Below are 50274 nucleotides of genomic sequence, written 5' to 3' on the forward strand. Positions count from 1 at the left end.
CCCCACCCGTCCGAAAGCCGCCCACCTGCGGCAACGGCCACCCGGCCCACCGCGGCCGGGGTCCGCTACGCGGTCCACCCACAGCGCCCCCTTGGGGGCACAGGCCACCAGCCGAAAGCCGCGCGCCTGTGGCCAGCGCCCCGGCGGCGCGCAGCGCCTTCCGCCGGAGCGGCCACCCGGCCCACGCCGACCGACCGTCCGCTACGCGGTCCACCCACAGCGCCCCCTTGCAGGACACAGGCCACCGGCCGGAAGCCCGAAAGCCGCGCGCCTGTGGCCAGCGCCCCGGCGGCGCGCAGCGCCTTCCGCCGGAGCGGCCACCACGGCAACAGGGGCTGCCGGCCTGAACGGCCGCTGACGCGCGCGCCCTGGCGGGCTCCGCGCTCCTCGGGTCAGTGGGGCTCCTGCTGAGCCTCCAGCCGCCGCTCCAGCCGTGTCGTGTCCGCCGCCGTCCAGCCGGGCGGTTGGGAGACCGCGGCCCAGGCGGCCACCGGGAGGGTGCCGAAGCGGTGGCCGTAGCCGACCGGGACGCCGTCCGCGCCGGCCAGGTCGCAGGTGACCTGCCAGAAGGTGACCAGCGGATACCACTGCATGTCCGGGGACACGTCCGGGGCCCGGGGCCGGTCCAGCCACGCGGGCGAGGAGCCGAGCAGGTCCGGCGACCACCAGGTCACCGGGTCGGACCCGTTCTGCAGGTAGACGATCCGCGGCGAGGGCCAGGGCGCGGGCGGCGACTGGAGGTCGGGGGCGCGCCGGGCGAACCGGACCGAGCGGCCGTCCTGGTAGACGGGGAGCCACAGTTGACTTCCGGGGTCGCGGTCCCGGCCGATCTGCTCCCACATGGGGTTCTGCAGCGTCGGTCCGACCAGCAGCGCGCCGTCGCTGCGCGCGACCATCTCGGAGAGCTTGCCGTCGAAGGCCTTCTCGGAAGCGAAGGACCCCAGGCTCTCGCCGGAGACGTACAGCTTCGGCCGCTGGGCGGCCGGCAGCGTGGACCAGTGCGCGTACACGGCGTCGAACAGGGACCGCCCGGCGTCGGCGGCCTCGCTCTCGGTGAGGAAGGAGATCCAACTGGGCAGGTACGAGTACTGGACGGTGACCAGCGCGCTGTCGCCGCCGTACATGTACTCCAGCGGCTTGGCCAGGTTCTCGTTGACCCAGCCGCTGCCGGTGGTCCCGAAGACGACCAGCACCTTGCGCCGGAAGGCGCCGGTGCGTTCCAGCTCCCGCACGGCGAGCTCGGCGCGCTCGTGCAGCGTGGGCGCGGACTTCAGGCCGACGTAGACCCGGATCGGGTCCATCGCCGGCCGACCGGTGAACGCGGCGATGTCCGCCTTCGTAGAGGCCCGTCCGACGAAGTCCCGGCCCTTGGAGCCGAGGCTCGGCCAGGTCTCCAGCGAGGAGGGGCTGCCGGACAGCGTGGGCAGCACCGGACGGACGATCCCCGCCGTCGTCGAGGAGTTGGCCAGCGAGGCGCTGCTCTCCGCGACGGCGAGCAGCCCGCGCAGCAGGAAGCCCTGGACGATGCCGACGACCACCACGGTCACCAGCGCCGCCGCCCCGGCCAGTGCGACCTGACGGGGGATCACCCGCTCCAACAGCCGTGCCAGCGCGCGCGTCCCGAGCCGCAACGCCCGGGCGAGCAGGACGATCAGCGCGCTCAGCACCAGTGCCACGAAGGGCACGAGCAGCCACTGCCACCAGGGGATCCGCGGATCCATCCCGACCGCCCGCCGCATGTCCCCCTGCCAGGTGACGCTGCGCGCGGTGACGGCGACGACGCCGGCCGTCCCGAGGACCGCCAGGGCCAGCCGGCCGATCCGCACCAGGCGCTCCCCGGGGCGCAGGCCGCAGCGGCGGGCCGCGCAGCCCAGGAAGGCGCCAACGCCGTATCCCGCGGCCGCGGTCACCCCGGCGGCCACGGCCTGCAGGGCCCAGGTCCGGGGCACCAGCGACGGGGTGAACGAGAGGCAGTAGAACGCCACGGCGAAGAGCACGCCGGTCCAGCCGGGCCATCGCCGCACCACCCGCGGTCGCGGCGCTCGCTGTGGCGACGCGGCTGGTGGCGCGGGTGGGGGTGCGGGTGGGGGTGCTGACGGTCCCGCCGTCGGATCCCCACCGGAGTCCGCCATCGCGCCTCCCAGTCCGCGCCCACGGGTTCTCGGGCCCGCCCCTGTCAGAACGCTAGACCGGATCCTGCTCGGCGGCGCGCGCGGCACACCGTGCCCGGGGTGGCCGTCACACGGGTGCGGGGAGGCGGACGCGGGCCGACCATGGCCCGTGGGAGCCGCAGCCGACGCCCGGAAGGAGCCGCATGGTCCGCAGGCCCGGGCGTCCGCCGCGCATCGGCGCCGCCACCGCCACCGTGCTCACGGTGGCGGTGCTGGTCCTGACGAACCTGCTGAACAACCGCTGGCTGCACGGCTGGGGGCTGGTCGTCTCCCCCGTCGTCACCCTCCTGCTGCTGGGGCTGTGGCGCTGGTCCGGCGGCAGTTGGGCCGGGGTGGGCCTGGGGCCGGGCACGTGGGCGCGAGGCCTGCGCTGGGCGGGTGCCCTGATCGGGCTGGTCGCGCTCGTCTACCTGGTCGGCGCGCTCGTCCCGGTCACCCGTGACCTCTTCGCCGACCAGCGCACCAGCGTGCTGAGCGGCGGTCAGATCGCCTACCGCGTGCTGGTCGAGGTCCCGTTCGGCACCGTGCTGCTCGAGGAGACCGCGTTCCGCGGCGTCCTGTACGGGCTGATCCGCCGCCTGCGGGGGACGGTCGCGGCGACGGTCGGCTCCTCGCTGCTGTTCGGGCTCTGGCACATCCTGCCGTCCCTGCATCTGGCCAGCGACAAACCGGCGTTGACCTCGCTGCTGGGCAACTCCGTGGCCGCCGCCGCCGTCGCGGACGCCGGTGCCGTGCTGTTCACCGCGGCGTCCGGCGTGCTCTTCTGCGAACTGCGCCGCCGCAGCGGGAGCCTGCTCGCGCCGATGGGCCTGCACTGGGCCACCAACGCCCTGGGCTACCTCGCCGCGTTCCTGCTGCGCTGAGGCCCGCGGGCAGCGACTGCGGGCCGCGCCCGGATCGGCCCGGGCTTATGGTGAAGGCGGCGGACAGGTTCCCGCCGCGACGCGGACCGCGTGCGCGGCACGGAGGAGCAGCCATGAAGATGCCTTCGCCCCGTCTCCGCTCGACCTCCCTCGCGCTCGGCGCGGCGCTCGGCCTCGCCACGGCGGCAGGGTGCACCTCGGGCTCCGGTAGCTCCTCCTCGGCCTCGGGCTCGCCCGCGGCGGGTGGGAACGGGGACCTGCAGGCGGCCTACGTGCGGACGGTGGACGCGGTGCTCCCCTCGGTCGTCTCCATCGCCGCCGGGTCGAGCACCGGTTCCGGCGTGGTCTACGACAGCCGGGGCGACATCGTCACCAACGCGCATGTCATCGGCACCGCACGGGAGTTCACGGTCACCCTGGCCACCAGCGGGCAGCCGCTCAAGGCCGGCCTGGTGGCCAGCTACCCGCTGGGCGACCTGGCCGTCATCCGGCTGACCGCGCCGCCCGCAGACCTCAAGGCCGCCACGTTCGCCGACAGCGCGAAGGTGACGGTCGGTCAGGTCGTCCTGGCGATGGGCAATCCACTGGGCCTGCACAGCAGCGTCACCCAGGGCATCGTCTCGGCCGTCGGCCGCACGGTCTCCGAGCCCCGGAGCGCACAGGCCCCTGAGGGCCTGCTGATCCCGGACATGGTCCAGACGAGCGCCGCGATCAACCCGGGCAACAGCGGCGGGGCGCTGGTCAACCTGGCGCACGAGATCGTCGGCATCAACACCCTTGCCGCCACGGACCCGAGCCAGGGCGGCTCGCTGGCGCAGGGCATCGGCTTCGCCATCCCCGCCTCGTCGGTGACCCGCCTCGCCGACCAGATGATCAAGAACGGCCGCGTGGTGGACTCGGGCCGCGCCTCCCTCGGCGTCTCCACCCGCACTGTGGTCGCCGCCGACGGCACGCCGCACGGCGCCGTGATAGCGGCCGTGACGCCGGGCGGCCCGGGGGCCAAGGCCGGCCTCAAGGTCTCCGACGTGATCACCGGCATCGACGGAACCGCCGTGAACAGCTCCGAGACGCTGGCCCGGGCACTGACGACCCATCAGCCAGGCGACCAGGCCACGGTCACCTACGTGCGCGACGGCGCCACGTCATCCGTTCGGCTCACGCTGGCCTCGCTCTGAGCCCGGCGCTTCCACGGGCGGAAGACGAAACCGATCGGTTTCGATTCTCGGTGGTTCGCGTTACCCTCGCCGCATGAGCACGGACGCGAAGGCAAGCCCCCGGGAGCGGCTGCTGGAAGCAGCGGCGACGCTCACCTACCGCAACGGTGTCGGCATCGGCATCGAGGCGCTGTGCAAGGCGGCGGGGGTGTCGAAGCGCTCCATGTACCAGCTGTTCGAGAGCAAGGACGACCTGCTGGCGGCGAGCCTGGAGCAGCGCGCCGCCGCCTACGCGGCGGACCTGCTGCCTGCGCCGGACGACGGCCGCACACCGCGCGAGCGGATCCTCCACGTCTTCGAGCAGGTGGAACGGCAGGCAGGCGCGCCGGAGTTCCGCGGCTGCCCCTATCTGGCCGTCCAGATCGAGCTCAAGGATCAGCAACACCCGGCGAGCCGGGTGGCCCATCAGGTCAAGGGCGCCCTGACGGACTTCTTCCGCGCCGAGGCCGAACGGGGCGAAGCCGACGACCCCGACCTGCTGGCCCGGCAGCTCAGTCTGGTGTTCGACGGCGCCAGCGCGCGGGCGGGCATCGGCGCGGACTCCCTCACCGGGCTCGCCGCCCCGACGGTGAACCTGCTCCTCGACGCCGCCGGGGTGCGCTGACCGCCGCGCAGGGGCGCTGCCTCCCGCCAGGGCCTTGTCCGGCGGCGCCGCGGGTCACCCGACGTGCGCGGCGATGATCCGCGCGCACGTCATCGCCTCCGCGTGCGTGCTGTCCACCTCCAGGTCGTAGGTCACGCCCTGGTGGACCAGGTCCGCCTGGGCGGCGGCCATGCCGACGGTCCGGTCGCCGCGAGCGATCTCGCGGCCTGCGGCCACCTCGGCGTCGCAGCGGACGCCGACCCACAGCACCCGCAGTCCGTCCAATGCCTTCTGCCACCGCTGCTGCGAGTACGCCCCGCCGAGGAAGACCTCGTCGACGACGACCCGGGCGCCCGCACGGGCCATCTCGGCGACCCCCGCGATCCAGGCCGCCTCCAGCGCCCGGAACTCGGGACCGACGGTCACCTCCCCGTCCGGCGCGAACCCGATCCCGCCGTCCGACGCCTGCATCGACGCGGGCATCGCGTCGACCAGGGTGTCCGCCCCGAGGGCCAGCCACGGATCCGGCAGCACGGCCTGCAGACAGCGGATGATCCCGGACTTCCCCGAACTGGAACCGCCGTTGACCACGATCACCTGAGTCGCCATCAGCTCACCGTAGCGGCCACCGAGTCACGGCCCGCCAGCATTTTCCGCAGCCCGGCCAAGAGGCGCGCCACTGCGCTTGCCCTCAGGAAACCGATCGGTTTAGGGTGGCGGTAAACCGATCGGTTTCCCAACTGCGGAGGCAGTCATGACAGCAATCAAGGGCGCCACCGTCCTCGTCACCGGCGGCGGCCGCGGCATCGGCAAGCAGCTCGTGGAGGAGCTGCACCGGCGCGGTGCGGCCAAGGTCTACGCGACGGCCCGCGACCCGCGGACGGTGACGCACCCCGACGCCGTGCCGCTCGCCCTGGAGGTCACCGACCCCGCCTCGGTGGCCGCCGCCGCCGAGCGGGCCCAGGACGTCACCGTCCTGATCAACAACGCCGGCGCCTCCGTGGGCGCCTCCTACCTCGACAGCCCCATGGACGAGGTCCGCCGGGACCTGGAGACCAACTTCTACGGGCCGCTGCTGGTCACCCGCGCCTTCGTGCCGATCATCGAACGCAACGGCGGCGGCCACATCCTCAACGTCCACTCCGCCCTGTCCTGGCTGGCCGACGGCACCTCCTACAGCGCGTCCAAGGCCGCCCTGTGGTCCCAGACCAACTCCCTGCGCCTGCAGTTGCGGCCCCGCGGCATCGCGGTGACCGGGCTGCACGTGGCCTACGTGGACACCGACATGACGTCAGGCATCGACGCCCCCAAGGCCGACCCGCGCGAGGTGGCCGTCGCCGCCCTCGACGGCATCGAGACGGGGGCGGCCGAGGTGCTCGCCGACGACACCAGCCGCTGGATCAAGTCGCGGCTGGCCGCCGAACTGGAGGCGCTGTACCCGCAGTTGAACCAGTGACGCCCGGTCCGACCCCCGCGCGCCGCAGGGGGTGGCCAAAGTTACCTGTCCGACGTATTTTTTACTCATGCAGGTAAGCGAAGGCCGCTCCCGCTCGGTGGCGGGAACCGCGCGGCGCGCGCAGATCATCGCGGCGACCATCGAGACCATCGCCGAACTCGGTTACGCCCAGGCCTCGTTCGCCCGGATCGCGGAGCGGGCCGGGCTCAGCAGCACCCGGCTCATCTCGTACCACTTCGCCGGCAAGGACGAGCTGATCCAAGCCGTGATCGCGCAGGTGTACGGGGAACTCGGAGCCGCCATGGCGACCCGCATGCGCGAGGCCACGGACCCGCCGGGCGCGCTGGCCGCCTACATCCGCGGTGTGGTCGCCTTCATCGCGACCCACCGCGCCCAGATGGACGCCCTGATGTCCGTCTTCCTCGGCTACGGGGCCGACGACGGGGGCAAGGGCACGGAGAACAGGCAGGAAGAGAGCTTCCACGCCCACGACGCGCTCGCCCCGCTCCAGGAGATCCTGGAAGCCGGGCAGCGCGGCGGCGACTTCCGCGCCTTCGACAGCTTCGTCATGGCGGCGACGATCCAACGGTCCCTCGACGGCCTGCCGTTCCTGCTCCGCTCCGCCCCGGACCTGGACCTCGACGCCTACGCCGAGGAACTGGTCACGATCTTCTCCCTGGCGACCGCCGCAGCCGGGGGGCGATGAGGTGAGAGCACGCCAGATCGTGCGCGTCGCCTGCGACTTCGTCGTCCCGACCGCCCTCTTCTACGTCCTGCGGGCGCTCGGCGTCGGGCTCTACCTGACGCTGGTGGTCACCGCCGTGCTGCCGGCCGGCTTCGCGGTGGTGCGCTGGCTGCGCTCGCGCGAGAAGGACGGGCTGGCGCTCTACATGCTCACCATGCTGGTGCTCAGCGCGCTCGTCTCCCTGGTCAGCGGCAGCCCTCGGTTCCTGCTCGCCCGGGAGGCCCTGCTGACCGGGGTCACCGGCGTGTGGTTCATCGCCTCCGTCCGGGCGGCACGGCCGCTCGCCTTCCACTACACCCGGCCCATGCTGGAAGGCCGCCGCCGCCTCGCCGACATCCCGGGCGACTGGGACCAGCTGTGGGAACGGCTGCCCCGGTTCCGGCGCATCTGGCGGACCGGCAGCGTGTTGTGGGGCGTGGCCCTCCTCGCGGACTCCGTGGCGCGGGTCGTCATGGCCTACACCCTCCCCGTCGACACCGTCCCCGCCCTCGGGACGGCCCTGTACGCGGGCACGTCGGTGGTCCTGATCGTCGTCACCAACGTCTACTACATCGCCACCGGGCTGTACGACAGCCGCTCCCGCCTCTACCATCCGCTGCGCGCAGGGCAGTTGGCCCCGCCGCAGGGGATGCCTGCGGAGGAGAGCGGCACCGCCTGAGCCGCTGCCACCGGCCGACGGCGGTCGGCTCCACCGCCCGGAGTGGGCATCCGCCCCCGCCCGCCGGCCGACCAGGCGGCTGTCCGGTGCGGCGGTGACGGTGCGTCAGTAGTCCGAGGATGCTCCGCCTGCCCGCAACTGCCCCGGCCGCTGCCGCGCGCCGCAGCGACGATCGGGCGTCGAGGCCGAACAATGGCGGTGCCGCCTCGTCAGCTCGACGGAGACTCGCTCGCAACCTGGTCTCGCTCACAACCTGGTAGGTGATCGTGGGCCGGTTCGGGGCAGGCGGACTTTCGCGACGATCGCCTGACAGAGGGGAGCGGGGATGTTTCTGGTGCATCCGAGGGTGCTGGCCGAGCTGGTCGAACGGTACGAGTGCCTGACCGCGGCCGGTACCGCGCCCGACGAGGAGCGTGCACGGCGGGTGGAGGACACCGTCTACACGCTGTGCGTCGCCACCGGGACGCGCGACATCGCGGACGCCCTCAGCGTGGCCCGGGCCCGCCTGCAGGAGACGCCGGCCACGGACTCCCCGCTGTCCCCCATGGACGTGGTCAACTCCCCCGGCCGTCCCACCCGGCGCGAGACGCTCGCGCTCGGCTGAGCACCCCCGGGAGGGCGGGCCGGTGCCCGCCCTCCCCTCTCGCACGCTCGCGCTACAGCACCGGCTTTCCGCCCGTGACCGCGACGCGCGCTCCGGAGACGTAGCTCGCCTCGTCGCCCGCGAGCAGCACGTAGACCGGCGCGACCTCGGCGGGCTGGCCGGGGCGGCCCAGCGGGGTGTTGGCGCCGAACTCCTCGACGTGCTCGGGGGGCATCGTCGAGGGGATGAGCGGGGTCCAGATCGGGCCGGGGGCAACGCTGTTGGCACGGATGCCGCGCTCGGCCAGCATCTGGGCCAGGCTCGCGGTCATGTTCGCGATCGCGGCCTTCGTCGCCGCGTACGGCAGCAGCGTGGGGCGCGGCATGTCGGAGTTCACCGAGGAGCTGGCGATGATCGAGCTCCCGGACGGCATGTGCGGAACGGCCGCCTTGCACAGGTGGAACAGGGCGCTGAGGTTGACCGCGAGCGTGCGGTCCCACTCCTCGTCGGGGATCTCCTCCAGCGAGGTGCGGGTCATCTGCACCGCGGCGTTGCTGACCAGCACGTCGATCCTGCCGAACTCGCCGACGGCCCGCTCCACCACGGCGCGGCAGTGGGCGGGGTCGGCCAGGTCGCCGGGGACCAGGACGGCGCGGCGGCCGGCCTGCTTCACCCAGTGGGCGGTGTCCTGGGCGTCGTCGTGCTCGTCCAGGTAGGAGATGAGAACGTCGGCACCCTCGCGGGCGAAGGCGATGGCCACGGCCTTGCCGATGCCGCTGTCGGCTCCGGTGATCACCACGGCCTTGCCGGACAGCCGTCCGGAGCCGCGGTAGCTCTCCTCGCCGTGGTCGGGCCTGGGCTCCATCCGGGACTCGACGCCGGGCGGCTCCTGCTGCTGAGCTGGCTGCGACACGATCATCACTCCAGAAGACGGGGATTCGGGCGGGACCCGCCACTCCCTCCCCCGGCGGGAACGGGCCCCGTGCCTGGGCTCCTTACCGCATCCGCACGAACGAACCGGCCGGCCTCGGGTGCGGACGCCCCGTCACGAGGAATGCCGCGCTCGCGACGGGATAGACGCCCACCCGACCGGCGAGGAGCGTCCGCGCCGGCGCACGACCCCTGCAGAGACGGATGGAGGACCGGCGTGGGACACGGCGGCAACGTCATCGAGGAACTGATGGTGGACCACCGCGAGGTGGAGGAGATGTTCGAGCGGTTCAAGGCCCTGCCGCCCGGCACGCTCCAACGCGGCGAGATCGCACACGAGTTCACGGTCGAGCTCGTGCGGCACTCGGTGGCCGAGGAGATGTACCTGTACCCGGCGGTGCGGAAGCACGTGGACGGCGGCGACACCATCGCGGACCGGGAGATCGCCGACCACGCCGAGGTGGAGAAGCTGCTCAAGCGGCTCGAAGGGCTCGACGCCGCCGACAGCGAGTTCGACGCGGTCGCCGCGCGGCTGATGACCGAGGTGACCTCGCACGTCGCGGACGAGGAGCAGAACCTCTTCCCGGCGCTCGCGGCCGCGTGCACCCCTGCGGACCTGGACGAGTTGGGGGACAAGATCCGCTCCGCCAAGGCCAAGGCGCCGACCCGCCCCCACCCGTCCGCCCCGGACACCCCGCCGCTCAACAAGCTCCTCGCCCCCGGCGCGGGCCTGGTCGACCGCGCCCGCGACCTGCTCGCGGGCCACGGTCACTGACCTGCCCGCCGTGCAGCCGCCCCCGCTGGTGCGGGGGCGGTGACGCATCGTCAGGCCGTGGCCCGGGGTCCCGCGGCGCGGCGCAGCCGGTTGGCGATCGCCAGGCCCAGCCCCTCCTCCGCCGGGACGGACGCGACGATCAGGTCGCACCCCTGCTGGTCCAGCTCGCGCAGGTACCCGTACAGCCCTCGGGCGAAGGCGGCCGCCGACCCGGGAACCGGCACCACCGCATGCGCCTTCACCTCGGCGCCGCCGAACCCGGGCGGCAGGAAGACGCCGACCCGGTGCCCCAGCTCCTGGGCGAGTTCCGCCTCGACGACGACCTTCTCCGGCTCGACGAGGACGACCCGCGCCCGCGGCGCGTAGTGCGATGGATGCTGGCCGGGCACCCGGACCTCGCTGGTCGACGGGACCTCGACCGGCCGGCCCAGCACCGCCTCCAGGTCCTCCCGCGTCACCCCGCCCGGCCGCAGGATGGCGGGGACCTCGCCCGTGGCGTCCACGATGGTCGACTCCACACCGACCTCGCAGGAGCCGCCATCGAGCACGAAGTCGACGGCGTCGCCGAGTTCGGCCCGCACATGGTCGGCCGTGGTCGGGCTCACCGAGCCGAAGCGATTGGCCGACGGAGCCGTGACGCCGCCGCCGAACGCCGACAGCAGCGCGAGCGCCACCGGGTGGTCGGGCACGCGCACGGCCACCGTCTCCAGGCCCCCGGTCGCTTCGAGAGGCACGCGGGGACCGCGACGCAGCACCAGCGTCAGCGGACCCGGCCAGAAGTGCTCGGCCAGCAGCCGGGCCGTTGCGGGCACGTGCCCGACCCAGTCGTCCAGATGCTCCGCACCGCCGATGTGGACGATCAACGGGTGGGACGGCGGACGGCCCTTGACCTGGAAGATGCGCGACACCGCGGCCGGATCCTCTGCGTTCGCGCCCAGCCCGTAGACGGTCTCGGTCGGGAGAGCCACCAGGCCCCCGGCGCGCAGCACGCCGGCGGCCTCCTCGATGTCACTGGTTGTTGCCGTCACGTCGGTCATTTTAGGCGTTGGCCGGGAGCGGGAAGGACCATGATCATCTCCGTTCCCGCGTCGGGCCCCGGAGCCGGCGCGGACGCGCCTGGCCCGCCCGGAACGCGTCGTGCCGCGCGCACGAGCACGTCAGGGCGCGCGGTGCTCCTCACGGTCGCTTCCGGGGAACCGTCGGGCGATCTCCGTCGTGACCGTCTCCCGCAGCCCGTCCGGCGTGAAGCCGAGGCCGCGGAGGATCCCGGCCGCCACGCTCTCCTCGACCCGCATCAGGCCGAGCAGCATGTGCTCCGTGCCGACCCAGTCGTGGCCGAGGTCGAGCCCGGCACGCGACGCCTGCTCGATGGCCTCCTTGCTCTCCGCCCGGAACGGGATGTGACCGCGCAGCGCCTTCCGCCCGCCCGGCGGCATCGCCTGCTCGACCGCGTGGCGGACGCGCTCGGCCGATCCGGCCTTCGCGACCAGAACCTCGTACGCCAGGCCGCGCGGCTCTCCGAGCAGCCCCAGCAGGAGGTGCTCGGTACCGATGGAGTCGTGTTTGTGCGTGCGTGCGGCCTCCTGCGCCAGCACGATGCCGTGCCGGTTCAGGTCCGTGAACCGCTCGAACACGTTGGGCGCGTGGCGCTGCTGCGCGGCCTGCTTGGACACGCCGATGGCCTCGCCGATCTCGCTCCACGACGCGCCGGCCTGCTTCGCCTTGCCGACGTAGTGGCCGACGAGCTGGTCGCCGAGGTCGGACAGGGTCTGGGCACGCAGCTGCGCCTCGCTGATCCGCTCCAGGTGATCGGCGTCAGGGAGTTCCTCGTCGAGACGAGCGATCAGCTCGCTGAGGCTGATGTTGAGTGGGCTCATGCGTCAAGCGTAGATTGACGATTCCCCATCGTCAAGATGAAGTTGACGCCAGCGGCACAGGGGGCCGCACGCCTGACCCGCCGTCAGCTCCCGCGCCGCGCTGGCGAATTGCCCTAGGAGTAGGTCACGTCGTAGCGGTTCGGCCCCGTCTGCGTGAAGTCGAGCTGTCCCTTGAGGCCCTTGAAGCGGCCCGTGCCCCCGGTGACCGCCCCCTCGAAGTGGATCGGGTAGTGCGCTGCGAGACCGGGGCGCGGGGCGGCGGACTCGAAGGCGATGCTTCCGCGGGACCCGCGGACGAAGCGGATGACACCGGAGCAGAACAGCAGGTCCGTGCGGAGCCCCGCGGACTCCTTGTTGCAGAGGTCGTAGACCATCCCCACCTGCGAGGCCGGCCGCCCCGAGGTCACGACGCCGATCCCGCCGAAGCCCTCCGGGTCCCCGGAGAAGTCGAGACGCAGGCTGTGGAACGGCGGCCTTGCCTTGGGCGAGGGAGCGGCCGAGGTCACCCCGGCCAGCGCGGTGGCCGCGAGCGCGGTCAGCGCCCAGGTCTTCTTCGACATCAGAACATGCAGCACTGCATCCTCCCGGAGCCCGCACCGGGCCCGGCGCCCGCGCGTGTCACCAGGAAAGACGACGAATCCCCCAGCGCCCGGGCTTGACCGCGGGTGTCCCGCGCGGATCCCCCTATTGCAGTCAGCCTGCCCCGTCGGCCCGCACCGCGCGCCGGATCACGCAGGAGTACGACCCGAAAGTCGCCCTGCGGCATGTGCCCGCTCCGGCCGGGCGCTGGGACGATGACGGCGTCATGCTCCGTGGCCGTGGATGCGAGGCCGTCCGATGGAACCCGATGACGCAGTGCCCGTCCCCGTCCCGATGCCTGGCGCGGTGCTGCCGTGACCACCGTGGTCCGGGAGACGGACACCGACCGCTGGCGGGAGTTGCTGCCCGCCGGAGGGCGGTTCGTGGCCCTGCCGTCCCGTCAGCAGCCAGTGCTGGTGGCCGGGTTGGACACGCAGGTGCTGGGCTACGTCCGCACCGCGTTGCTCGCGGCCCCGCCCCGCAGCACCGTGCCCGACTGGGCGTTCGGGGCGGCCCGGCAGGCTCTGCGGGTGTCGGCGCTGTGGCGGCTGGCGCCACGGCTGGTCGCGACGGGCGCTCACGCCCCGGACGCGACGCTCGCCCGGCTGGTGGCCGCGCACGGCTCCCGGCTGCTCGTCCTCCGGCACAGCCACGATCCGGACGCCCGTACGCTCCTGCTCCTCTTCGACCCGGGCCGGCGATGGCCGAGCCGGGCGGTGAAGCTCCCCGCAGGGCCCGAAGCGGCGGACCGGGTGCGCGCGGAGGCGAGCCGCCTGCGCACCCTCGGCGCACTGCCCCTCGGCGCCCTGCGCACCACGGTCCCCGAGCTCGTGGCCCAACCCGACCACGGGGGCCTGCCCGCGCTGGTGACGACCGCGCTGCCGGGCACGCCGATGCTGGTCGCCTACCACCGGCTCGGCCACACGTCCCGGCCCACGGCCGTGCGCGCCGACTTCGCCGCCGTGGAAGCGTGGCTCGCCTCGTTCCAGTCCGCCACGTCCTCCGCGACGGGCCCCCTCGATGTCGCGCCCGGGCTGGTCGACACCTTCGAACGACGCTTCAGCGACGACTCCGCCGACGGCCCCTGGCGGATCGAGCAACTCCTCGCGCTGCGACGCCGGTTGCGCCGCCACCGCGCCGCCCGCACCGCCTCCCACGGCGATCTGTGGCCGGGCAACCTGCTCATCGCCCACGGACGCGTCAGCGGGGTCGTGGACTGGGAGCGCCTCGAACCCGTCGGCAGCCCGACGCGGGACCTGGCCCGCTTCCCGGTCAGCTACTCGCACTACCTGGACCGCCACACCCCACCCGGCGCCCCGGTGAAGGGCCATCACGGGCTCATCGCCGGGGACCCGGCAGCCGCCGTCGCCTATGCCCTCGACGGCTCCGGCTGGTACCCGGACCTGGTGCGGGCCCACCTCGCCCGCGGGCTCGCGCGGCTCGGCCTGCCGGCCGCCTGCGGGCGGGACGCGGCCCTGGCCGAGGTCGCGGCGCTCGCCGCCGAGGCGACCGACGACGACTTCGCCCGCCGTCAACTCCGCGTCTTCGACCGGCTGTCCGGCAGGGAACCGCCATGACCCGGACCGCTCCCCGCGCAGGCCCAGGCCCAGGCCCCGGAGGACGGCGGCCGCCGCCGACCCGCCCCCGGCACGAACTCCCAGGAAAGCGGGTGCCGTCATGCGGACAGCAGTGACCGGAGCTGCCGGGTTCATCGGCTCCCATCTGTGCGGCCACCTCCTCGACAGCGGCGACGAGGTGCTCGGCATCGACGCGATGACCGAGTACTACGACCCCCGGCTCAAGGAGCGCAACCTCGCGCGACTGCGTGGGCGCGCAGGCTTCACCTTCGTCCGCGGAGACCTGCTCGCGCTCCCGCTGGAGCTGCTCCTCGCAAGCGCCGACGTCGTCTACCACCTGGCCGGGGAGCCAGGCGTGCGCACGTCCTGGGGCCCGCAGTTCGACGTCTACCTGCGGCGCAACGTGCTGGCGACGCAGCGGCTGCTGGAGGCGGCGCGGTCCAGCCCCCCGCACAAGATCGTTTACGCGTCCAGCTCCTCGGTCTACGGCAACGCGGAGCACTACCCCACCCCCGAGACCGTGCGCCCGCAGCCCGTCTCGCCGTACGGCGTCTCCAAGCTCGCTGGCGAGCACCTGTGCGAGCTCTACCGGACGGCCTTCGCCGTGCCGACCGCCTCGCTGCGCCTGTTCAGCGTCTACGGCCCCCGGCAGCGGCCGGACATGGCGTTCGCCAGGCTCATCGAAGCGGCCCGTACCGGCGCCGCGTTCCCGCTCTACGGCGACGGCCGGCAGACCCGCGACTTCACCTTCGTCCAGGACGTGACGACCGCGATGCGGCAGGCGGCGCTCTCCTCCTGGACCGGGGTGGCGAACGTCGGCGGCGGTGAACAGGTGAGCATGCGTCAGGTGCTCGCGCTCGTCGGCGAGTTCGTCGGGCCGGTGCGCATCGCGTCGCTGCCCGCGCCTCCGGGCGACGCCCGCCACACCGGTGCGGACACCACCGTGGCCCGCGACGCCTTCGGCTACCGTCCGCGCACCGGCATCCGGGCCGGACTCGCCGCCATGGTCGAGGACGCCGTGGCCGAGGACGCCCTGCTCGGCACCCGGACGGGCGCGACCGCCCCGCCGTCCGCCGCACCGGCCGGAACGAGGGTGGCCCGGTGACGGCCCGGCCCTTCGCACCCATCGCCGGATCCGGCCCCACCGACCGGAACGGCCAGATCGGCCGAAGCAGCGGGACCGCCGAGGCGGCGCCCTGGCCCGCCGCCGACTCCACCGCGGGCCGGATCGACGGCCTGCCGCCGCAGCCGGCCCTGCGACGGATCAAGGTCCTCCATGTCATCACCCGCTTCTGGGCCGGGGCCGGCGGGAACACGCTGCTCACCGCCACCGGGATGGACCCCGGCCGCTACGAGGTCTGGGTGGCCGGGGCGCCCGGCGGCGACCTGTGGGAACGAGCCCGGGCCGCCGGCGTCCGCACCGTCGAGATCCCCGGCTTCCGTGCCGTGATCGGCCCGGGCGACGCGCTGGTCCTGTGGCGGCTGGTCCGACTGCTGCGGCGGGAGCGGTTCACGATCGTGCACACCCACTCCGCCAAGGCCGGCTTCCTGGGCCGACTCGCGGCCCGCCTGTGCGGCACCCCGGTCGTCGTCCACACCTTCCACGGGCTGAGCTTCCACGACCGCATGCCGCCGTCGCGCCGCCGGCTCTACCGTCGCCTGGAACGGCTGGCCGGCCGCGGCACGCACGCCTTCATCGCCGTCGCGCCGACGCTGGCGCGCGAGGCCGTCGAGAACCGCCTCGCCCCACCGGGCAGTGTCCAAGTCATCCCGTCGGCCGTCGAGTTGGACGCCATCCCCACCGGCTTCGACCGGGCCGCCCGCGACTCGCTCGGGGTGGCCGCCGACCGGCCGCTGATCGGCACCGTGGGTCGGCTCGACACGCAGAAGGCCCCGCTCGACTTCGTCGCGATGGCCGCCGCGGTCCACGCCCGGCACGGGGAAGTCGCGTTCGTCGTCGTGGGCGACGGCCCGCTGGCCGACGCGGCCCGGGAGTCGGCGGCGCACCTGGGCGTCGAGGTCAGGTTCCTGGGCTGGCGGTCGGACGCGCACCGCCTGGTCGCCGGGTTCGACGTGTTCGTGATCAGCTCCTGGTACGAGGGGCTCGGCCGGGCGCTCACCGAAGCGCTCGCCGCCGCCCGCCCGGTCGTGGCCACAGCGGTCAACGGCGTTCCCGACCTCGTCGAACCGGGCGTCTGCGGCCTCCTCGCCGAGCCCGGCGACCCCGCGGGGCTCGCCCGTGCCGTCTGCTGGCTGCTCGAGCACCCGGAGCAGGCGAAGGCCATGGCCGAACGCGGCCGGGCGAGGGTCCGCGCGTCCTTCTCCCCCGAGCAGATGTGCGCCGCCGTCGACCGCTGCTACCGCCGCCAGCTCGGGCTGCTGTGAGCGAGTGCTGACGAACCGTCAACCACCGGCCAGCACCAACGAGTTCAGGTCGCCGCCCGTCGGTCAGGCAGTGCCCGCAGCGGACCCGGAGGCGGGTGTCTTCGCGCCGTCCCCCGCCGCCGTGGACCCGGAGGCGGGTGTCTTCGCGCCGTCCCCCGCCGCCGCGGCGAGGGAGGCGAGCCGCCGAGCCGACTCCGAGCCGGGCTCGGCGTGGTAGACCGCCAGGATCTGCCCGTCCGTGTCCGCGATCGGCAGCTTCTCCCGGCGCAGGTCGAGCCGGCCCACCACGGGATGCTGCAGCCGCATCGCGCCGCCGGCCAGCGCGGTGACGTCGTGCCGGGCCCACAGCCGCCGGAACAGGTCGCTGGCCAGCGACAGTTCACCGACCAGCTGAGCGGTGCGCGGGTCCTCGACCTCCCCGCCGATCGACGCGCGAAAGCCCGCGACCATGCCCCTGACCGCCTGCTCCCAGTCCATGTAGAGCTCCCGCTCCTGCGGATCGAGGAAGACCTCACGCAGCCGGTTCACCCCGGGCCGGATGTTGGGCGACACCGCCGTCGCCAACCGGTTCGCGGCGAGCACCTCGAAGGTCCGGCTCTCCACGAACGCGGGCAGGTTGACCGCCTCCAGCAACTGCCGGATGCCCTCGGGCACCATCTCGCGCCGCGCCCGCCGCGGCCTCGCGGGACGGACCGCGGACAGGCTCAGCAGGTGCTCGGTGGCCGTCCCGTCCAGACGGAAGACCCGGGCGAGGGCCACCAGCACCTGCGGCGAGGGGTTCCGGTCCCGGCCCTGCTCCAGCCGCAGGTAGTAGTCGGCGCTGATGCCGGCCAGCGCGGCGACCTCCTCGCGGCGCAGCCCGGGCGTGCGGCGCACGCCGACGCCGGGCAGCCCCACGTCCGCGGGATCGGTCAGCTCGCGCCGCGCCCGCAGGTACTCCCCCAGTGCGTTCGGCCTGCTCATGCCGTCGATCCTACGAACCCGCCGCCCGCCGTGCCTGGTCCCCTCACTCCCAGGATGAGCGGGACCAGGCTGTTCCGGCAGCGGCTCAGTACCGTCGAACCGGCAGCTCCCGGAGACACCGGCGAGCGGAAAGGCGACCTTGACCGAGAACGAACTCCCCGGCGGCGTCTACCCGATGGGCGACCTGGTGCTCCCCCGCTTCGGCTACGGCGCCATGCAACTGGCCGGGCCGGGCGTCTTCGGGCCGCCGAAGGACCGCGAGGCGGCGATCGCGGTGCTCCGCACGGCCGTCGAACTGGGCATCCGGCACATCGACACCGCCGACTTCTACGGCCCCCACGTCACCAACGAGATCATCCGCGAGGCGCTCTCGCCCTACCCGGACGACCTGCACATCGTCACGAAGGTCGGCGCCCGCCGCGACGAGCACGGCGGCTGGCCGCACGCACGGACCCCGGCCGAGCTCCGGCAGCAGGTCCACGACAACCTGCGGCGCCTCGGTCTCGACGTCCTCGACGTGGTCAACCTCCGCGTCGGCGGCTTCGACCGGCCCGAACCCGGTTCCCTGGCCGAGCAGTTCGGCACCCTCGCCGAGCTGCGCGAGCAGGGCCTGATCCGCCACCTCGGCCTGAGCACGGTGGACGCGGACCAGCTCGCCGAGGCGCAGGCCATCGCGCCCGTCGTGTGCGTGCAGAACTTCTACAACGTCGCCAACCGGCAGGACGACGCACTCGTGGACAGCACGGCTGCCCAGGGCATCGCCTACGTGCCGTACTTCCCGCTGGGCGGCATGTCGCCGCTGCAGTCCCGGACCCTCGACAAGGTCGCGGCCCGGCTGGACAGCACCCCTCTGTCCGTCGCCCTCGCCTGGCTGCTGCACCGCTCGCCCAACATCCTGCTCATCCCGGGCACGTCCTCGGTCGGTCACCTGCGCGAGAACCTCGCGGGCGCGGCCCTCGACCTGCCCGCCGACGCCCTGGCGGACCTGGACGCCGTCGGCGGGTCGGAGTAGTGCGGCTCGGCGGCGCCGCTCCCTGCCTCCGCCGGTCGGTTCCGTCAGCGGCGCGCCTGCGCGCCGGGTACGACCGCACCCCGACCTGGTCGGACCCCCTGTTGCACCCGGGGGTGGCGGCGGTTCGCGGACCGCTCGGCCGCGGTCCGCGGACGCCGCCGTCCCGGGGACGTCCTCAGGACAGCCGCAGGCTCTCCGGCGGGCCGAGGTAGCTGGGCTTGAGGCCGCCGGTGTCGATCACCAGCTTCTGCAGCACCACCGTCGGGTCGACCATCCAGAACCGGAGGGTGTGCAACCCGGCGTCCGTGATCCGGTGCACCGTGCTGGTGCGGTTGACGTTGTCGGAGGTGTTGCGGGCCCACTGGGCGTTCATCGTCGCGTCGCTGGAGCCGGTGGCCGCGATGACGTCCACGATCTGCGGGGCGTCGTCGTCGAACGAGACCGCGTACTTGAGACCGTCCGTCGGCAGCGGGTTGTTGCGCGGCGAGAGGTACGCCCAGACGGTGACCGGCCCGGTGGTGAACAGGCTGACCTGGTACTCCAGGCAGGCGCCCGTCCCGCCGGGACTCCGCCGGGACGCCGTGACCGGGAAGGGCTCCACGCCGTCGCCGGTACGGCCGATCCGCGGGAGGGTGACCCACGAGATGTCACCCGTGCCGACGGCCCGCGAGTAGTGGGCCGCCTCGATGGAGACGTAGCCGTTGGCCTCCACGTGACCCCGGAGCGCGCCACGCACGCTGGGCTGGTCGACCACGGCCTGCACGACGACCGTCGTGCCCTCGGACCCGGTGATCGTGACCGGCACCCGGGTGGTGCCCCGGGGCGCGCGCTTCCAGTCCACCGCGAACAGGATCCGCTCCTGCTGCTCCACCCGGCCGCGGACCCGGTCGGCCGTCAGCCAGGGGACACCCGTGCTCACGCGGAACTCGAACGGCGTCGTGCCCCGGTTGAACACCTCCACGAACTGGGCCGGCTGGGACTGGTACGGGCTGAACACCGGCAGCACCGCTTCGCCCTGCTCCAGTGGCCACCACGCGTCCGAGCCGTCGATCGCCACGCCCATCGCGGCCTTGGCGGGCAGGTCGATCCGCCGGACCGCGGGGAACAGCACGTCCGGAATCGCCCAGTTGTTCAACTCCGGTTCCTGCCACGGGGCGTTGGGGCCGTAGCGGGCGACGTCGCCGTAGTCGATGTGGGGCTGCGTCTGGAAGCCCTTCCACTTGCCGCCCGCGATCCGCGAGTTGAACCGGTCGGCCAGGGCGAAGTCGTCACGGAGCCTGGCCTCGGCGGTGGCCGCCAGGTCGTTCGTCAGCGCCCGGCCCTGGGCGGCGTAGCGAAGGTTGGTGAACTCCGCCTCGCGCAGCGCGTAGAGGTTGGCGGTGGCCTGCACCTCGTAGCCGACCAGCTCGTACCAGGCGTCCTGGTTGTCCGCGGGGATCCGGGCCGTGATGCGGGCGGCCTGCTCGGCCAGGCGCCGCCAGTCCTCGGTGGCCCGCTCCAGCTCCCGGTAGTCGGTCATGCTGAAGGGGGTGGCCTGGTCGTCGTAGACGACGGCGGAGGAGTCCTGGGCGAGGTCCTTGGCCGGGTCGACGGTGATCCTGCGGTTGAGCAGCTCCGGCTTGCGCCGGGACTGCAACTGGGCGTAGGTGGCGAGCACTTCGGCGATGGCGGACGCCTGCTGCTCACCGAAGTTCTGCCGGGCGTACTGCCGTTCCCACTCCGGCAGCGCCTCGAGCGGCCAGCGGCGCGGGTTCCAGGCGTAGTCGAGGAAGAACTGCGTGGGCAGCTCGTTGCCCTTCATGTCACCGACGTTGGCGACCCACAGGCCGTGGCCGCCGTACGTGACGGTCTGGTTGAGCTGGTCCCACATGTTGGGCAGCGATGTCGTGTCCACCCACTTGTAGTTGCGGCCGACGCCCACGTAGTCGAAGTGGTAGTAGAGCCCGTAGCCGCCGCTGCGCGGGTCGTTGCGCACGTCCGGGAGCTTGCGGATGTTCGCCCAGTTGTCGTCCACCAGCACAACGGTGACGTCGTCGGGGGCGCGCAGGCCCCGGTCCCAGTAGCGCTGCACCTCCTTGTAGAGGGTCCACACCTGGGGGATGGTGGTCACGTCCTTGCCGGTGACCTCGGCCAGGATCTGCCGCTGGGCGGCGATGATCTCGGTCATGAGCTCGATGCCGTCGCCGTCGGGCAGGCTGACGTCGCCGTTGCCGCGCATGCCGAGGGTGACCACGCCCTCGAATTCCTGGTCGACCATGCGCTGGATGCCGTCGCGCCAGTACGCCTTCAGGGCTTCGGCGTTGTGCCGGAAGGACCACTCGCCGGTACCGCCGTAGGGGTCGTGTCCGGGTGTCACGATCGCGCCCGAGCTGTCGCGGACGGCCGGGACCGCGTGGCGGTTCCACTCCTCGATGCCGCGCATCATCGGCGCCTCGTGGGAGGTGCCCATGACCACGCCGTAGCGCTTGGCGGTGGCGTGGTTCTGCGGATCGTCCTCGGCGAAGGCGCGCCCCCAGACGGCCGGCCACAGGTAGTTGGCCTTGAGCCGGAGCATGACCTCGAAGACCTTGGCGTAGAAGTCGGCGTTGAACCCGCCCTCGTAGCCGGGAGCCTTGCCGGGACCGAAGTAGGCGGGCGCCCACCCGCCGAGGGCCGGGTTCTCGTCGTTGATGAAGAAGCCGCGGTACTTGACCGCCGGCGTGCCCTGGGTGTGGGCGCCCGGCAGCACGTACAGGGCCTCGCGCCTGATCGGCGCGACGTCGTCCCACCAGTACCACGGGGAGACGCCGATGCCGCGGGAGACGTCGTAGACGCCGAAGATGGTGCCGCGCTGGTCGCTTCCGGCGATCACGAAGGCGCGGTCGACGCCCGGGAGCGGCTTCTCCACCACCGCCTCGAGCGAGGTCTCCCACTTGCCGGCGACGGCGCTCACATCCAACTTGCCTGCGGCGACCAGCCCGTCGACGAGCGGGCTGCGGCCGAGGGTTCCGACGATGACGACCTCGCGCCGGCGCGCGGGCACCACGCCCGACACGGCCGGCCGGACACCGGTGACCCGCTCGATGTCCGCCTGCAGGTCTCCGACGGCGCGCACGACGCCCGGCCAGTCGGCGTCGCTGACGACGACGGGCAGCGCACGGCCGCCCTCGACCAGAGCGAGGCTGCCAGAGGTGGGCGCGAACGAGATGTACGACCCGAAGTCGGTCGGCTGCGGCGTACTGCCGCGCGCGGGTGCCGCGGCGGCAGCGGCTGTGCCGGGCAGGGCGAGTCCGGACCCCAGCGGGGTGGCCAGGGCGGCGATCCCGAGGCCCATTCCGAGCACGGATCTGCGGCTGGCCCGGGGTGAGAGGTGGTTGTCCATACGGCTCCTGGGTGGATTTGGTTTCCGCGCTGACAAATCCTGGAGTCTCCTCCTGCCGCAGACAATGCCTTGGGACGTACGAAAACTTTTCGTCGCCCGCGACTTGCGCCCCATGGCGAACGGCGCAGGCGCACTCCACCGCCCGAGCCGGCCGAATCCCCGTGAACTGCTGTGAATGCCAAGTGAGTTACTTCTTCAGCGGCTTCCGCCGCAGGGGGGTTCGACCCCGTGGCCGCGCGCGGGGACGGACCCAAGCGGGCGCTGGGCCGCCGTGGGGCACCTCCCACCCCGGATGGGGTGGCCGGCCCGTGCTGGGGGCACCTCCCGCCCTGGGGGCGGCGCCCGGGGCGCCGCGCTCGGATCATTCCGGCGGACACCGGGGGCCCGGCACGGATGCGAAGGGCGGCCGGGCGCGCCAGAGTCAGGGGTGCGGGTGTCGCGCACCGGCTCACCCGGCCCCGGGCCCCGCGACCCGCACCACCACGACCACAGCAGCGCCGACCCCAGGAGCCCTGCCATGGACTTCCTCGTCACCATGACCACCCACGTCCCCGAGGGCACCCCGCAGGAGGAGGTCGACGACGTCCGTGCCCGCGAGGCGGCGAACTCCCGCAGGCTCGCCGAGCTGGGCCGGCTCGAGCGGCTGTGGCGCCCTCCCCTCCAGCCGGGCGAGTGGCGTTCCCTCGGACTCTTCTCCGCACCCGACCCCGAACGCCTGGAGGAGATCCTCTCCTCGATGCCGCTGCGCGTGTGGCGCACCGACGAGGTCACGCCGCTGACGCCGCACCCGAACGACCCCGGCCCCGGCGTGGTCGAGAGCTCGGGTGACGCCACCGAGTACCTGGTGACGTTCACCGTGGCGGCCCCCGACGGTTCCCAGGCCCACGCCTACGAGGAGGCCACGGCGGGAGAGGCGGTCCGCACCAAGGCCCTGGCTCGCGAAGGACGCCTGGTGCGGCTGTGGCGGACGCCCGGGGAGGGGCGTGCGCTGGGGCTGTTCCGCGCCCACACCCCGGCCGAGATGAAGGACAGCCTCGACTCGCTCCCCCTCGCCCCCTGGCTGACCACGGTGACGACCCCGCTGAGCGAGCACCCCAACGACCCCGCCCGGCGCACCAGCTGACGCGCTGCCAGACGAAAGGGCTTCCCGTATGCGCTCCGACATCGTCCCCGGGGGCACGTTCCCCGACTACGAACTGCCCGACCACGCCGACGTGCCGCGCCGCCTCAGCGAGCTGCAGGGCGACGACCCGATGATCCTCACCCTCGCCCGGGGCCACTACTGCCCCAAGGAGCACCAGCAGCACCTCGAACTCGCAGCCTTCTACCCCAAGATCGCCGTGGCCTACACGCAGGTCGTCACCATCGCGACGGACGACCACCACGAACTGCAGGAGTTCCGCGCCTCGGTGGGGGCCCAGTGGACCTTCCTGTCCGACCCGGGCCGCATCGTGCAGCAGGACCTCGACATCGCGGAGTACACCGACCCCGACCACAACCCGATGATCCCGCACACCCTGGTCCTCAAGCCGGGCCTGGTCGTGCACAGCGTCTACAACGGCTACTGGTTCTGGGGCCGACCGTCCCTCGCCGACCTCTGGCGCGACCTGCGCGAAGCCTCCCGCGAGATCCGCCCCGACTGGGACCTGAGCAAGCCCGGCCTGCGCGAGGCATGGGACTCGGGCGACCTGACGCCGTTTCACGGCTGGAACAAGCGCCCGGCTCCGCCCACCTCCCCGGCGTGACCGCACCCCGCCCCTCCCCCGTCTTCGGGTCCCCCGTCTTCGGGCGTACGTCAGGAGACGAACTGCTGGCCGCCGTCGATGTCGTACGTCGCACCGGTCAGCGCCGTGTTGACCATGAGATGGACCGCGAGGGCCGCGACGTCGGCGGGGCCGACGACCCGGCCGATCGGCAGCGTGGCACGCAACTCGGCCCGACGGGCGTCGAGTTGGTCGCCCAGCAGCGAGGCCGACAGCGGGGTGTCGACGAAGCCGGCGGCGATGAGGTTGACGCGGATCGGCGCGAGTTCCAACGCGAGGGCCGCCGTGAACGACGGCAGCGCGTTGGTCGCGGCGGAGGCGACGCCGAGACCCGGGCCGACCCGTCGTGCACCGGTGCCGCCCATGAAGGTGAGGCTGCCCCCGGGCCTCACCCGGCCGACGGCGTTGCGGGCGACCTCCAGTTCCAGCACGGCGTGGTCGCTGATCGCGTCGCGCACCTGGGCGGCACTCATGTCCAGCAGCGGCCCGTAACTCGGGCCGCCCGCCGTCACCATGACGTGGTCGACAGGCTCGGGGAGGTCCCGGAAGAACGCCGCCAGCGCCGCCCGGTCGGTGGCGTCGAAGGCCGCCGTGCCCTGGGCGCCGACCTCGGCCGCCGCACCTTCCAGCCGTTCGGGGTTGCGCCCGGCCAGGACGACGTCGGCGCCTTCCCCTCTCGCCCTCCGGGCGGTCTCCAGTCCGATGCCGGCGCTGCCACCGATCACCACGACGGTCTGGCCGAGCAGTTCGGGCTCACGCGCTACTGGGGCTGCCATTGCCGCTCTCCTCGCACCGGTCCGTGGTCGCGCGTCCCCGCACAGAACTGATCGCGCCGCGCGTATGCGACGGGATGCACCCCCACGAGGAGCACTCCTCGCCGACCAGCTCGCGCCCCACGAGCGCGACTCGCAGGCCGCCGTCGGCCAGGGCCCCGGCGCAGTGCTCGCCCGCCGAGCGACGGTCCAACACGATCACGTCGAAGTGCTCGCTCACGTCGGCAGTTCCTCACCGGACCGCTCGCGCACCATGTAGAGCGCGTACCAGTCCGGCCAGTCGGGGTCCTCCTGGCCGGTGCGCTCCTCGTGCCTGCCGTGTGCGTCGGCCGCCCGGCGCAGGGCCGCGGCGAGATCGTCCACGGAGTCGTACGTCGTGGGCATCGCTTCCTCCTCGGTCAGCGGCTCCGCCTCAGCGGCCGGGCAGGCGCTTCTTGATCTCCTGGAGCAGCCAGCCGTTGCCGTCCGGGTCGCTGAAGGAGACGAAGGAGCCGTAGTCCGCGTGCTCCGGGGCCGGACCGTCCACCCGCTTCTCGGTTCCGGCGTGGTGGAAGACGCCGGTGGCGTCGTGGAACACCTCGCTCACGTCCACGCCGCGCCCGACGAGTTCCTTGCGGGCGGCGTCGATGTCGTAGACGGACAACTGCAGGCCCTGGACCGAGCCCGGCGCGGCCGACGTCACGCCCTCGCCGAAGATGACCGAGCAGAGCGAGCCCGGCGGGGTGACCTGCACGACGCTGTAACCGGGCTCCACCGCGAGATCCGCGTCGAGCCGCCAGCCCAGCCCCTGGTAGAACCGCTTCGCCCGGTCCACGTCGGAGACCGGCACCACCACGACTTCCAGGCGCATCTCGCCGGCCGCCACCGGCGGCGTCCCCGTCGCACCCGCGTTGCCCGTTTCCACGCTGCCCATCTCCGCCTCCAGCGGTCAGTGGCACGGCTCGGCCGCTCGGACGCACCGGCGTGCCGTACGTCACACAACCCGCCCCGGCGGACCCCCGCAACTCGTGGACGGGCCCGGGCCTCCGCCACCGGGGCGCGACGGAGTGGCTCAGCCCCAACTCCGGCCGCATACAGGGCAGTTCCCGCGAAGACGCAGCCCCGCCCCGTGACCCGGTCGGCAGCGCACCGGGCCGACGCCGCGTCGCCGGGCCAAGCCGCATGCTCGGCAGGGGACCTGACGGAACGTCGGTCAGGTCGCGGCAGCCACCACCCCGGTGTTCGCCGCCCCGGCGACGACGGGCTGAAGCCTGCGGGCCACCTCGATGTGGTCGCCGGTCCAGATCACCCGGACCGCCAGGGCTGTGGCCTGGCCGTCGCCGTCGATCAGGTCCTTGCGGACGGACTCGACGAGGCGGGCTGCCGACTCCGGATGCGGCGGGACCGGCTCCGGCGCCCGGGTGTGGCTCTCCAGGCTCGCCGCGAGGCCGCGGTACCACTCGGTCACCCGGGCGCTCGACCCGAGGATCGCCCGCTGTGCGTCGGTCTTGTCCGCGTCACCGCAGGACGGCCCGCTGCGGTGCCACAGGGACACCACGGCGTCCGAGGCCAGGCGCAGGCCGACCACTCCGGTGACCAGGGTGGTCATGTCCGCCAGGGACACGGGCTTGGCACCCCGTTCGGCCAGGTAGGTGCGGAACGCGTCGTCGAGGCGGCGCGCCGACGCCGCCGCCTCGCGTGCCGCCAACGTCGGCTTCCCGGCCGGCGCCCCGGCCTCCGCCGGGCCGCAGTGTCCCAGGGCGTAGTCCACGGCCCCGGCGAGGTACCGGGAGCTGCTGGTGTACGCCTCGGCCAGGGCCTTGTCGACGGCGGCCGCGGCTCCGCGGGGCCAGAAGAACAGGGCGACCAGGATGCTGACGCCGCAGCCCAGGGCGATGTCCTGGACCCGGAGCAGGACGATGTGCCAGTCGGGGTTCTGGCCGATGTTGAACAGCACCACGAGCGTGACCGTGAACGCCGCCTGCCCGCCCGTGAACGAGATCGCGGCCGGGGCGATCCCGGCGACCAGAACGGCGACGGGGAGCAGGAACCACAGCACCGTGCTGTGGTGGCCGACCAGTTGCAGCAGCCCCGCGCCGAGGATCGAACCGACGACCGTGCCCAGGACGGCGCGGGCCGCGTTCTGACCGGTGCTCAGCGCGTTGGAGCGGAGCACGGACAGGGTGCCGAGCAGCACCCAGAAGGAGTGCTGAACACTCGTCAGGTCCGCCAGCAGGACCGCGACCCCGAGCCCGACGGCACCGCGCAGGCTGTTGTGCAGCCAGACCGACTGCGTCCCGAGATGGGCCGCGGCCCGTTCCCGCGCCGAGGTCAACGGGTCGGTGAGGGACGCCGGTTCGCGCCCCAGCAGCCGGTCCGGCCAGCTGCGCTGTTCGGCCGCCGCGGCACGGGCGACGTTGCCCGCGATCTGCAGCACCGCGAAGCCCAGCTCCTGGGCCCGGAAGGACGGGTCGAGGGTGGCGATGAACCCGTAGACCTCCGCCGGGCTGTCGCCGACCGGGCCGCCGACGGGCAGCCGCGCCGTCGAGCTGCGCTCCAGCGCCCTCATGCTGCTGCGCAGCTGCTCGACGGCCGCCCGCAGCGGTGCCAGGTCACCGCGCAGGTCCGAAAGGAGGGTGGCGGCCTCCTCCAGCACCCCGGCCGCGGCCCGGCGCGCCGCGCGCGCCGCCGGATCGCAGCTCGGCGGCGCGGTGTCGTACGCGGGATGGTCGGCCAGGATGGCGCTGAGCCAGGTGAGTTCGTCCACCAGTCGGACCAGCGCGCGCGAGGTCGTGGACAGTCCGGTCGGCCGGTAGGGGGTGGCGTCGAAGACCTTGCGCAGCCGCGCGCTGGCGTGCGCCGTGCGCAGCGCCGCCACCAGGCAGTGCGCCGCGACGGCCGCCCCGTCCGCCGCGTCCAGGCGCGCGGCCTCCGCGCGGAGCTGCGCCGCTGCCGTCCGGCACACCAGGGACGCGGGCCCGCTGAGCGGGTCGGCCGTCGGGCGCGGCCACAGCAGCACCACGGCCGGCAGCGCCACGGCCGCGGCCAGCCCCGCGCCCGCCAGGCGGTCGGGCAGCTGCGACAGCGGCACCGAGGAGCTGACCGGCAGGACGAAGGCCAGCAGCAGCGCGGTCGCGCTGCCGGCCAGCACGGAGCTGACCACTCCGCTGAACAGGACGACGAAGGCGATCACCACAGTGGTCAGCACGGCGAGCCCGGTCATCTGCGCCACCAGCGTGCCCAAGCAGATGAGCACCGCCCACGCCACCGCCAGACCGGCCTGCGCGCGCAGCCGCTCGGTGAAGGGGCCGCCGAAGTCCACGAGCAGCAGCATCGAGAAGGACCCGAAGGCGGCGAAGCTCGCCATGGTCGGGGAGTGGAACACCTCGTTGCACAGGGCGAACAGGGCGGGCATCACCAGGGCCGTCCGCGCCGCGCGCCGGGTGGCCGCGAGGCCCGGGTCCTTGGCCCGCAGCCACGTCAGCTGCCCGAAGCGGCGCAGCCTCCCCCCAGTTGGAACGGACATGCGCACCTCCGGTTGGCGCCACGACACGGCACCACCCATTTAAGGCCGCACCTCTCGCCTCTGGGCAACCTTTCGCGCAGTCGTAGAGATGCGGGACCGTGCGTGGCAGCGCAGCCACGCACGGAGGCCCAGCCCGCGGACGCCCCGAGCTGACGACCCGTCACCTGGCTACGGGAGTCGGTCGGACGGGGTGTCCAGCTCCTCGAACGGCGTCTCCTCCGGAGCCTGCGGCTCAGGCTGGGGCATGTGCTCCTGCCGGTGCGCCTCCGCGACCTTGGCCACGTCGAGCGGCGTCGGCGTCGCCTCCGCCTCGGGTTCCCGGCGCCCCGGCAGCAACCCGGCGACCGCCGCGCCGACCGTCGCGAAGGGCCAGTCGAGCACGCCCGCCGCTTCCCGCACCCCCGCGCCGGCGCGTTCGGCGATCCGCCGGGACCGCGGCGACACCGCCCCCACCAGCTCCAGCACGTTGTTCGCCGCCCCGCGCACCACGCCCGCGCCCGGCACCCGGCCCGCGACGGACAGCAGCGTCCCAGTCGGGTGCGTCAGGACCTGCTGCAACGTTCCGCCCTTGTCGCTCACCTTGCCGACCTCGCTTCCCTCGCTTCGCTCCTGGGCTCCCGCCGACGCGGTTGCCCCGCGACTCGTGCCCCCACTCCTGCAGCCGTCAGGAACCGCTCGTCCCGCCTAGAGCCTGTCCGATATTCGGTTGACCTGACGACGCGTCGGCGCTGGACTGTGCCGGGCGCCGCACAGGGTGGCGCCGTTCAGGGGGAGGCGCCACCCGCCATGGAGATCCGTTCGACCACCGAGAAGGACCTCGATCTCTTCGTCGACACGGTCCACACCGCGTTCGGCCTGGTCCGGAACGCTCCGGACGAGGACGGCGGCGGCGTGCTCTGGGCGGCCTACGAGATGGACCGGGGCGTGCTCGCCGTGGCGCCGGACGGCCGTCCGATCGGTACCGCCGGGACGTACTCCTTCGAGCTCACCCTGCCCGGCCAGGTCGTCGTCCCGGCGCCCGGGGTGACCGCCGTCGGCGTGCTCCCCACCCACCGGCGCCAGGGCGTGCTGACGGGGATGATGCGGAAGCAGCTCACCGGCCTGCGCGAGCGCGGCGAGTTCCTGTCCGTGCTGCTGGCCTCCGAGGCCACGATCTACGGGCGGTTCGGCTACGGGCCCGCCACCTATACGGGGCGGCTGACGGTGCAGCGCCACCGCGGTTCCTTCCACACCCCCCGGTCGCCCCGAGCGGCGGCCGACCGGCCGAGCGGCTCGGTCGACGTCCTGCGCCGGGCCGAGTGCGGCGCCCTGCTGGAGCAGGTCTACGACCGGTACCGCCGCACCCAGCCGGGCGCGCTCTCCCGGCCGACCCACTGGTGGGCCCGGGGCGCCGGGCAGCCGCCGGTGTCGCGGGCGCCGCGCTACGTCGCCGTCCACCGCGACGCCGCCGGCGTCCCGGACGGCTACGCCAGCTACGCGCTCGCCGACGGCACCCTGACGGTCGACGAGATCATCACCGGCGACGACGCCGTGTTCACCGCGCTCGCGCAGTTCGCGCTCGGCCACGACCTGGTGACCCAGGTGGTGTTCAAGCACGTGCCGCCGGACCATCCGCTGCGCTGGCAGCTCGCGGACTTCCGCGCCGGCGAGGCCACCGGCACGACCGACTGGCTCTGGGTGCGGCTGCTGGACGTGCCGCGGGCGCTGACCTCCCGCGGCTGGTTCGCCGACGGCGAGCTCGTCCTCGACGTCGAGGACCCGTTCCTCGGCGAGCACGGCCGCTACCTGCTCAGCGTCCGCGACGGCGAGGCGGAGTGCGTCCCCACCGACGCCGAGGCCGACCTGTCGCTGGACATCCGCGACCTCGGTGCCGTCTACCTCGGCGGAACCCTGCCGAGCACGCTGGTGCGCGCCGGGCACGTCGCGGCCCACAGCCCCGACGCGGCCACCCGTGCCGACGCCCTCTTCCGCGCCGAACGCGCGCCGCACTGCCTCCACTGGTTCTGACCGGCCCGCATTTCCGGCGGGCCCGTCCCGGAACCGCCGCCTGATCTGCTCCCATCGCTGGAGAGCGCTCTCATCCTCTGTTATACAGGGGGAATGGCGATGAGCGGCGCAGGCCGGGCGGCGGGCCCGACGCTGGAGGACGTGGCGCGGGCGGCCGGGGTGTCCCGTGCCACGGTCTCCCGGGTCGTCAACGGGACCCGGAACGTCGCCCCGGAGATCCAGCGGGCGGTGCTGCAGGCGGTCTCCGCCGTCGGCTACGTGCCGAACCTCGCGGCACGCCAGCTCATCACGCGACGCAGCGGCGTCGTGGCACTGGTCATGTCCGGCGGCGACGCCGACGACCCGTCAGGCACGTCGGGCCAGGCGGAACCAAGGAGCCAGGACGCCCAAGAGGCCCGCGCACTGGCCGAGTTCGGGGCGCAGGTCTTCGCCGACCCCTTCTTCGGGCGCGTGCTGACCGGCGTCCTCGCCCATCTCGGGCCCCGCGGTCTGCATCCGCTGCTGATGCTCGCCCGCGGCGACGCCTCGCGCACCCAGGTCGTCTCCCGCCTGCGCCAGGGAGCAGCCGACGGCGCCCTCGTCGTCTCGATCGATCCCGCGGACCCGCTCCCCCGCCGCCTCGTGCAGGCGGGACTGCCCACGGTGCTGTTCGCCCGCCCCGAGCAGCCACTCCGGGCGGCCTACGTCGACCTGGCCCACCAGGACGGCGGGCGCCTGGCGGCGGAACGCCTGCTCCAGCGCGGCTGCCGCCAGGTCGGGGCGATCGCCGGACCACTGGCCCTGCACGCGGGCCGCGCCCGGCTCGACGGCTTCTGCGACACGATGGCGCGGCACGGGCACGCCTACGTCCCCGTCGCGGTCGGCAACTTCACCCAGGACAGCGGCGAACAGGCGATGCGGGAACTGCTGGCCCAACAGCCGGATCTGGACGGGGTGTTCGCGGGCAACGACCTGATGGCGGCCGGCGCCCTGCACGTCCTGCGCGAGCACGGCCGACGAGTCCCCGAGGACGTCGCTCTGGTCGGCTTCGACGACAGCGGCGCAGCCCTGTCCTGCCGTCCCCGGCTGACCACCGTGCGCCAGCCGGTGGAGGAGATGGCCGCGCAGATGGCCGCACTGCTGCTGGAGACCCTCGACGCCCCGACGGCGCCGCCGCGCGCCGTGCTCTTCGACCCGGAACTCGTCGTGCGGGCGTCCGGCTGAGACCCGCCGTCCCCTGGGGAACACCTTGCCGTCCTGTCGGAGATCGCTCTCCCATCTGAGCACCCTGCGCCTTGAATGCCAAGTCAGCCACCTCCTTCCAGAAACCCTTCACACCCGCTCAATCTGCGGATTTTTTCCGCTCCCTTGACAGTGCCCCAACGAGCGAGAACCATCACAGGCTGGCGTGAGAGCGCTCTATCGGAGAGCGTTCTCCAGCCCCAGCTTCCCGTACAGCCGTGCACCTCCGCCCCCACCGCCCACCCGCCAGGAGTGCCGATGGCAACCTCCCCACCCGCCCGTGCCGTCCGTGCCGTCGCGCTCGGCGCGGTCGCCGTGACCCTGCTGCTCTACGCCCTCGTCGGCGGCGCGGGTGCCGCCCGCGCCGCCGACACCCTGCTGTCCCAGGGCGCGACCGCCACCGCCTCCTCCATCGAAGGCGCCGGCTACGTCGCCGCCAACGCGGTGGACGGCAACACCGGTACCCGCTGGGCCAGCGCCTGGAGCGACCCGCAGTGGCTCCAGATCGACCTCGGGCAGACCGACCAGATCGACAAGGTCGTCCTGCAGTGGGAGGCCGCCTACGCCACGGCCTACAAGATCCAGGTCTCGGCGGACGCGCAGAACTGGACCGACCTCTACAGCACCACCACCGGCCCCGGCGGTACCGAGACGCTCTCCGTCACCGGCACCGGCCGATACATCCGCATGTACGGCACGCAGCGCGCGAACGGCTACGGCTACTCGCTCTGGGAGTTCCAGGTCTACGGCACGGCCGGCGCCGGCTCCCCCAGCCCGACGCCCAGCGGCACCGCCACCACCCCGCCGGGCAACTGGACCACGGTGTGGAGCGACGACTTCACCGGCGCCTCGGGATCCGCTCCCGACTCCGCCAACTGGACCGCACAGACCGGCGCCAACTCCCGTGCCAACAGCGTCGAAACGGACACCACCGCGGCCGCCAACCTCTCCCTCGACGGCAACCACCACCTCAACCTCACCGCCCTCAGGGACGGCAGCGGGAACTGGACCTCCGCGCGGGTGCAGACCGTGCGCAGCGACTTCGCCGCCCCCGCCGGCGGCCAGCTGATGATCTCGGCCTCCATCAAGCAGCCCAACCCGGCCAACGGACTCGGCTACTGGCCGTCCTTCAAGGCCGTGGGCGCCGGCTTCCGCACAGGATCCAGCTCCTGGCCCGCCGTCGGCGAGACGGACATCCTCGAGGACGTCAACGGCCGCAACCAACTCTCCGCGACCCTGCACTGCGGCACCGCACCCGCCAGCGGCGGCGGCCCGGCCGGCGACTGCAACGAGTACAACGGCATGACCAGCGGCCTGGCCTCCTGCACCGGCTGCCAGAGCGGGTACCACACCTACTCGGAGATCATCGACCGCTCCACCTCCGACGAGCAGATCCGCTGGTACCTCGACGGACGCCAGGTCTGGCAGGTCAACCAGTCCCAGGTCGGCGTCGCCACCTGGCAGGCCGCCGTCGACCACGGCTTCTACCTCGAACTCGGCCTCGCCATCGGCGGCTCCTACCCCGACACGGTCTGCAACTGCACCTCCCCCTCCGCCGCCACCTCCTCCGGCGGCGCGCTCAGCGTCGGCGCCGTCACCGTCTCGCAGACTACGGGCCCCGCGCCCGCCCCGCTGACCGACCCCAGCACGCCGACCACCCCGAGCGTCGTCAAGGTGACCGGCAGCCAAGGCAGTTGGCAACTACAGGTGAACGGATCCCCCTACCAGGTCAAGGGCGTCACCTACGGCCCGAGCACCGACAGCGCCGCCGCACGGATGCGCGACCTCAAGGCCCTCGGCGTCAACACCGTCCGCACCTGGGGCACCGACGCCACGACCAAGCCGCTGCTGGACGCCGCCTCCGCCTTCGGCCTCAAGGTCATCAACGGCTTCTGGCTCAACCAGGGCGCGGACTACGTCAACGACTCCGCGTACAAGACCAGCACCCTCAACTCCATCGTCAACTGGGTCAACACCTACAAGAACGACCCGTCCGTGCTGATGTGGGACGTCGGCAACGAGGTCATCCTCACCACCCAGGACCACTACGCGGGCGCCCAGGTCGAGGCCGAGCGCGTCGCCTACGCCCAGTACGTCGAGCAGGTCGTCCAGGCCATCCACGCCGCGGACCCGAACCACCCGGTCACCTCCACCGACGCGTACACCGGCGCCTGGCCGTACTACAAGCAGTACACCCCGGACCTCGACCTGCTGGCCGTCAACTCCTACGGCGCCGTCTGCAACGTCAAGTCCGATTGGATCAACGGGAGTTACACCAAGCCCTACATCGTCACCGAGTCCGGCGAACGGGGCGAGTGGGAGGTTCCCGACGACGCCAACGGGGTGCCCGACGCCCCGGGCGACCCGGCCTCGGCAGCCGGCTACACCAACGCCTGGAACTGCATCTCCGGCCACACCGGCGTCTCCCTCGGCGGCACACTCTTCAACTACGGCATCGAGAACGACTTCGGCGGCATCTGGTTCAACCTCCTCCCCGAGGGCTGGAAGCGCCTTGCCTACTACGCGGTGGCCAAGGCCTACGGCGGCAGCGCCGCCTCCGGCGACAAGCCGCCCACCTTCGACTCCGTCACCCTCAGCAGCACCACCGCCGTCCCGGCCGGCGGCACCTTCACCCTCAACGCCCCGGCCACCGACCCTGAGGGCGACCTGGTCCGCTACAACCTGATGTACTGCAGCAAGTACGTCGACGGCGGCACCGGCTTCTCCCAGGTCTCCTTCTCCCAGACCGGCGACGGCCAGTTCACCGTCACCGCGCCCAGGACCCTGGGGACGTGGAAGGTCTACGTCTACGCCTACGACGGACACGGCAACGTCGGCGTGGAGAGCCGCTCCTTCAAGACCGTGCCCCCGCCCGTCAACGGCACCGATGTCGCCCTCAACAAGCCCACCACCGCATCGAGTTACCAGGCCACCGGCAACGGCGCGCCGTTCCCGGCGAGCAACGCCACCGACGGTGACTGGTCGACCCGCTGGGCCAGCGACTGGAGCGACCCGCAGTGGATCCAGGTGGACCTGGGGCGGACCACCTCCATCACACACGTCCAGCTCGGCTGGGAGTCCGCCTACGCGAAGGCCTACCAGCTGCAGGTGTCCGACGACGGCACGAACTGGACCACCGTCCACAGCACCACCACCGGCTCCGGCGGCGTCGAGGACTTCGACGTCAGCGCCACCGGCCGCTACGTGCGCCTGAACCTCACCGCCCGCGGCACCGGCTACGGCTACTCGCTGTACGAGTTCGGCGTCTACGCCTGAGCCCGGCCCCGGGCGGGCCCGGGACCGACGCGGGGCCGGAGTGTGCCTGCTCCGGCCCCGCTGCCAACGGACCACCGATCGCGGGAACCGAACCCCCGACAACCCGCGTCCTGCTCAGCATGACCTCTGACGCACAGCCGGCCCCCACGAGCCACGCCCGGCGCACCGCGCCGGCGGGGACGCCTGTGGCGCCGCCGCAGCCCGAGGTCAACGACTACACCGGCTTCGCCGAGGCGTACGCGCAGGAGAACGAGACCAACCTGCTCAACGCCTACTACGAGCGTCCGGCGATGCTGGCCCTCGCCGGGGACGTGGCCGGCCGCCGGATCCTCGACGCCGGATGCGGCTCCGGTCCCCTGTTCGCAGCGCTGCGTGACCGTGGCGCCACGGTGAGCGGCTTCGACGCGAGCACCGGGATGCTGGAGCTGGCCCGGCGCCGGCTCGGCCCCGACGCCGACCTCCGGATGGCCGAGCTGGGCGGTGGCCCTCTTCCGTACGCCGACGACACCTTCGATGACGTCGTCGCGTCGCTGGTGCTGCACTACCTGGAGGACTGGGGACCGGCGCTGGCCGAGTTGCACCGAGTACTCAAGCCGGGCGGGCGGCTCATCGCCTCCGTCGACCATCCGTTCGCGATCACGATGATGCACCGTGAGAACGGACGGCAGGACGGCTTCGACTACTTCGAGACCGCCAGGTGGACCGAGGAGTGGACCATCGGCGAGCACACCCCCCTGATGAGCCTGTGGCACAGGCCACTGCACGCGACGACAGACGCGTTCACCGCGGCGGGCTTCCGGATCAAGGTCATCAGCGAGCCGGATCCCGATCCCGCGGCCCACGAACTCTTCGCCGAGGAGTTGGCCGGAAAGCGGCGCTTCCTCAGCTTCCTGTTCTTCGTCCTGGAGGCGGAAGGGGCGGTCCGCACCGTCTGAGCCCGCACCACCGACCCGACGCACCACGCTCCCGCCCCGCCGTGAGGCGGGCCGTTCGCCGTCGACCCGTCGCTGCGCAGCCTCGCGTCGCAGACGCGAGCCCGTCATCTCACGTGTGGTATAGCGCACGTTACCAGCGGTACTCCTTGCCTTGATTTCGAACCCCGTGTGACGGTTCACGAGGCAGGCGGCCAGAGAAGCCTGCCGGGAGCACGGCAGCCGGCACCCACGGCCGGCAGGACGCCGAACCGCTCTCTCTGCTCGGCCGGGCGAGTCCCGCGAGCCGTTGGGTGTGCGAACCCCCTTGCAGCGACGCCGATTTGGCGAGCGCGGGGACGAGTGCGCCCTCGTTCCCGGGCAGTCTCCGTCGACATTGGAGCGTCATGCGCCACCGCAAGCACACCTCCCTCGTTCGCCTTACCGAGCGCCTGTCCGCCGTACGTACGAACGCGCGCTTCACCGAGCGTCTGTCCGCAGTGCGTATGAACAAGCGCCTGACCGCGGGTGTCGGTGCGGCCCTGCTGGTCACGGGCGCGGCCACCGGAACCGCTGTCGCCCTCACCGGCAGTGACTCCGCCCCCCACACCGCCGCCGTGGCCACCGCCCAGGCCACCGCGCGCCCGACCACCGACGCCGCGAACCGCTCGCTGCAGCGGGCGCCGTTGGCGACGCAGTCCGCCGACGCGGCCAAGGCCGCTGCCGCCGCGAAGGCCAAGGCTGAGGCTCAGGCCGCCGCTGCCGCGAAGGCGAAGGCCCAGGCCCAGGCCGCCGCCGCGGCCAAGGCGAAGGCCCAGGCGCAGGCCGCCGCCGCGGCCAAGGCCCAGGCCGCCGCCGCGGCCAAGGCGAAGGCCCAGGCGCAGGCCGCCGCCGCGGCCAAGGCCCAGGCCGCCGCCGCGGCCAAGGCGAAGGCCCAGGCGCAGGCCGCCGCCGCGGCCAAGGCCCAGGCCGCCGCCGCGGCCAAGGCGAAGGCCGAGGCGCAGGCCGCCGCTGCCGCGAAGGCCAAGGCCCAGGCCCAGGCCGCCGCCAGGGCCAAGGCTGCCGCCGCTGCTGCCGCTGCCGCCGCGCAGCCCAGCTACTCCAACAACCTGAGCGGCTGGATCGCCCACGCCCAGGCCGTCCTCGCCGCGCACGGCGACCACGTCCCCTCGGCCGCCGCGATCACCGCGCGCGCCATGACCGAGTCCTCCGGCAACCCCAGCGCGATCAACAACTGGGACTCCAACGCCGCCGCGGGGACCCCGTCCAAGGGCCTGATGCAGGTCATCGACCCGACCTTCGCCACCTACCACCTTCCGGGCTACAACGACATCTGGAACCCGGTCGACAACATCATCGCGGCCGTGCGCTACGCGAACGCCACCTACGGCGCCTTCGAGAACATCGCGTACACGAAGTCCGGTTACTGATTCCGGTCAGCGCCCCCATACCCCACGTGCCCGCCGGCGGTCCCCCCGCCTCCGGCGGGCACGTGGCATGCCGTCACGACGCCGGGCCGACGCGGGACTCCTAGAAGGGCGGCTCCTCCGAGCCGCCGGTCCCGCCCCCACCGGCCCACCCGCCCTCCGCCGCAGCGGCACGTGCCGCTGCCGGAGCCTGCCGACTGGCCTTGGTCACCCGGGCGGTCGCACTCCGCAGACTGGGGCCGATCTCGTCCACCTCGACCTCGAAGACGCTGCGCTTCTCGCCCTCCTTGGTCTCGTAGGAGCGCTGCCGCAGACGACCCTGGACGATCACACGCATGCCCCGCTGCAACGACTCCGCGACGTGCTCGGCCGCCTCCCGCCAGATCTGGCAGGACAGGAACAGGCTCTCCCCGTCCCGCCACTCGTTCGCCGCCCGGTCGAACGTCCGCGGCGTCGACGCGATCCGGAACTTCGCCACCGCCGCCCCACCGGGGGTGAACCTCAGCTCCGGATCGTCAACCAGGTTGCCGACAAGGGTGATTGTGGTCTCGCCTGCCATCGGTGCCTCTTCTCCTGCGTGCGCGAGCTCGTCGAGCCGACAGTAGACGCCACCACTGACAACCGACCGCCCGCTCCCTCCAGCAGCTGACCACCCGTCAGCTCCCCGCCGCCACGCGCCTCTCAGCCCCGGATCGGGAACGACCCCTGGAACGCCAGACGCTCCTCCGCCCCGTCCCCCAGCCGAGAGAGCACGTCGTCCAGTGCGACGAACTCCTCCCACCGCGGGCGTCCACTGGCGGCGGCCAGCCTGGCCACGACGAGATCTTCCAGCTCTGGCACGCGCTTGTTCTTCCAGATCTTGTCGGCGAGGCTCACCAGGAGGTCCTCCACCGCGGCATCGGACCGCGCCCACGATCCGTGCGTCGCGGCGAACCGTGCCAGCTCCGGGCTGACGCCGCCCCCGAGCAGCAGGGCACGGCCGGCCTCCTCGTGCGCGGAACCGGGCCCCGACAGCTCGGCCACGTGCACCGCCTTGCCGACATCGTGCGTCGCAGCCCCGAACAGCGCGGCTTCGTCGTCGACCGCCAGCGCGGGGTAGCGCTCCTGGACCCACTCCACCAGCTGGTGCGCGACGTCGTGGACGGCCCGCGGATGGGCCACCAGTCGCGGCGACGCGCCCAACTCGGCGAGGAGTCCCGCGATCTGATCCGGTAGCGGACGGAGCGAGCAGTGGGCCGGCCCGCTTGCGGCCCCCCGGAGAGTGTCGATCGTCACCGCGTCAGGGTACTGACCGCAGCCAGGACCCCTGGACCTCCAACATCTTTTGCAGCAAGCAGCTCAATTTCTGCGCAAACAGCTCGGACTCTTGCCTTGAAATGTCACCGTCACCTACGCTCCCGGACGACCGGCAGGTACCCACCCGCCTCGCCGACGACCTCCGGGATGGTTCGATGCCTGTTTCCCGTCGCACGTTCCTGTCCACGCTCTCCGCCGGTGCCGCCGGGGTCGCCCTCGGTGGCGGGCTCAGCACGCTCACCGCCACCGCTGCCCGCGCCGCCGGGACGCCCGGCGACGTCGTCGGCAAGGTGACCGTCGGCTACCAGGGCTGGTTCGCCTGCCCGGGCGACGGCGCGCCGATCAACGCCTGGTGGCACTGGAGCCAGAACTGGGGACAGGCGCCGTCCCCGAGCAACAACGTCATCAAGGCCTGGCCCGACTCGCGCGCCTTCGCCCGCACCTACCAGACCAGCTACGCCAACCTCGGTAACGGCAGTCCGGCGACCCTCTTCTCCTCCTACGACCAGCAGACCATCGACACCCACTTCCTCTGGATGCAGCAGAACGGCTGCGACACCGCCGCACTCCAGCGGTTCGACCCCAACGGCAGCGAAGGCCCCACCCGGGATGCGATCACCGCGCGGGTCCGCTCCTCGGCCGAGACGCACGGGCGCAAGTTCTACATCATGTACGACGTCAGCGGCTGGACGTCGATGCAGTCGGAGATCAAGGCCGACTGGACCGACAGGATGTCCGCGCACACCGCCTCCTCCGCGTACGCCAGGCAGAGCGGCAGGCCGGTCGTCGGCATCTGGGGCTTCGGCTTCAACGACGACAACCACCCCTGGTCGCCCGCCGTCTGCGCCGACGTCGTCAACTGGTTCAAGTCCCAGGGCTGTTACGTCACGGGCGGCGTCCCCACCTGGTGGCGGCCGGGGACCGGCGACTCCCGGCCGGGATACCTGGACGTCTACCACTCCTTCGACATGCTCTCCCCGTGGATGGTCGGCCGCATCGGCACGGCCGCCGACGCGGACAACTTCTACACCAACGCCACCCTGCCCGACCTCGCGGACTGCCAGGCCCATGGCATCGACTACCAACCCTGCGTCCTGCCGGGCGATCTGTCGGCACGTCAGCGAGCCCACGGCGACTTCATGTGGCGGCAGTTCTACAACATGGCCAGGGCAGGCGTGCAGAGCGTCTACATCTCCATGTTCGACGAATTCGGCGAGGGCAACCAGATCGCCGGTACCGCCGAGAACCAGGGTCAGGTGCCGGTCGGCTCCGGCCTGCTGGCCCTGGACGAGGACGGCACCGCCTGCTCCTCCGACTACTACCTGCGCCTCACCGCCGACGGCGGCCGCATGCTCAAGGGCCAACTGGCGGTCACGGCGACGCGGCCCACCCCACCGGTCGTCGGCGGTGGAGGGGGCGGGGGTGGCGGCAACCCCGACCTGGCCCTGCACCGGCCGGTGGCCGAGAGCAGCCACACCCAGGTCTACGCCGCGGCCAACGCGGTGGACGGTGACGCCGCCAGCTACTGGGAGAGCGCCAACAACGCCTTTCCGCAGTGGCTCCAGGTGGACCTGGGCAGCGTGCTGACCACCCGTCGGATCGTCCTCACCCTGCCGCCCAACCCCGCCTGGGGAGCGAGGACGCAGACCATCGCGGTCCAGGGCTCGACCGACGGCGCCAATTTCAGCACCGTGGTCGGCGCCACCGGATACCTCTTCGACCCGGCGACCGGGAACACGGCCACCCTCTCCTACCCTTCCGGCGCGACCGCCCGCTACCTCCGCCTCCTGTTCACCGCCAACACCGGCTGGCCCGCCGGCCAGGCCTCGGGCTTCTCCGTCTACGCGACCTGACCGCGCCCGCAAGTCCGGAGAGGACCAGGGCCCCAGGCCCGCCCGGACCACCTCCCGTCCGGGCGGGCCGACACACAGCTCCCTGCCGCACACGTTCGGGTGAACACCTTCCGACGCCGCTTGACGTGGGCATGAACTGGCCGCTTGCATCGCGGTCATGACGGTCTCTCAGAAACTCGCCTCACTCGGCGCCGGCCTCGCCCTCCTCCTCACCGCCACGCTGTTCACGGGCGCCCAGGCGGCGCGCGCCGACGAGTCACTGCCGAGCGACGCCTGCTCCGCGGCCTACGAAGCGGGCGACGCGCGGCTGGGTCCGGAGCAGCTGCCGACGACGGGCCCCGTCGGCCGCGAACTGGTCGGGTACCAGCGCACCGGCGGAACCTCCGCGGCCGCCTTCCTCGCCGAGTTCTGGGACCCTGCCGCGAACGGCGGCGCGGGCGGCTGGCGCTACCCGCCGCAGAACGGCTACCTCCTCGCCCCGAACGGCAGCCCCATCGAGGTGCGCCAACAGCTCCGACCGGGGCAGGACATCGACCGCTTCGGCAGCGAGTACGGCTCCTTCCTCGCACCGGAGGGCCTCCCCTACGCGCTCCGGGCCATTCCGCCGCAGAGCCTCGACGGGCAGCCCGCGGCCGGGTGCAACTACCACGACTACCGCGTGCTCAGGCCGTTCAGCGTGGACGCCGGGCCCATCGCTCCGTGGTTCGACCAGCCCGGTCTGGGCTGGCAGTACCAACTCGACTCCGCGCTCGTCCCCGGCAGCCCGGCCCGCTTGAACGTGCTGTGGCTGGTGCAGAACGGGTACCTGGAGCGGCTCGTCTGACGGTCCGGTGGTCCGTGGGACGGCGGGCGTCCGGGCGGAAGCCAGCCGCCCGGACGCCGCAAGGCATCAGGCGCCGAGCACCAGATGGCCGGTCATCAGGCGCCGAGCGCCGGGCGCGATCCCCGGCGCGTCACTCCGAGATTCCGAGCTTGTTCTGACTCGCCGTGAACGCGGCCAGATTCTCCTGTGTGACGACGCCGACTCCGGAGCTGAGTGTCCCGTCCGATCCCAGGTACGGCTTCACGAGGTCCATCGTCGCTTTCCGGCCCAGCACGCGAAGCGCCGCCAAAAGGAATGCCCCGGTGTAGCCCTGCTGATAGGGCGACTGGACGACCGTGGCCTGAATGACGCCCTGGTGGATGAATCCGAGGGTCTGCGGGTCCGCGTCGTCGGAGACGACCTTCACCTTGCCCGTCTTTCCGGATTCCCATACCGCGGAAGCGGCGGCGGGGCCGTCGTACGAATACACGCAGTACAGGCCGGTGATATCGGGGTGGTCCGAGAGAATCTGCTGGGCGTCGTTCGTGGCGTTCGTGGGACTCATCTGGTCGGCGATCTTCTGCACGACCTTGATGTCGGTTCCTTTGAGCGCGTCCTCGAAACCCTGGATGCGCTCCAGCGCATTGGACGCCGTCAACGAGCCGACCAGGACCGCGACTCGGCCCTTCCCGCCGAGCGCGGCCCTCATCGCCTCGCCCGCCTTCTGACCTGCCTGGTAGTTGGGGGTGCCCAGATAGAGCGCGGCGCCGTCGGCGGCCGGCAGCGGCGAGTCGATCGCCAGGACCGGGATGCCGGCCGCGGTCGCCGACTGGAGGGGCGCCTTGAGCGCGGCCGGGTCGATGGCCGAGATCGAGAAGGCGGAGACCTGCTGCGACCGGAGGGTGCGGATGATGGCGAGCTGCTCGTCCAGTCGGCCGTTGTCCGGGGTCTGGAACACGCCTTTGACGCCGAGTTCGGAGAGGCCCCGGGAGAATCCGGCGTTCCCGCCGAGCCAGTAGCCCTGCGGGACGTTGACGACCATCGCCAGGTTGAGCCCGTCGAGCTTCTTTCCTTTCAGCGCCGCCTTGATGGCCGAATCCAGCTTCGTGAGCGCAGCGTCGTTGAACGAGATGTCGCCGTGGATCGGGGTGGCGTCCGAACTCCCGGCCGTTTCCGTGCCGGCGGCTCCGGCGGTGCAGGCGGTCAGGGTGAGTGACATGGCGGCCACTGCGGCCGCGAGCGGGGTGGCCGAAGCAATTGCGCGGCTCCCGTGGTGCGTCTTCATTGCTGCGTGCGCCTTTCCATTCGTCCCGAAGGTCGGCTGCGACAAGTCCGTAAGCGCTGCGGTGATATGGGCAGGTGAATGCGCGGCTCCTTGGGTCGTGCCTGCGTCGCCCGGTCGGGAGCAGGCCGACCGGAAGGTGTTGTGAGCGCTAACATGATGAATTGTGGGACCGCCTGCCGGGGAATGGCCGGTCCCCAGGGAGCTACGGCGGCGGACGGGTACAGATAGTGAGCGCTCACACGCTTCCCGTCAACCACATGCGCACCGAATCCTCGCGGCGCGATCCGCCGGAGGCCGCTGACCTTTGCCTCAGCAGGAGACATTGCCGCGCTTATTGACACGCGCCTGCGGCACTCCCATAGTTGGGCCACCGCCGCGAGTCCCCTGTTCCCCAGGAAGAGACAACTTCACCAGAGCCAGGAATGTTAACGCTAACAAGAAACTCCGTCACCGCCTTTCGGGCCGTTCCCCACCCACCCACACCCAGGCGCCAGGCACCCCCTCCCCCGTCGTCGGCACCGCCTGCCGGCTGACCGACCCGAACAACGGCCGGGTCCTCGATGCTGTCAACTGCGGCACGGCGAAGGGCACTTCGGGACGCCAGGGGCGCGGCCCCTGGTCCGCGCGTGGCGACGGGCTCGCGCAGCCGCGGTGGACGGGTGACCCGGTCCGGGACGACGAAGGGCCCGGACACGTCTCCTGTACGCGTCCGGGCCCGTGCTGGGCGGCCGGGATCAGGTCGGCCGCCCGGGGATTGACGGTGTGTCAGTGGCGCCCCGCTCCCGTGATCCGTCCGTTGGTGGAGGTGACCACGGGGTCGAGGTCGTGGAACCGGGCCGTGTAGGACCCGACCGTGATGCCCGGGACGTGCTGCTGCTGGGCGAGCTGCTGGAAGGAGGCGGTCCGGGTGGCCGTGGTGAGGATGCGGATGGCGCTGCGCTGGAGGTCACCGAGCCGCATCGGGTAGCCCTGGGGCGGGTAGTCGCCCGTCAGCGTGACCGTGTAGGCGGTGACCGGGCTGGAGGCGTCGCCGGGGGTGGCGTGCTGGACGTCCGTGACGCTGATCGCGGCCTTCTGGGCGGCGGTCAGCGCCGTGCCGGACAGGAACGACTGGACCGCCCGGTAGGCGTCGTCGACCGAGGTGAACTTCGGGTTCGGCGTGAACGTCTGGTTGTTGATGGCGTCGGTGGTCGTCGTACCGGACAGCGGGGTCCTGGACAGGTCCGTGGTGGCGTCGACCGTGGTGGAGATGCGGGTGGCGCCGCCGGCCGCGAGGCTGAGGCTGCCGAGCTGGACGTTCCAGTTCGTGAAGCTGAAGGTGCCGAAGGTGACGGTGTTCTTGTTGTAGGCGGGCAGGCCGTCGATGTCGACGGTGGGCGCCACCTTCCTGATCGAGTCGATGATCTCGGAGGGGTTGCCGCCCGGCTCGATCAGGTCGTTGCCGGCGTACATGGTGGCGACGGGGTTGTGGCTGCCGCCCCAGTCGGTCATCACGGTGCCCTGGAAGCCCCACTCCCCGCGCAGCACGTCGGTGAGCAGGTCGTAGTTGGCCGAGCTGTAGGTTCCGTTGATCTTGTTGTAGGAGCTCATCACGGCCATCGGCTGGGCGGCCTTGACGGCGATCTCGAAGCCCTTGAGCTCGATCTCGCGCAGCGCCCGCTCACTGACGACGGCGTTGTCGGCGTTGCGGTTGGCCTCCTGGTTGTTGGCGGCGAAGTGCTTGACGGTGACGCCGACGCCGGGGTTGCTCTGCACGCCCTCGGTGGTGGCCGCGGCGGTGAGGCCGGCGACGAGCGGGTCCTCCGAGTAGTACTCGAAGTTGCGGCCGTTGAGCGGGTCGCGGTGGATGTTCATGCCCGGGGCGAGCCAGGTGGACACGCCGAACTCGTTCATCTCCTCGCCGATCGCGGTCCCCACCTTCTGGACCAGGCCGCGGTCCCAGGTCTGCGCGAGCAGGGTGCCGATCGGCCAGGCGGTCGCGTACTGGTAGGTCGGCGGCGTGCCGGCGATCTGCTGGGTCAGCCGCAGGCCGGCCGGACCGTCCGAGAGGGTGAGCGCGGGGATGCCGAGGTTCTCCAGGCTGCCGGTGGTGTAGCCGGCCGCGCCGATCGCTGAGGGCGTGGTGCCGCCCTTGCCGGACCCCTCGACGATGGCGGCGAGTTGACCCACCGTCAGCCCCGCGACGAACTGCTGGACGGACAGCTTGCCCTTGGCCACGTCGAAGAGCGTGGCGTGCGGGTCCGTCGTCACCGGCTGGACCGTCTCCCCCGTCCGGGGCTGGTAGGGCGCGCCGGTGCCCTCCCAGTCCCGCTGCTTCGGGTCCAGGTAGACGGTGGTCGAGGAGATCTTCGACCCGTCGATGGCGTAGTAGGGCGAGGAGGAGTCGACCGTGGTGCCCTGCTCGTACGGGGAGGCCTTCTGCGCGGTGCGGAAGGAGCGCGGGTTCAGGTACAGCGTGGGCGCCTGCGCGATCTCCCGGCGCTCGCCCGGGTAGCTGTAGAAGTCGGCCGGGTCGCTGGTCAGTTCGCTGCCCGTGGCCTGGCCGTCGAGCTCGTTGTGGTCCTGCTCGATGGTGACCTCGCCGCCGAGGCGGAGCTTGGCGGCGACGTGGGTGTTGCGCGAGGAGTCGCCGACGCGGACCACGTAGTCGCCGGGGTCCAGCGTCCAGGCGGCGCGGGCCTGGTCGTAGGAGGCGAGCGAGGACGTGTCGAAGGTGATGGTCACCTTCTGGGAGGCGCCGGGGGCCAGGTCGTCGGTCTTCGCGTAGCCGGCGAGCTGCTGGTACGGCTTGTCGAGTCCGGTCTGCGGCGCGGAGACGTAGACCTGGACGACCTCCTTGCCGCTGTAGCGGCGGCCGGTGTTGGTGACGGTGGCGGTCACGGTCACGTGCCGGGCGTCCGCGCTGACGTGCTGCGGCCGGATCCGGAACGTGGTGTAGGAACCGCCGTAGCCGAACGGGTAGTTGACGACGGAGGCAGGGGCGGCGGGGTTGATGCTGCGGTAGAACGAATCGAAGTAGCGGTAGCCGACGTAGATGCCTTCGCTGTAGGGCTCGGTGGCGGTGTTGCCGTCGTTGTTGCCGAAGGTGGCGGACGCGGGGTAGTCGGCGTAGGCGGCCGCCCAGGTGTCGGTGAGCTTGCCGGACGGGTCGGTGGTGCCGTTGAGGACGTCCACCAGGGCGTTGCCGCTCTCCTGGCCGGCCTGGCTCATCAGCAGCATCGCGTCGAGCGCGAGGCCGCCGGCCGGGTCCTTCTCGGCGGCGTTGATCTGCTTGTAGAAGGTGGTGTCGATGATGCCGCCGGAGTTGATGACCACGACGACGTGCCGGTAGCTGCGGCCCAGCAGTGCGAGGTTGGCCCGCTCGGTGTCGCCGAGCAGGTAATCGCCCTTGCCGGAGGAACGGTCGGCTCCCTCACCGGAGTTGCGGGCGATGACATAGACGGCGGTGTCGGTCGGCGCGGTCGGCTTCACGCTGTCGGGCGTGAGTGGCTGCTCGACGGAGGAGTAGTCGATGGCCGGCCCGAAGAGGCTGTTCGCGGTGGAGCCGTACTTGGTGTCGTAGGCGCTGGTCATGGCGGACCAGTAGGCGCTGCTCGTGGTGACCTGGTAGCCGGCGTTCTCCAGGCCCTGGCGGGCGTTGACGTTGGAGCGGTTGTTGACCGAGCCGGAGCCGGTGCCGCCCTTGACGGTCTGGTAGGCGCCGACGCCGAACAGGGCCAGGTTGCCGGAGCGGGCGATCGGGAGGGCGCGGTCGTGGTTCTCCAACAGCACCATGCCCTGTTCGGCCGCCTGCCGGGACAGGGCGGAGTTGGCGGTCTCCAGGGCGTTGGGGTGGGGGTCGGTGGTGGCCGCACGGGCGGGGGCGATGCCGCCGAACATCAGGGCGGCGGCGACCACGGAGGCGGCGCCGGCGACGGTGGCGGGCTTGAGGCGGCGGGCGAGGGTGGGGTGGTTCACAGACAGCAGTCCTCTCTGTCCACGGCCCGGTGGAGTGGGCGGGCCGAGTAGCCAGGAGGCTATGAACCAGCCTTTCGGACGGTCAATAACCTAAAACGAAGTCGACTCCCGGGTTTTGGGTTAATTCCCGCCTTATTATTCGGCCAATGACCGGCCGAACCAACGACGCGGCCCTATGCTCTGCACCATGGACGTGGCCGCCGATCGCTCCTCTCCCCGCAACCGGACGCGGGAGGAGGTGTTCCGCCTCATCGAGACCAACACCTCGATGACCCGCGCCCAGCTGATCGAGGTCACCGGCTTCTCCCGGAGTACCGTCAACCACGCCGTCTCCCAGCTCATTTCGGCGGGCCGGGTGATCGAGGAGGACCCCGGCACGAAGGGGCCGGGCAGCGGTAGCGGCCGCCCGGCGGGCACCCTGCGGATCGTCCCGCACGGCGTGCCCGCCGGCGCGCTGGACTTCGGCCACGCCCACATCAAGGCCGCCGTCATCGACCCGGAGGGCGAGATCATCGCCCAGCGGCAGGCCGACCTGGACGTCGACCTCCAGGCCGAGCGCGCCCTCGACCTGGGCACGCGCATGCTCGACGAACTGGGCCGGGAAGCGGCGCTCGGACCGCTGGGTGCCGTCGTCGCCGGGATCCCCGGCCCGCTGGACGCCACGTCCGGTCTCGTGCGCTCGCCCACCATCCTGTCGAGCTGGGTGGGCCTCGACCCGCGCGAGGAACTGCGCCGCCGCCTGGACACCGCGGTCCACGTCGAGAACGACGCCGTCCTGGGCGCCTTCGGAGAGCTGCGGCGCGGTGCGGGCCAGGGCTTCCGGGACTTCCTCTACGTCAAGGCGTCCCACGGCATCGGAGCGGGTCTGGTGCTGCGCGGCGAGCCCTACCGCGGCTCCCTCGGCTTCGCCGGGGAGATCGGGCACACCCCTCTGCCCGGCCACACCGACCTGTGCCGCTGCGGCAACCGCGGCTGCCTGGAAGCCGTGGTGTCGGTGGCCTCCATCGGCGGCCAGTTCGCCCACACCCATCCGCAGGCGGCCCCCGGCACGCTCCGCTTCGACCGCGGCGGCGACCCGATCACCCAGCGCATCCTGGACGACGCCGGCCGCCTGCTCGGCGAGGTCCTGGCCGTGCTGTGCAACCTGCTCAACCCCGCCGCGCTGATCATCGGCGGCGAACTCGGCTCCTGCGACGGGCCGTTGCTCGACGGCGTGAAGGCCACCGTGCACCGCAACGCGCAACCGGCGATCGCGGCCTCGCTGCGCGTGCTCCCCGCCCAGCTCGGCGTGGACGCCGAACTCGTCGGAGCCGCGACGATGGCCGCCGCCCTGGCCCGCCGCTGACACGGCGTCATCCCCCGCGACCCGGGGCGCCGTTCAGCCGGGTGCGGGTGCGTAGGCGGCGGCTCCCCAGGCCTGCGCGTCCGCGAGACGCCCGCGCAGCAGCCTCAGGCTCTGGATCTGCCCGGGCGGGCAGTGGCGTGACAGCCCTGCCGTCAGCGTCGCCGCGAAGGGTACGTGCGCCGGTCCGAGTTGGGCGTCGACCACCAGGGCGTCCGGCGTGAGCACCGTGACCGTGCCCGCCAGCGCCTCGGCCACCAGCTCCCCCAACTCCCGGTAGTACTCCACCGCTTGGGCGTCCCCTGCCAGGACCAGCGCGTCCGCCTCGGCAGGGGTCAGCGGGCGCCCGTACCGGGCGGCCAGCGCCAGGTCCGCCTCCTTGTGGGCGAGCCGCGTGGCCAGGCAGCCCCGGCTGCCGCACACGCACCGCGCCCCGTCCGGAACCACCTGGACGTGAGCCAGCTCGCCCGCCGTTCCGTCGACGCCGGTGAACAGCCGGCCGTCGATGACCAGTCCGGCCCCGACGCCGTGACGGACGCTCAGATGGATGCTGGCCCGCGTCCCTGCGGCGGCCCCGTGCACGGCCTCGCCCAGGGCGGCGAGATGGGCGTCGTTGACCAGCCGGACCTCGCCGGGGAAGGCGCGGCTCAGCAGGGCATGGGCGAGGTCCTCCGGGTACTCCTGGCCGCCCCGGTCCCCCGCCGCCTCGGGCGCGACGGGATACGGAGCGCAGACGATGACGCGCCGGACCGGGGTCTCGTCGCCGCCTCGGGCTTCGGCCAGGAGCCGACGGATCTCCCGCTCCCAGCCGGCGTCCCCGGGGAGGGCGCGGGTCCGGTGCTCGGCGAGGATGCCGGTGCCCGCGGACACCGTGAGCCTCGTCCCCTCCGCCAAGAGACGGACCAGCGCGACGGGAGCCAGCGCGGCGCTCAGCCGGTAGGAGTAGGCGGGGCGTCCCGGGCTGGACACCCGCGCGCCCGGGACCACGGCGAGCGTCCCCCGTTCGACCAGGGCGTTGACGAGTGAGGTGACCACCGTCCGGGACAGCCCGGTCCGGTCCGCGATCTCGGTGCGGCTCAGCGCGGTCGCGGGGTCGAAGCAGGCGACGACGGCAGCCTCCAGCAATGCCGTCGAGGTACGCGGTCCGCGCGCACCCGTCATGGAGGACCTCCTCAGGCAGGAACGGGAGTCGGGGCAGGGCGGATCACCGCAGTCGGGCTGCGGCCGCGGTCAGCCCGAGGAGGAGCGGACCGTTCCCTGGTCGGCGGGGGCGAGGCGGCGGGGTTCGTGCAACATGCATCCAGTCATACCCGCTCCACAGCCTGAGCGGTATGCCGGGGTGGAGGCACGGTCCGAGCCCTCGCCGTCCGCCGCCTGGCCGCCCCCCACGTCGGCGCACAGCGGCGACCGGTCCGGCACGCGCGGGCCACCCCGACAGGAGCTGGTCCCAGGCCGGCCGGGCGACCCCAGCAGGAGCTGGTCCCGGGCCGGTCGGGCGACCCAGCAGGGGCTGGTCGCGGGCCGGTCGGGCCGGTGCGGCGGCAGCGCTCGCCCGCCCGGCCCGTCGCGACCGGGCCACCCGGCCGGCCTGCGAGAATGCGGGCATGGACAAGCGACTCATGGGCAGGCTCGGCCGCGAGGTCTCCGTCGTCGGCCTGGGCACCTGGCAACTCGGCGCCGACTGGGGCGCGGTCGACGAGAAGGACGCCCTGGCGGTGCTCGACGCCTCCGCTGAGGAGGGCGTCACCTTCTTCGACACCGCCGACGTCTACGGCGACGGCCGCAGCGAGCGCCTCATCGGGCAGTGGCTGAAGGCCAACCCGGATGCCGGCGTACTGGTGGCCACCAAGATGGGCCGCCGCGTCGAACAGCTCCCCGAGCACTACACGCCCGCCAACTTCCGTGCCTGGACCGACCGTTCCCGCGCCAACCTGGGCGTGGACCGGCTCGATCTGGTGCAGCTGCACTGCCCGCCGAGCGCGGTGATCGAGTCCGACGCCGTGTTCGACGCGCTGGACGCGCTCGTGGACTCGGGCGCGATCGCCGCCTACGGCGTCAGCGTGGAGACCTGCGCCCAGGCGCTGACCGCCATCGCCCGTCCGGGCACGGCGAGCGTGCAGATCATCTTCAACGCCTTCCGCCGCAAGCCCCTGGACGAGGTGCTGCCCGCCGCGTCGGCCGCCGGTGTCGGGATCATCGCCCGCGTGCCGCTGGCCTCCGGCCTGCTGTCCGGGCGCTACCGCCACGACACGGTGTTCGCCGCCGACGACCACCGCAGCTACAACCGCCACGGCGAGGCGTTCGACCAGGGCGAGACGTTCTCCGGAGTGGACTACGACACCGGCGTCGAGGCCGCCGCCGAGTTCGCCGCGCTGGCCCCGCAGGGCGCCACCCCCGCGCAGACCGCGCTGCGCTGGGTCGTCCAGCAGCCCGGTGTGACGACGGTCATCCCCGGCGCGCGCTCGGTCGACCAGGCCCGCGCCAACGCCCGCGCGGCGGCCCTGCCCCCGCTCGGCGAAGACGTGCTCTCCGCCGTGCGCGACCTTTACGACCGGCGGTTCCGCGCACAAGTGCACAGCCGCTGGTAGGAAACGACCCCGAGGCCCCGGCCGGGCGGCATCCGCCGCAAGGTCGGGGCCTTCGCATAAGCTCAAATCGAAACTTTCGAGAGCAGTGGAAGACTGTTTTGGGCTCCGGCGACGCCAAGAGCCCGCTCGCTCCGGCTACCCCACCTGTGAACTGCGGCTTTTCTGGCCTCGCGGCAGCTGTCGATCACATTTTCTTTCGCATCTCTTGTCGAAAGTATTGACAGCTTGTCGCGCCCGGAACAACACTGGCGCGGTCGATCGAGCCCCAGCGGTCGCCCAGCCCACCCCCACCACAACAGGGCTGCTGCCGCCTGGACTTGACGGATGGTCAGTTCCACGGCCGCGCGCGCTGCGTGGCCGTCCCACCCCTCACAGGAGGAATCACGCTCGTGAACCTCACCCACCCCATGAGCCGCAGACGGCGCCTCTGGCGACTCGTCAACAAGGCACGCTTCCTCGTCCTCGCCCTCGCGGCCGTCCTGCTCCTGCCCGGCACGGCCAGCGCCGCCACCACGATCACGTCGAACTCCACCGGC

The 50274-nt window shown here is 72.6% G+C and carries 42 protein-coding genes and 1 pseudogene; 24 read left to right on the forward strand and 19 right to left on the reverse strand.

What is annotated here, in order from left to right:
* Positions 1-392: 392 nt before the first annotated feature.
* On the reverse strand, positions 393-2024 hold the full coding sequence (locus ACFP3V_RS18170) for an alpha/beta hydrolase (protein ID WP_380584667.1): 1632 nt from the start codon (positions 2022-2024) through the stop codon (positions 393-395).
* Between the two features lie 290 nt (positions 2025-2314).
* Here ACFP3V_RS18170 and ACFP3V_RS18175 point away from each other — a divergent pair, with 290 nt between their 5' ends.
* From ACFP3V_RS18175 to ACFP3V_RS18185, 3 genes are all read left to right on the forward strand, one after another.
* Positions 2315-3034 (forward strand): CPBP family intramembrane glutamic endopeptidase, encoded by a 720-nt coding sequence (locus ACFP3V_RS18175; RefSeq protein WP_380584669.1) that lies wholly within the window; start codon positions 2315-2317, stop codon positions 3032-3034.
* A 119-nt stretch (positions 3035-3153) separates the two neighbouring features.
* Entirely contained in the window at positions 3154-4209 is a 1056-nt protein-coding gene (locus tag ACFP3V_RS18180) for a S1C family serine protease (RefSeq protein ID WP_380584671.1), read from the forward strand.
* A gap of 73 nt (positions 4210-4282) precedes the next feature.
* Positions 4283-4852: a TetR/AcrR family transcriptional regulator gene (locus ACFP3V_RS18185; protein WP_380584673.1), complete on the forward strand. Its 570-nt coding sequence runs from the start codon at positions 4283-4285 to the stop codon at positions 4850-4852.
* Positions 4853-4906: 54 nt separating this feature from the next.
* Here ACFP3V_RS18185 and cpt read toward each other — a convergent pair whose 3' ends face one another.
* On the reverse strand, positions 4907-5440 hold the full coding sequence (gene cpt / locus ACFP3V_RS18190) for a chloramphenicol phosphotransferase CPT (RefSeq protein ID WP_380584675.1): 534 nt from the start codon (positions 5438-5440) through the stop codon (positions 4907-4909).
* Between the two features lie 145 nt (positions 5441-5585).
* Here cpt and ACFP3V_RS18195 point away from each other — a divergent pair, with 145 nt between their 5' ends.
* The 4 genes from ACFP3V_RS18195 (at position 5586) to ACFP3V_RS18210 (ending at position 8294) form a co-directional block, all read left to right on the forward strand.
* Positions 5586-6287, forward strand: coding sequence for an SDR family oxidoreductase (locus tag ACFP3V_RS18195; protein WP_380584677.1), 702 nt, complete (start codon positions 5586-5588; stop codon positions 6285-6287).
* A 67-nt stretch (positions 6288-6354) separates the two neighbouring features.
* On the forward strand, positions 6355-6993 hold the full coding sequence (locus tag ACFP3V_RS18200; RefSeq protein WP_380584679.1) for a TetR family transcriptional regulator: 639 nt from the start codon (positions 6355-6357) through the stop codon (positions 6991-6993).
* Between the two features lies 1 nt (position 6994).
* The gene (locus ACFP3V_RS18205; RefSeq protein WP_380584681.1) at positions 6995-7690 is read left to right on the forward strand and encodes a VC0807 family protein; all 696 of its coding nucleotides are present in this window, start codon (positions 6995-6997) and stop codon (positions 7688-7690) included.
* A gap of 325 nt (positions 7691-8015) precedes the next feature.
* Positions 8016-8294, forward strand: coding sequence for a DUF5133 domain-containing protein (locus ACFP3V_RS18210; RefSeq protein ID WP_380584683.1), 279 nt, complete (start codon positions 8016-8018; stop codon positions 8292-8294).
* A 52-nt stretch (positions 8295-8346) separates the two neighbouring features.
* Here ACFP3V_RS18210 and ACFP3V_RS18215 read toward each other — a convergent pair whose 3' ends face one another.
* Positions 8347-9192 (reverse strand): SDR family oxidoreductase, encoded by an 846-nt coding sequence (locus ACFP3V_RS18215; RefSeq protein ID WP_380584685.1) that lies wholly within the window; start codon positions 9190-9192, stop codon positions 8347-8349.
* A gap of 228 nt (positions 9193-9420) precedes the next feature.
* Here ACFP3V_RS18215 and ACFP3V_RS18220 point away from each other — a divergent pair, with 228 nt between their 5' ends.
* The gene (locus ACFP3V_RS18220) at positions 9421-9978 is read left to right on the forward strand and encodes a hemerythrin domain-containing protein (RefSeq protein WP_380584687.1); all 558 of its coding nucleotides are present in this window, start codon (positions 9421-9423) and stop codon (positions 9976-9978) included.
* A gap of 50 nt (positions 9979-10028) precedes the next feature.
* Here ACFP3V_RS18220 and ACFP3V_RS18225 read toward each other — a convergent pair whose 3' ends face one another.
* The 3 genes from ACFP3V_RS18225 to ACFP3V_RS18235 all read right to left on the reverse strand — a co-directional run bounded on the left by ACFP3V_RS18225 (position 10029) and on the right by ACFP3V_RS18235 (position 12430).
* Complete coding sequence (locus ACFP3V_RS18225; protein WP_380584688.1) at positions 10029-11015, reverse strand: L-threonylcarbamoyladenylate synthase; 987 nt, start codon at positions 11013-11015, stop codon at positions 10029-10031.
* 120 nt (positions 11016-11135) lie between these two features.
* Positions 11136-11855, reverse strand: coding sequence for a Clp protease N-terminal domain-containing protein (locus ACFP3V_RS18230; protein WP_380584690.1), 720 nt, complete (start codon positions 11853-11855; stop codon positions 11136-11138).
* Positions 11856-11968: 113 nt separating this feature from the next.
* Positions 11969-12430, reverse strand: coding sequence for a hypothetical protein (locus ACFP3V_RS18235; protein WP_380584692.1), 462 nt, complete (start codon positions 12428-12430; stop codon positions 11969-11971).
* Between the two features lie 318 nt (positions 12431-12748).
* On the opposite strand from ACFP3V_RS18235, the gene ACFP3V_RS18240 reads away from it, so the two are divergent.
* The 3 genes from ACFP3V_RS18240 to ACFP3V_RS18250 all read left to right on the forward strand — a co-directional run bounded on the left by ACFP3V_RS18240 (position 12749) and on the right by ACFP3V_RS18250 (position 16396).
* Positions 12749-14011 carry a phosphotransferase family protein gene (locus tag ACFP3V_RS18240; RefSeq protein WP_380584694.1) on the forward strand — a complete coding sequence of 421 codons (1263 nt, stop codon included), beginning with the start codon at positions 12749-12751 and terminating at the stop codon, positions 14009-14011.
* 100 nt (positions 14012-14111) lie between these two features.
* The gene (locus ACFP3V_RS18245) at positions 14112-15116 is read left to right on the forward strand and encodes an NAD-dependent epimerase/dehydratase family protein (protein ID WP_380584696.1); all 1005 of its coding nucleotides are present in this window, start codon (positions 14112-14114) and stop codon (positions 15114-15116) included.
* Entirely contained in the window at positions 15113-16396 is a 1284-nt protein-coding gene (locus ACFP3V_RS18250) for a glycosyltransferase (RefSeq protein WP_380584698.1), read from the forward strand. Before ACFP3V_RS18245 ends, ACFP3V_RS18250 begins: the two co-directional genes overlap by 4 nt.
* A 63-nt stretch (positions 16397-16459) precedes the next feature.
* Here ACFP3V_RS18250 and ACFP3V_RS18255 read toward each other — a convergent pair whose 3' ends face one another.
* Complete coding sequence (locus ACFP3V_RS18255) at positions 16460-17359, reverse strand: helix-turn-helix transcriptional regulator (RefSeq protein ID WP_380584700.1); 900 nt, start codon at positions 17357-17359, stop codon at positions 16460-16462.
* A 139-nt stretch (positions 17360-17498) separates the two neighbouring features.
* On the opposite strand from ACFP3V_RS18255, the gene ACFP3V_RS18260 reads away from it, so the two are divergent.
* Positions 17499-18371 (forward strand): aldo/keto reductase family oxidoreductase, encoded by an 873-nt coding sequence (locus ACFP3V_RS18260; protein ID WP_380584702.1) that lies wholly within the window; start codon positions 17499-17501, stop codon positions 18369-18371.
* A gap of 175 nt (positions 18372-18546) precedes the next feature.
* Here the strand turns inward: ACFP3V_RS18260 and ACFP3V_RS18265 are convergent, their stop codons facing one another.
* Complete coding sequence (locus ACFP3V_RS18265) at positions 18547-21732, reverse strand: glycosyl hydrolase 115 family protein (protein WP_380584704.1); 3186 nt, start codon at positions 21730-21732, stop codon at positions 18547-18549.
* A gap of 517 nt (positions 21733-22249) precedes the next feature.
* On the opposite strand from ACFP3V_RS18265, the gene ACFP3V_RS18270 reads away from it, so the two are divergent.
* Together ACFP3V_RS18270 and ACFP3V_RS18275 are read left to right on the forward strand one after the other, a co-directional pair.
* Positions 22250-22855, forward strand: a complete 606-nt coding sequence (locus ACFP3V_RS18270; protein ID WP_380584706.1) for a muconolactone Delta-isomerase family protein — start codon at positions 22250-22252, stop codon at positions 22853-22855.
* 28 nt (positions 22856-22883) lie between these two features.
* A complete protein-coding gene (locus tag ACFP3V_RS18275) occupies positions 22884-23477 on the forward strand; it encodes a redoxin domain-containing protein (protein WP_380584708.1) in 594 nt (197 codons plus the stop codon).
* A gap of 50 nt (positions 23478-23527) precedes the next feature.
* Here the strand turns inward: ACFP3V_RS18275 and ACFP3V_RS18280 are convergent, their stop codons facing one another.
* From ACFP3V_RS18280 to ACFP3V_RS18305, 6 genes are all read right to left on the reverse strand, one after another.
* Positions 23528-24271, reverse strand: coding sequence for an SDR family oxidoreductase (locus ACFP3V_RS18280; RefSeq protein WP_380584709.1), 744 nt, complete (start codon positions 24269-24271; stop codon positions 23528-23530).
* On the reverse strand, positions 24249-24488 hold the full coding sequence (locus ACFP3V_RS18285; RefSeq protein WP_380584711.1) for a hypothetical protein: 240 nt from the start codon (positions 24486-24488) through the stop codon (positions 24249-24251). Before ACFP3V_RS18285 ends, ACFP3V_RS18280 begins: the two co-directional genes overlap by 23 nt.
* On the reverse strand, positions 24485-24652 hold the full coding sequence (locus tag ACFP3V_RS18290) for a hypothetical protein (RefSeq protein WP_380584713.1): 168 nt from the start codon (positions 24650-24652) through the stop codon (positions 24485-24487). Before ACFP3V_RS18290 ends, ACFP3V_RS18285 begins: the two co-directional genes overlap by 4 nt.
* A 28-nt stretch (positions 24653-24680) precedes the next feature.
* Positions 24681-25181, reverse strand: coding sequence for a VOC family protein (locus ACFP3V_RS18295; protein ID WP_380584715.1), 501 nt, complete (start codon positions 25179-25181; stop codon positions 24681-24683).
* A gap of 279 nt (positions 25182-25460) precedes the next feature.
* On the reverse strand, positions 25461-27773 hold the full coding sequence (locus ACFP3V_RS18300; protein WP_380584717.1) for an FUSC family protein: 2313 nt from the start codon (positions 27771-27773) through the stop codon (positions 25461-25463).
* A 168-nt stretch (positions 27774-27941) separates the two neighbouring features.
* On the reverse strand, positions 27942-28352 hold the full coding sequence (locus tag ACFP3V_RS18305) for a hypothetical protein (RefSeq protein WP_380584719.1): 411 nt from the start codon (positions 28350-28352) through the stop codon (positions 27942-27944).
* Positions 28353-28559: 207 nt separating this feature from the next.
* Between ACFP3V_RS18305 and ACFP3V_RS18310 the strand changes: the two genes are divergently transcribed.
* The 6 genes and pseudogenes from ACFP3V_RS18310 (at position 28560) to ACFP3V_RS18330 (ending at position 36618) form a co-directional block, all read left to right on the forward strand.
* The gene (locus ACFP3V_RS18310) at positions 28560-29780 is read left to right on the forward strand and encodes a GNAT family N-acetyltransferase (RefSeq protein ID WP_380584721.1); all 1221 of its coding nucleotides are present in this window, start codon (positions 28560-28562) and stop codon (positions 29778-29780) included.
* A 99-nt stretch (positions 29781-29879) separates the two neighbouring features.
* Positions 29880-30983 carry a LacI family DNA-binding transcriptional regulator gene (locus tag ACFP3V_RS18315; protein WP_380584723.1) on the forward strand — a complete coding sequence of 368 codons (1104 nt, stop codon included), beginning with the start codon at positions 29880-29882 and terminating at the stop codon, positions 30981-30983.
* A gap of 276 nt (positions 30984-31259) precedes the next feature.
* Positions 31260-31724: pseudogene (locus tag ACFP3V_RS32100) on the forward strand (discoidin domain-containing protein); the annotation flags it as partial.
* A gap of 783 nt (positions 31725-32507) precedes the next feature.
* Positions 32508-34277, forward strand: a complete 1770-nt coding sequence (locus ACFP3V_RS32105) for a discoidin domain-containing protein (RefSeq protein WP_465270101.1) — start codon at positions 32508-32510, stop codon at positions 34275-34277.
* Positions 34278-34396: 119 nt separating this feature from the next.
* Positions 34397-35212: a class I SAM-dependent methyltransferase gene (locus ACFP3V_RS18325; RefSeq protein WP_380584727.1), complete on the forward strand. Its 816-nt coding sequence runs from the start codon at positions 34397-34399 to the stop codon at positions 35210-35212.
* A gap of 482 nt (positions 35213-35694) precedes the next feature.
* A complete protein-coding gene (locus ACFP3V_RS18330; protein ID WP_380584729.1) occupies positions 35695-36618 on the forward strand; it encodes a lytic transglycosylase domain-containing protein in 924 nt (307 codons plus the stop codon).
* A 100-nt stretch (positions 36619-36718) separates the two neighbouring features.
* Here the strand turns inward: ACFP3V_RS18330 and ACFP3V_RS18335 are convergent, their stop codons facing one another.
* Positions 36719-37174 (reverse strand): single-stranded DNA-binding protein, encoded by a 456-nt coding sequence (locus tag ACFP3V_RS18335; RefSeq protein ID WP_380584730.1) that lies wholly within the window; start codon positions 37172-37174, stop codon positions 36719-36721.
* A gap of 122 nt (positions 37175-37296) precedes the next feature.
* Complete coding sequence (locus ACFP3V_RS18340; protein ID WP_380584732.1) at positions 37297-37890, reverse strand: phosphohydrolase; 594 nt, start codon at positions 37888-37890, stop codon at positions 37297-37299.
* Positions 37891-38066: 176 nt separating this feature from the next.
* Here ACFP3V_RS18340 and ACFP3V_RS18345 point away from each other — a divergent pair, with 176 nt between their 5' ends.
* Both ACFP3V_RS18345 and ACFP3V_RS18350 read left to right on the forward strand, forming a co-directional pair.
* Complete coding sequence (locus ACFP3V_RS18345) at positions 38067-39764, forward strand: glycoside hydrolase family 99 protein (protein WP_380584734.1); 1698 nt, start codon at positions 38067-38069, stop codon at positions 39762-39764.
* 157 nt (positions 39765-39921) lie between these two features.
* Positions 39922-40587 carry a TNT domain-containing protein gene (locus tag ACFP3V_RS18350; RefSeq protein WP_380584736.1) on the forward strand — a complete coding sequence of 222 codons (666 nt, stop codon included), beginning with the start codon at positions 39922-39924 and terminating at the stop codon, positions 40585-40587.
* Positions 40588-40717: 130 nt separating this feature from the next.
* Here ACFP3V_RS18350 and ACFP3V_RS18355 read toward each other — a convergent pair whose 3' ends face one another.
* Both ACFP3V_RS18355 and ACFP3V_RS18360 read right to left on the reverse strand, forming a co-directional pair.
* Positions 40718-41851, reverse strand: coding sequence for a substrate-binding domain-containing protein (locus ACFP3V_RS18355; protein WP_380584738.1), 1134 nt, complete (start codon positions 41849-41851; stop codon positions 40718-40720).
* Positions 41852-42616: 765 nt separating this feature from the next.
* Complete coding sequence (locus tag ACFP3V_RS18360; RefSeq protein ID WP_380584740.1) at positions 42617-45808, reverse strand: beta-glucosidase; 3192 nt, start codon at positions 45806-45808, stop codon at positions 42617-42619.
* Positions 45809-45995: 187 nt separating this feature from the next.
* On the opposite strand from ACFP3V_RS18360, the gene ACFP3V_RS18365 reads away from it, so the two are divergent.
* A complete protein-coding gene (locus tag ACFP3V_RS18365; protein ID WP_380584742.1) occupies positions 45996-47153 on the forward strand; it encodes an ROK family transcriptional regulator in 1158 nt (385 codons plus the stop codon).
* Between the two features lie 33 nt (positions 47154-47186).
* Here ACFP3V_RS18365 and ACFP3V_RS18370 read toward each other — a convergent pair whose 3' ends face one another.
* Positions 47187-48311 carry an ROK family transcriptional regulator gene (locus ACFP3V_RS18370; protein WP_380584744.1) on the reverse strand — a complete coding sequence of 375 codons (1125 nt, stop codon included), beginning with the start codon at positions 48309-48311 and terminating at the stop codon, positions 47187-47189.
* Positions 48312-48754: 443 nt separating this feature from the next.
* On the opposite strand from ACFP3V_RS18370, the gene ACFP3V_RS18375 reads away from it, so the two are divergent.
* Positions 48755-49738, forward strand: coding sequence for an aldo/keto reductase (locus ACFP3V_RS18375; protein ID WP_380584746.1), 984 nt, complete (start codon positions 48755-48757; stop codon positions 49736-49738).
* Positions 49739-50274: the final 536 nt, after the last annotated feature.

This window comes from Streptacidiphilus monticola, from assembly GCF_042658505.1.
Lineage (GTDB): Bacteria > Actinomycetota > Actinomycetes > Streptomycetales > Streptomycetaceae > Streptacidiphilus > Streptacidiphilus monticola.

Bases quoted from the DNA above. Each gene is read 5' to 3' on its own strand.
- ACFP3V_RS18175 (WP_380584669.1), top strand. From the start codon at position 2,315: ATGGTCCGCAGGCCCGGGCGTCCGCCGCGCATCGGCGCCGCCACCGCC.
- ACFP3V_RS18180 (WP_380584671.1), top strand. From the start codon at position 3,154: ATGCCTTCGCCCCGTCTCCGCTCGACCTCCCTCGCGCTCGGCGCGGCG.
- ACFP3V_RS18185 (WP_380584673.1), top strand. From the start codon at position 4,283: ATGAGCACGGACGCGAAGGCAAGCCCCCGGGAGCGGCTGCTGGAAGCA.
- cpt (WP_380584675.1), bottom strand. From the start codon at position 5,440: ATGGCGACTCAGGTGATCGTGGTCAACGGCGGTTCCAGTTCGGGGAAG.
- ACFP3V_RS18195 (WP_380584677.1), top strand. From the start codon at position 5,586: ATGACAGCAATCAAGGGCGCCACCGTCCTCGTCACCGGCGGCGGCCGC.
- ACFP3V_RS18200 (WP_380584679.1), top strand. From the start codon at position 6,355: ATGCAGGTAAGCGAAGGCCGCTCCCGCTCGGTGGCGGGAACCGCGCGG.
- ACFP3V_RS18210 (WP_380584683.1), top strand. From the start codon at position 8,016: ATGTTTCTGGTGCATCCGAGGGTGCTGGCCGAGCTGGTCGAACGGTAC.
- ACFP3V_RS18215 (WP_380584685.1), bottom strand. From the start codon at position 9,192: ATGATCGTGTCGCAGCCAGCTCAGCAGCAGGAGCCGCCCGGCGTCGAG.
- ACFP3V_RS18225 (WP_380584688.1), bottom strand. From the start codon at position 11,015: ATGACCGACGTGACGGCAACAACCAGTGACATCGAGGAGGCCGCCGGC.
- ACFP3V_RS18230 (WP_380584690.1), bottom strand. From the start codon at position 11,855: ATGAGCCCACTCAACATCAGCCTCAGCGAGCTGATCGCTCGTCTCGAC.
- ACFP3V_RS18245 (WP_380584696.1), top strand. From the start codon at position 14,112: ATGCGGACAGCAGTGACCGGAGCTGCCGGGTTCATCGGCTCCCATCTG.
- ACFP3V_RS18255 (WP_380584700.1), bottom strand. From the start codon at position 17,359: ATGAGCAGGCCGAACGCACTGGGGGAGTACCTGCGGGCGCGGCGCGAG.
- ACFP3V_RS18265 (WP_380584704.1), bottom strand. From the start codon at position 21,732: ATGGACAACCACCTCTCACCCCGGGCCAGCCGCAGATCCGTGCTCGGA.
- ACFP3V_RS18270 (WP_380584706.1), top strand. From the start codon at position 22,250: ATGGACTTCCTCGTCACCATGACCACCCACGTCCCCGAGGGCACCCCG.
- ACFP3V_RS18275 (WP_380584708.1), top strand. From the start codon at position 22,884: ATGCGCTCCGACATCGTCCCCGGGGGCACGTTCCCCGACTACGAACTG.
- ACFP3V_RS18280 (WP_380584709.1), bottom strand. From the start codon at position 24,271: ATGGCAGCCCCAGTAGCGCGTGAGCCCGAACTGCTCGGCCAGACCGTC.
- ACFP3V_RS18290 (WP_380584713.1), bottom strand. From the start codon at position 24,652: ATGCCCACGACGTACGACTCCGTGGACGATCTCGCCGCGGCCCTGCGC.
- ACFP3V_RS18295 (WP_380584715.1), bottom strand. From the start codon at position 25,181: ATGGGCAGCGTGGAAACGGGCAACGCGGGTGCGACGGGGACGCCGCCG.
- ACFP3V_RS18300 (WP_380584717.1), bottom strand. From the start codon at position 27,773: ATGTCCGTTCCAACTGGGGGGAGGCTGCGCCGCTTCGGGCAGCTGACG.
- ACFP3V_RS18310 (WP_380584721.1), top strand. From the start codon at position 28,560: ATGGAGATCCGTTCGACCACCGAGAAGGACCTCGATCTCTTCGTCGAC.
- ACFP3V_RS18315 (WP_380584723.1), top strand. From the start codon at position 29,880: ATGAGCGGCGCAGGCCGGGCGGCGGGCCCGACGCTGGAGGACGTGGCG.
- ACFP3V_RS18325 (WP_380584727.1), top strand. From the start codon at position 34,397: ATGACCTCTGACGCACAGCCGGCCCCCACGAGCCACGCCCGGCGCACC.
- ACFP3V_RS18330 (WP_380584729.1), top strand. From the start codon at position 35,695: ATGAACAAGCGCCTGACCGCGGGTGTCGGTGCGGCCCTGCTGGTCACG.
- ACFP3V_RS18335 (WP_380584730.1), bottom strand. From the start codon at position 37,174: ATGGCAGGCGAGACCACAATCACCCTTGTCGGCAACCTGGTTGACGAT.
- ACFP3V_RS18345 (WP_380584734.1), top strand. From the start codon at position 38,067: ATGCCTGTTTCCCGTCGCACGTTCCTGTCCACGCTCTCCGCCGGTGCC.
- ACFP3V_RS18350 (WP_380584736.1), top strand. From the start codon at position 39,922: ATGACGGTCTCTCAGAAACTCGCCTCACTCGGCGCCGGCCTCGCCCTC.
- ACFP3V_RS18355 (WP_380584738.1), bottom strand. From the start codon at position 41,851: ATGAAGACGCACCACGGGAGCCGCGCAATTGCTTCGGCCACCCCGCTC.
- ACFP3V_RS18365 (WP_380584742.1), top strand. From the start codon at position 45,996: ATGGACGTGGCCGCCGATCGCTCCTCTCCCCGCAACCGGACGCGGGAG.
- ACFP3V_RS18370 (WP_380584744.1), bottom strand. From the start codon at position 48,311: ATGACGGGTGCGCGCGGACCGCGTACCTCGACGGCATTGCTGGAGGCT.
- ACFP3V_RS18375 (WP_380584746.1), top strand. From the start codon at position 48,755: ATGGACAAGCGACTCATGGGCAGGCTCGGCCGCGAGGTCTCCGTCGTC.